This window comes from Weissella sagaensis (genome assembly GCF_010306265.1).
GTDB classification, from domain to species: domain Bacteria; phylum Bacillota; class Bacilli; order Lactobacillales; family Lactobacillaceae; genus Weissella; species Weissella sagaensis.
This window is the reverse complement of sequence record NZ_BLKA01000004.1, coordinates 1-57,671: the sequence shown is the minus strand read 5'-3', so window position 1 is coordinate 57,671 and position 57,671 is coordinate 1. Positions and strand designations below refer to the sequence as shown.

60 protein-coding genes (1 of these 60 running past the window's edge) are annotated in these 57,671 nt (G+C 36.1%); 51 read left to right on the top strand and 9 right to left on the bottom strand.

The annotated features are described in order from the left end of the window. The 19 genes from fmt to rpsP form a co-directional block, all read left to right on the top strand. On the top strand, positions 1 to 711 hold the 3' portion of the coding sequence (fmt, locus tag G7Y65_RS05745) for a methionyl-tRNA formyltransferase (protein WP_042493353.1). 240 nt of this gene lie to the left of the window's left edge; the window shows 711 of its 951 coding nt (coding positions 241–951); its start codon lies beyond the left edge, outside the window; its stop codon occupies positions 709 to 711. After that, positions 704 to 2,074 carry a 16S rRNA (cytosine(967)-C(5))-methyltransferase RsmB gene (gene rsmB / locus G7Y65_RS05740; RefSeq protein WP_042493356.1) on the top strand — a complete coding sequence of 457 codons (1,371 nt, stop codon included), beginning with the start codon at positions 704 to 706 and terminating at the stop codon, positions 2,072 to 2,074. The genes fmt and rsmB overlap by 8 nt, the downstream gene beginning before the upstream one ends. Before the next feature lie 36 nt (positions 2,075 to 2,110). After that, the gene (locus tag G7Y65_RS05735; protein WP_042493358.1) at positions 2,111 to 2,851 is read left to right on the top strand and encodes a Stp1/IreP family PP2C-type Ser/Thr phosphatase; all 741 of its coding nucleotides are present in this window, start codon (positions 2,111 to 2,113) and stop codon (positions 2,849 to 2,851) included. Beyond that, positions 2,851 to 4,812: a Stk1 family PASTA domain-containing Ser/Thr kinase gene (pknB, locus tag G7Y65_RS05730; RefSeq protein WP_042493360.1), complete on the top strand. Its 1,962-nt coding sequence runs from the start codon at positions 2,851 to 2,853 to the stop codon at positions 4,810 to 4,812. The genes G7Y65_RS05735 and pknB overlap by 1 nt, the downstream gene beginning before the upstream one ends. A 22-nt stretch (positions 4,813 to 4,834) precedes the next feature. Continuing rightward, positions 4,835 to 5,749 (top strand): ribosome small subunit-dependent GTPase A, encoded by a 915-nt coding sequence (rsgA, locus tag G7Y65_RS05725; protein WP_042493361.1) that lies wholly within the window; start codon positions 4,835 to 4,837, stop codon positions 5,747 to 5,749. A 26-nt stretch (positions 5,750 to 5,775) separates the two neighbouring features. Then, positions 5,776 to 6,435 (top strand): ribulose-phosphate 3-epimerase, encoded by a 660-nt coding sequence (gene rpe / locus G7Y65_RS05720; protein WP_042493362.1) that lies wholly within the window; start codon positions 5,776 to 5,778, stop codon positions 6,433 to 6,435. Further along, entirely contained in the window at positions 6,435 to 7,103 is a 669-nt protein-coding gene (locus G7Y65_RS05715; protein ID WP_042493366.1) for a thiamine diphosphokinase, read from the top strand. Before rpe ends, G7Y65_RS05715 begins: the two co-directional genes overlap by 1 nt. A 118-nt stretch (positions 7,104 to 7,221) precedes the next feature. Then, on the top strand, positions 7,222 to 7,422 hold the full coding sequence (rpmB, locus tag G7Y65_RS05710) for a 50S ribosomal protein L28 (protein WP_003609111.1): 201 nt from the start codon (positions 7,222 to 7,224) through the stop codon (positions 7,420 to 7,422). Positions 7,423 to 7,564: 142 nt separating this feature from the next. Next, a complete protein-coding gene (locus G7Y65_RS05705) occupies positions 7,565 to 7,927 on the top strand; it encodes an Asp23/Gls24 family envelope stress response protein (RefSeq protein WP_042493369.1) in 363 nt (120 codons plus the stop codon). Positions 7,928 to 7,951: 24 nt separating this feature from the next. Next, on the top strand, positions 7,952 to 9,640 hold the full coding sequence (locus G7Y65_RS05700) for a DAK2 domain-containing protein (RefSeq protein ID WP_042493371.1): 1,689 nt from the start codon (positions 7,952 to 7,954) through the stop codon (positions 9,638 to 9,640). Positions 9,641 to 9,766: 126 nt separating this feature from the next. After that, positions 9,767 to 11,803, top strand: coding sequence for an ATP-dependent DNA helicase RecG (recG, locus tag G7Y65_RS05695; RefSeq protein ID WP_165314727.1), 2,037 nt, complete (start codon positions 9,767 to 9,769; stop codon positions 11,801 to 11,803). Between the two features lie 98 nt (positions 11,804 to 11,901). Beyond that, positions 11,902 to 12,936, top strand: a complete 1,035-nt coding sequence (plsX, locus tag G7Y65_RS05690) for a phosphate acyltransferase PlsX (RefSeq protein ID WP_042493373.1) — start codon at positions 11,902 to 11,904, stop codon at positions 12,934 to 12,936. A gap of 58 nt (positions 12,937 to 12,994) precedes the next feature. After that, positions 12,995 to 13,237, top strand: a complete 243-nt coding sequence (acpP, locus tag G7Y65_RS05685; protein ID WP_042493376.1) for an acyl carrier protein — start codon at positions 12,995 to 12,997, stop codon at positions 13,235 to 13,237. A gap of 124 nt (positions 13,238 to 13,361) precedes the next feature. Next, positions 13,362 to 14,060 carry a ribonuclease III gene (gene rnc, locus G7Y65_RS05680; protein ID WP_042493377.1) on the top strand — a complete coding sequence of 233 codons (699 nt, stop codon included), beginning with the start codon at positions 13,362 to 13,364 and terminating at the stop codon, positions 14,058 to 14,060. Positions 14,061 to 14,069: 9 nt separating this feature from the next. After that, entirely contained in the window at positions 14,070 to 17,624 is a 3,555-nt protein-coding gene (gene smc / locus G7Y65_RS05675) for a chromosome segregation protein SMC (RefSeq protein WP_042493379.1), read from the top strand. A 12-nt stretch (positions 17,625 to 17,636) separates the two neighbouring features. After that, a complete protein-coding gene (gene ftsY / locus G7Y65_RS05670) occupies positions 17,637 to 18,842 on the top strand; it encodes a signal recognition particle-docking protein FtsY (RefSeq protein WP_165314726.1) in 1,206 nt (401 codons plus the stop codon). Positions 18,843 to 18,847: 5 nt separating this feature from the next. Further along, positions 18,848 to 19,189 (top strand): putative DNA-binding protein, encoded by a 342-nt coding sequence (locus G7Y65_RS05665; protein ID WP_042493380.1) that lies wholly within the window; start codon positions 18,848 to 18,850, stop codon positions 19,187 to 19,189. 4 nt (positions 19,190 to 19,193) lie between these two features. Then, positions 19,194 to 20,642 carry a signal recognition particle protein gene (gene ffh, locus G7Y65_RS05660; RefSeq protein WP_042493381.1) on the top strand — a complete coding sequence of 483 codons (1,449 nt, stop codon included), beginning with the start codon at positions 19,194 to 19,196 and terminating at the stop codon, positions 20,640 to 20,642. Positions 20,643 to 20,732: 90 nt separating this feature from the next. Next, a complete protein-coding gene (gene rpsP, locus G7Y65_RS05655) occupies positions 20,733 to 21,005 on the top strand; it encodes a 30S ribosomal protein S16 (protein WP_042493385.1) in 273 nt (90 codons plus the stop codon). Between the two features lie 43 nt (positions 21,006 to 21,048). Here rpsP and G7Y65_RS05650 read toward each other — a convergent pair whose 3' ends face one another. Continuing rightward, the gene (locus tag G7Y65_RS05650) at positions 21,049 to 21,711 is read right to left on the bottom strand and encodes a histidine phosphatase family protein (RefSeq protein ID WP_042493388.1); all 663 of its coding nucleotides are present in this window, start codon (positions 21,709 to 21,711) and stop codon (positions 21,049 to 21,051) included. A gap of 128 nt (positions 21,712 to 21,839) precedes the next feature. Here G7Y65_RS05650 and rimM point away from each other — a divergent pair, with 128 nt between their 5' ends. The 8 genes from rimM (at position 21,840) to G7Y65_RS05610 (ending at position 29,534) form a co-directional block, all read left to right on the top strand. Beyond that, on the top strand, positions 21,840 to 22,346 hold the full coding sequence (rimM, locus tag G7Y65_RS05645) for a ribosome maturation factor RimM (RefSeq protein WP_042493390.1): 507 nt from the start codon (positions 21,840 to 21,842) through the stop codon (positions 22,344 to 22,346). Positions 22,347 to 22,348: 2 nt separating this feature from the next. Then, complete coding sequence (trmD, locus tag G7Y65_RS05640) at positions 22,349 to 23,092, top strand: tRNA (guanosine(37)-N1)-methyltransferase TrmD (RefSeq protein ID WP_042493391.1); 744 nt, start codon at positions 22,349 to 22,351, stop codon at positions 23,090 to 23,092. A 108-nt stretch (positions 23,093 to 23,200) separates the two neighbouring features. Further along, positions 23,201 to 23,554: a 50S ribosomal protein L19 gene (gene rplS / locus G7Y65_RS05635; RefSeq protein ID WP_042493393.1), complete on the top strand. Its 354-nt coding sequence runs from the start codon at positions 23,201 to 23,203 to the stop codon at positions 23,552 to 23,554. 90 nt (positions 23,555 to 23,644) lie between these two features. Then, on the top strand, positions 23,645 to 24,931 hold the full coding sequence (locus G7Y65_RS05630) for a dicarboxylate/amino acid:cation symporter (RefSeq protein ID WP_042493395.1): 1,287 nt from the start codon (positions 23,645 to 23,647) through the stop codon (positions 24,929 to 24,931). 167 nt (positions 24,932 to 25,098) lie between these two features. Further along, the gene (locus G7Y65_RS05625) at positions 25,099 to 26,070 is read left to right on the top strand and encodes a YitT family protein (RefSeq protein ID WP_141926870.1); all 972 of its coding nucleotides are present in this window, start codon (positions 25,099 to 25,101) and stop codon (positions 26,068 to 26,070) included. Positions 26,071 to 26,080: 10 nt separating this feature from the next. Continuing rightward, the gene (gene thmT / locus G7Y65_RS05620) at positions 26,081 to 26,266 is read left to right on the top strand and encodes a 2-hydroxymuconate tautomerase (protein ID WP_042493397.1); all 186 of its coding nucleotides are present in this window, start codon (positions 26,081 to 26,083) and stop codon (positions 26,264 to 26,266) included. A 114-nt stretch (positions 26,267 to 26,380) separates the two neighbouring features. Continuing rightward, complete coding sequence (gene glpK / locus G7Y65_RS05615; RefSeq protein WP_042493399.1) at positions 26,381 to 27,892, top strand: glycerol kinase GlpK; 1,512 nt, start codon at positions 26,381 to 26,383, stop codon at positions 27,890 to 27,892. A 226-nt stretch (positions 27,893 to 28,118) separates the two neighbouring features. Further along, the gene (locus tag G7Y65_RS05610; RefSeq protein ID WP_165206777.1) at positions 28,119 to 29,534 is read left to right on the top strand and encodes a C40 family peptidase; all 1,416 of its coding nucleotides are present in this window, start codon (positions 28,119 to 28,121) and stop codon (positions 29,532 to 29,534) included. Between the two features lie 69 nt (positions 29,535 to 29,603). On the opposite strand, the gene G7Y65_RS05605 is transcribed toward G7Y65_RS05610, so the two are convergent. Then, positions 29,604 to 30,239 carry a deoxynucleoside kinase gene (locus G7Y65_RS05605; protein ID WP_042493402.1) on the bottom strand — a complete coding sequence of 212 codons (636 nt, stop codon included), beginning with the start codon at positions 30,237 to 30,239 and terminating at the stop codon, positions 29,604 to 29,606. 201 nt (positions 30,240 to 30,440) lie between these two features. Beyond that, complete coding sequence (gene mscL, locus G7Y65_RS05600; protein ID WP_042493403.1) at positions 30,441 to 30,830, bottom strand: large conductance mechanosensitive channel protein MscL; 390 nt, start codon at positions 30,828 to 30,830, stop codon at positions 30,441 to 30,443. Between the two features lie 165 nt (positions 30,831 to 30,995). Here mscL and G7Y65_RS05595 point away from each other — a divergent pair, with 165 nt between their 5' ends. The 12 genes from G7Y65_RS05595 to G7Y65_RS05540 all read left to right on the top strand — a co-directional run bounded on the left by G7Y65_RS05595 (position 30,996) and on the right by G7Y65_RS05540 (position 40,684). After that, positions 30,996 to 31,832: a Cof-type HAD-IIB family hydrolase gene (locus G7Y65_RS05595; RefSeq protein ID WP_042493405.1), complete on the top strand. Its 837-nt coding sequence runs from the start codon at positions 30,996 to 30,998 to the stop codon at positions 31,830 to 31,832. 4 nt (positions 31,833 to 31,836) lie between these two features. Then, the gene (locus G7Y65_RS05590; protein WP_042493406.1) at positions 31,837 to 32,043 is read left to right on the top strand and encodes a hypothetical protein; all 207 of its coding nucleotides are present in this window, start codon (positions 31,837 to 31,839) and stop codon (positions 32,041 to 32,043) included. Then, the gene (locus tag G7Y65_RS05585; RefSeq protein ID WP_042493407.1) at positions 32,030 to 32,758 is read left to right on the top strand and encodes a CPBP family intramembrane glutamic endopeptidase; all 729 of its coding nucleotides are present in this window, start codon (positions 32,030 to 32,032) and stop codon (positions 32,756 to 32,758) included. Before G7Y65_RS05590 ends, G7Y65_RS05585 begins: the two co-directional genes overlap by 14 nt. Before the next feature lie 64 nt (positions 32,759 to 32,822). Beyond that, the gene (locus G7Y65_RS05580; protein WP_042493408.1) at positions 32,823 to 33,329 is read left to right on the top strand and encodes an antibiotic biosynthesis monooxygenase family protein; all 507 of its coding nucleotides are present in this window, start codon (positions 32,823 to 32,825) and stop codon (positions 33,327 to 33,329) included. A 204-nt stretch (positions 33,330 to 33,533) separates the two neighbouring features. Next, positions 33,534 to 34,037: a phosphate-starvation-inducible PsiE family protein gene (locus G7Y65_RS05575; protein ID WP_042493410.1), complete on the top strand. Its 504-nt coding sequence runs from the start codon at positions 33,534 to 33,536 to the stop codon at positions 34,035 to 34,037. Positions 34,038 to 34,068: 31 nt separating this feature from the next. Continuing rightward, on the top strand, positions 34,069 to 35,076 hold the full coding sequence (locus tag G7Y65_RS05570; protein ID WP_165314725.1) for a toxic anion resistance protein: 1,008 nt from the start codon (positions 34,069 to 34,071) through the stop codon (positions 35,074 to 35,076). Positions 35,077 to 35,211: 135 nt separating this feature from the next. Further along, positions 35,212 to 35,610 (top strand): transcriptional regulator Spx, encoded by a 399-nt coding sequence (gene spx / locus G7Y65_RS05565; RefSeq protein WP_042493413.1) that lies wholly within the window; start codon positions 35,212 to 35,214, stop codon positions 35,608 to 35,610. Between the two features lie 160 nt (positions 35,611 to 35,770). Then, positions 35,771 to 36,529, top strand: coding sequence for an adaptor protein MecA (locus tag G7Y65_RS05560; RefSeq protein WP_042493415.1), 759 nt, complete (start codon positions 35,771 to 35,773; stop codon positions 36,527 to 36,529). Between the two features lie 143 nt (positions 36,530 to 36,672). Beyond that, positions 36,673 to 37,710, top strand: coding sequence for a competence protein CoiA (locus tag G7Y65_RS05555; protein WP_052348426.1), 1,038 nt, complete (start codon positions 36,673 to 36,675; stop codon positions 37,708 to 37,710). Positions 37,711 to 37,765: 55 nt separating this feature from the next. Next, on the top strand, positions 37,766 to 39,583 hold the full coding sequence (pepF, locus tag G7Y65_RS05550) for an oligoendopeptidase F (protein ID WP_165314724.1): 1,818 nt from the start codon (positions 37,766 to 37,768) through the stop codon (positions 39,581 to 39,583). A 117-nt stretch (positions 39,584 to 39,700) separates the two neighbouring features. Further along, the gene (locus G7Y65_RS05545) at positions 39,701 to 40,099 is read left to right on the top strand and encodes a DUF948 domain-containing protein (protein WP_042493417.1); all 399 of its coding nucleotides are present in this window, start codon (positions 39,701 to 39,703) and stop codon (positions 40,097 to 40,099) included. Between the two features lie 24 nt (positions 40,100 to 40,123). Continuing rightward, positions 40,124 to 40,684, top strand: coding sequence for a prolipoprotein diacylglyceryl transferase (locus G7Y65_RS05540; protein WP_042493419.1), 561 nt, complete (start codon positions 40,124 to 40,126; stop codon positions 40,682 to 40,684). A gap of 68 nt (positions 40,685 to 40,752) precedes the next feature. Here the strand turns inward: G7Y65_RS05540 and G7Y65_RS05535 are convergent, their stop codons facing one another. Next, the gene (locus G7Y65_RS05535) at positions 40,753 to 41,853 is read right to left on the bottom strand and encodes a M24 family metallopeptidase (RefSeq protein ID WP_042493420.1); all 1,101 of its coding nucleotides are present in this window, start codon (positions 41,851 to 41,853) and stop codon (positions 40,753 to 40,755) included. 259 nt (positions 41,854 to 42,112) lie between these two features. Between G7Y65_RS05535 and ccpA the strand changes: the two genes are divergently transcribed. The 3 genes from ccpA to G7Y65_RS05520 all read left to right on the top strand — a co-directional run bounded on the left by ccpA (position 42,113) and on the right by G7Y65_RS05520 (position 46,318). Further along, positions 42,113 to 43,117 (top strand): catabolite control protein A, encoded by a 1,005-nt coding sequence (gene ccpA / locus G7Y65_RS05530; RefSeq protein WP_042493422.1) that lies wholly within the window; start codon positions 42,113 to 42,115, stop codon positions 43,115 to 43,117. Positions 43,118 to 43,469: 352 nt separating this feature from the next. Then, entirely contained in the window at positions 43,470 to 44,942 is a 1,473-nt protein-coding gene (locus G7Y65_RS05525) for an APC family permease (RefSeq protein ID WP_137600643.1), read from the top strand. Between the two features lie 35 nt (positions 44,943 to 44,977). Beyond that, complete coding sequence (locus tag G7Y65_RS05520) at positions 44,978 to 46,318, top strand: aspartate aminotransferase family protein (protein WP_165206773.1); 1,341 nt, start codon at positions 44,978 to 44,980, stop codon at positions 46,316 to 46,318. An 81-nt stretch (positions 46,319 to 46,399) separates the two neighbouring features. Here the strand turns inward: G7Y65_RS05520 and G7Y65_RS05515 are convergent, their stop codons facing one another. The 3 genes from G7Y65_RS05515 to G7Y65_RS05505 all read right to left on the bottom strand — a co-directional run bounded on the left by G7Y65_RS05515 (position 46,400) and on the right by G7Y65_RS05505 (position 48,868). After that, positions 46,400 to 46,981 carry a TetR/AcrR family transcriptional regulator gene (locus G7Y65_RS05515; protein ID WP_042493426.1) on the bottom strand — a complete coding sequence of 194 codons (582 nt, stop codon included), beginning with the start codon at positions 46,979 to 46,981 and terminating at the stop codon, positions 46,400 to 46,402. Between the two features lie 15 nt (positions 46,982 to 46,996). Continuing rightward, complete coding sequence (locus G7Y65_RS05510; protein ID WP_042493428.1) at positions 46,997 to 48,316, bottom strand: ABC transporter permease; 1,320 nt, start codon at positions 48,314 to 48,316, stop codon at positions 46,997 to 46,999. A 117-nt stretch (positions 48,317 to 48,433) separates the two neighbouring features. Continuing rightward, positions 48,434 to 48,868: a MerR family transcriptional regulator gene (locus tag G7Y65_RS05505; RefSeq protein ID WP_042493430.1), complete on the bottom strand. Its 435-nt coding sequence runs from the start codon at positions 48,866 to 48,868 to the stop codon at positions 48,434 to 48,436. A 145-nt stretch (positions 48,869 to 49,013) separates the two neighbouring features. On the opposite strand from G7Y65_RS05505, the gene G7Y65_RS05500 reads away from it, so the two are divergent. From G7Y65_RS05500 to G7Y65_RS05485, 4 genes are read left to right on the top strand one after another with little or no spacing between them, the layout of a single operon-like run. Next, on the top strand, positions 49,014 to 49,331 hold the full coding sequence (locus G7Y65_RS05500) for a carboxymuconolactone decarboxylase family protein (RefSeq protein ID WP_042493432.1): 318 nt from the start codon (positions 49,014 to 49,016) through the stop codon (positions 49,329 to 49,331). Positions 49,332 to 49,363: 32 nt separating this feature from the next. After that, entirely contained in the window at positions 49,364 to 49,774 is a 411-nt protein-coding gene (locus G7Y65_RS05495) for a cupin domain-containing protein (RefSeq protein WP_042493434.1), read from the top strand. 19 nt (positions 49,775 to 49,793) lie between these two features. Beyond that, on the top strand, positions 49,794 to 50,474 hold the full coding sequence (locus G7Y65_RS05490) for a dihydrofolate reductase family protein (RefSeq protein WP_137600641.1): 681 nt from the start codon (positions 49,794 to 49,796) through the stop codon (positions 50,472 to 50,474). Between the two features lie 26 nt (positions 50,475 to 50,500). After that, complete coding sequence (locus G7Y65_RS05485) at positions 50,501 to 51,370, top strand: aldo/keto reductase (protein ID WP_042493436.1); 870 nt, start codon at positions 50,501 to 50,503, stop codon at positions 51,368 to 51,370. Positions 51,371 to 51,468: 98 nt separating this feature from the next. Here G7Y65_RS05485 and G7Y65_RS05480 read toward each other — a convergent pair whose 3' ends face one another. Next, positions 51,469 to 51,867, bottom strand: coding sequence for a MerR family transcriptional regulator (locus tag G7Y65_RS05480; protein WP_137600639.1), 399 nt, complete (start codon positions 51,865 to 51,867; stop codon positions 51,469 to 51,471). Between the two features lie 173 nt (positions 51,868 to 52,040). On the opposite strand from G7Y65_RS05480, the gene G7Y65_RS05475 reads away from it, so the two are divergent. Next, complete coding sequence (locus G7Y65_RS05475) at positions 52,041 to 53,087, top strand: zinc-binding dehydrogenase (protein ID WP_042493439.1); 1,047 nt, start codon at positions 52,041 to 52,043, stop codon at positions 53,085 to 53,087. Between the two features lie 52 nt (positions 53,088 to 53,139). On the opposite strand, the gene G7Y65_RS05470 is transcribed toward G7Y65_RS05475, so the two are convergent. Further along, positions 53,140 to 53,745 (bottom strand): NAD(P)H-binding protein, encoded by a 606-nt coding sequence (locus G7Y65_RS05470; RefSeq protein WP_165314723.1) that lies wholly within the window; start codon positions 53,743 to 53,745, stop codon positions 53,140 to 53,142. A 161-nt stretch (positions 53,746 to 53,906) separates the two neighbouring features. Here G7Y65_RS05470 and G7Y65_RS05465 point away from each other — a divergent pair, with 161 nt between their 5' ends. The 4 genes from G7Y65_RS05465 to G7Y65_RS05450 form a co-directional block, all read left to right on the top strand. Further along, the gene (locus tag G7Y65_RS05465) at positions 53,907 to 54,746 is read left to right on the top strand and encodes an SDR family oxidoreductase (protein WP_206222676.1); all 840 of its coding nucleotides are present in this window, start codon (positions 53,907 to 53,909) and stop codon (positions 54,744 to 54,746) included. 108 nt (positions 54,747 to 54,854) lie between these two features. Next, complete coding sequence (locus G7Y65_RS05460; protein WP_042493445.1) at positions 54,855 to 55,418, top strand: cadmium resistance transporter; 564 nt, start codon at positions 54,855 to 54,857, stop codon at positions 55,416 to 55,418. A 17-nt stretch (positions 55,419 to 55,435) separates the two neighbouring features. Continuing rightward, complete coding sequence (locus tag G7Y65_RS05455) at positions 55,436 to 55,744, top strand: ArsR/SmtB family transcription factor (protein ID WP_042493447.1); 309 nt, start codon at positions 55,436 to 55,438, stop codon at positions 55,742 to 55,744. Positions 55,745 to 56,469: 725 nt separating this feature from the next. Continuing rightward, the coding region (locus tag G7Y65_RS05450) for a BspA family leucine-rich repeat surface protein (protein WP_165314722.1) at positions 56,470 to 57,671 on the top strand (1,202 nt) is incomplete at its 3' end.

Below are 57,671 nucleotides of genomic sequence, written 5' to 3'. Positions count from 1 at the left end.
CCAGACTTAATTATTACAGCAGCATATGGACAATTTTTGCCAACAAAACTATTAGATGCGGCTCAGATTGCAGCAATTAACGTACATGCATCGCTGTTGCCAAAGTATCGTGGGGGTGCACCAATCCATTATGCTGTTTTAAATGGTGACGATAAAACAGGTGTCACAATTATGTATATGGTTAAAGCCATGGATGCTGGTGACATTATTGCACAAAAAGAGTTACCAATTTTATCAACTGATAATACAGGTATTTTATTTGATAAATTAAGTGATTTGGGTCGTGACTTACTATTAGAGACTTTGCCTGATTTGATTGCTGGTAGAATTAAACCAGTTGCACAAGATCCAGATGAAGTCACATTTTCACCAAATATTAAGCCGGAAGAAGAAATATTAGATTTTACAAAATCAGCCCAAATGATTCACAATCATGTTCGAGGATTAAACCCGTTCCCAATTGCACATACGACGATTAATGGCGTGCGGACAAAAATTCATCAAACACATTTGGTTGATGAAACGACAACTGCTTTACCAGGAACGGTGGTAAAAAAAGGTAAGCATGATTTATGGTTAGCTACAGGAGATGGTAAGGTAATTGCTATTGATGAGCTGCAACCAGCTGGAAAACCTAAAATGGCAATTACAGCCTATTTAAATGGTCATGCTAAATTTGCACAAGGAGATCAAGTAATTACACATGAGTAATAAAACGAATCAAAAAATTGCGAATTGGGAGCAAACTAATTCGCGTGCATTAGCTGTGCGTGTACTAGAAAAAGTTAACAATGGTGCATATTCTAATTTGCAATTAAATAGTGTTATTAAACAAGCTAATTTATCAGAAAAAAATGTTCATTTAATGACAACAATGGTTTACGGTGTGATTCAACACCGGCTAACACTCGAATATTGGTTGACACCTTTTGTTAAACGACCACAGAAGTTGAACCCATGGGTACGTGAATTATTGTTTATTTCTTTATACCAAATGCAATATTTAGATAAAATTCCAGACCATGCTATTTTTGATGAGGCTATTAACATCGCAAAGCGGCGAGGACATGATGGTATTCGTAAGTTTGTTACGGGTGTTTTACATGCTGTTCAACGGCAAGGCCTACCAGACATTAAAAGCATTGATGATCCGGTTGAACAATTATCTATACAAGCATCATTGCCATTGTGGCTGATTCAAACATTACAAGATCAATTGGGATGGGAAAAAACAGTCGCCATTGCCAGTGCAATTAACGAATCACCGGCACAATCAGTTCGGGTTAACCATGCCGTTACCACAATTTCTGAGGTTACCGATCTGTTGGAAGCAGCAGGTTTTAATGTTGAACCATCGCAGGTAACGCCTGATGCATTATTGGTTTCAGGTGGACACGTTGCAAGTTCACAATTGTTTAAAGATGGATTATTAACATTGCAAGATGAATCGGCCATGCTGATGGTGCCAAGTTTGGCAGTGACACCAACTGATTATGTATTAGATGCAGCAGCTGCACCGGGTGGTAAAACAACGCAAATAGCAACATATTTAGATGCAACCCAAGGTGGTAAGGTAACAGCTTTAGATATTCATGAGCATAAAGCTAAATTAATTAAAGAAAATGCTTTGCGACTACATGTTGCTGATCGTATTGAAACACAAGTTTTAGATGCACGAAAAGTAGATGAAAAATTTGCGGATGAAACCTTTGATCGTATTTTAGTGGACGCACCATGTTCAGGTTTTGGATTATTGAGACGCAAGCCTGAAATTCGTTACGAAAAGTCACTTGATGATAGTTATCAATTACAAAAAATTCAAAAAGCTATTTTGGATGCCGTGGCAAGTAAACTAAAAAAAGGTGGTCGACTAGTTTATGGTACATGTACCATATTAAAGCCTGAAAATGAAGATGTTATCGACGCATTTTTGGCGGATCATAATGATTTTAAGTTAGTGCCGACACAGACATCATTAGACTTAGATGTGTTAGATGAACGTGGTATGTTACACATCTATCCAGATGATTTTGGCTCTGATGGTTTTTTCGTCGCAACATTAGTTAAGCAATAAAAGGTAACTAGTGTATTTATGAAGGGATGATAAAATATGAAAATTGCCTATGCATCTGATACTGGGCGCATGCGCACCGACAACCAAGATTATGTTAGTGTTTTTATTAATCAATCGGGAATCCAACTTGCCATTGTTGCTGATGGTGTTGGTGGTCAAAACGGTGGTGATGTCGCAGCTACGATGGCAGTATCACATATTGGTAATCAGTGGGAACAGGCTCGTATTACCACAGTAGATGATGCCAAACAGTGGTTGGTTAATCATATTAATAGTGAAAATGACACAATTGTTCAAACGGCACAGCGTTATCATACTTTAAATGGGATGGCGACAACTTTGGTTGTTGCGGTCATTTTTGCTAATGAGATGGTTGTTGCCAATATTGGTGATTCCAGAGCTTATGTGATTCGTCAAAAACAAATGCGCCAATTAACAACAGATCATAATTTAGCGAACGAATTACTACAAGAGGGTGCTATCACACAAGATGAAGCAGTTACACATCCAGGACGTCATTTAATTACAAGACAGTTAGGTGTAACAGAAGATTCAAAAGCTGATTTGTTTGCAATTAGTATTCAGCCGGATGATTATATTTTAATGACTACGGATGGTATGCCCAAACATATTAGTGATGAAGAAATACTACAAATAATTTTGGCTGCACCTGAAATTTCGCAGGCAGTAACACAATTAATTACCCTAACCAATGAGACAGGTGGATCAGACAATGTTACTGTGCTGATTGGTCATCAAGAAAGTGAGGTTAACTAATGCGAAAAAATCAATTAATTGGTGAACGTTATCGCATTATCAAATCACTTGGTGAGGGTGGCATGGCCAATGTCTATCAAGCACATGATATTATTTTAGATCGGGATGTCTCGTTAAAATTAATGCGCTTTGATATGCAAGATGATGAAAAAACACGGCGTCGTTTTAGTAATGAAATTGAAGCTACGTCATCAATATTACATCCAAATATTATTGAAGTGTATGACTATGGTGAAGAGGGTGGTTCCCAATATTTGGTAACTGAGTTTGTTGCGGGGATGGATTTAAAACGTTATATTGCACAGAACTGGCCCATTCCGGTTAGTCGCATAATTGATATTATGCGTGAAATTTTAGCTGGAATAGCTGTAGCGCATCAAGCAGGTATTATCCATCGGGATTTAAAGCCCCAAAATATTTTAATTAGTAATGATGGTGAAGCAAAAATTTCTGATTTCGGCATCGCTAGAGCGCAAAGTTCATTTGGGATGACGCAGACTAATACGGCTATTGGATCCGTCCATTATATGTCTCCTGAACAAGTACGTGGAGATGTTGCATCAAATCGTAGTGACATTTATTCACTAGGCATTATGCTTTTTGAAATGATTACAGGTCATGTTCCCTTTGACGGTGAGACTGCTGTTGCCATTGCAGTGAAACATACGCAAAGTCCAATGCCATCGGTCCGTGATGTTGATCCACGTGTACCCCAAGCTTTGGAAAATGTTATTTTTAAAGCAACAGCTAAAAATCCAATGAGTCGCTATGCTTCTGCACAAGCTATGTCAGAAGATCTTGCAACAGCCTTATCAGCCAATCGCATTAACGAGCCTAGGTGGCATGATTCGGATATAACGTCAGAAGATAATACAGTGACTAAAATTATTCCACTCGCAGATATTCAATCTAAGGCTAATCAACAACCAATCCAGACAAGTACAAATGAGGTAAAAGCAACAGCTGAGCAAACACCGTTAAAATCACAAACAACGTCTGCTAAAGTAACACCTAAGCCCAAACCCAACAGGAAAAAGCGTCGCTATTTCTTAGGTGTAATCATTTTGATTGTAGCGTTATTAGTTGGCTTTTTTATCTACGGTGCCATGCAACCAGACAAGGTACATGTGTCTGATGTAAAAGGAATGACACAAGCAAATGCTATAAAGACCATTAAAGAAGATGGCTTAAAGGTTGGCGACATTACTGAAACACGTTCTGATACAATTGAGCAAGGGAAGGTTGTTAAAACCGATCCTACACGTAATAAGGCTGTGCCAGTTAATACAGTGATTAACTTAGTTGTATCAAAGGGGTCAGCAAAAGTAAGATTTGGCGATTATGTGAATGAAAAATATAGTTCCGTCCGTGAACAATTAGAAGATAAGGGGTATAAAGTATCCCAAAAGAAAATTGCAGATGATACCGTGCCTAAGGGCTATATTGTTGAACAAAATATTAATGCTGAAGATCGGGTTTTACCTAATAAAACAAAGGTGAAATTTAGTGTTTCAAAGGGGCCAAAGAAACATACGGTTCCTGACTTTACAGGTAAATCACAAAATGCAGTTTTAGTATGGGCACAAAATAATGGTGTAATGATTAATTTTGATAGTGTTAATTCTAATAGCATTACAAGAGGAAAAGTTGTGTCACAATCAATTGCGCCTGGAATTAAAGTTTCAAAGAATGAGACAATGTTAGTGACTTTGTCAAAAGGTCCAGCTGTTACGTCAAGTTCTGTTGAAGAAAGACCTTCAGAATCTAGACAGGATTCGTCAAACTCGGCATCGACTTCATCGAGTGTATCGGATGATGACGACGATGAGAAGCCAGCGCAATCCAGTGAATCTTCACAAAGCAGTGGGTCAAGTGAGACAACCAGTGCGAACGAAGAGCACAGTACATCAACACCACCAGTGTCACAATCATCAAGTTCTGTAGATTCAGATGATGATTAACCATATTTAGATAGGAGAATTGATGGCAGAATACCATGGACAAATTCAGTTGGCATTAGCTGGCTTTTATGATGTTTTAACGGCTGAAGGTACTTTGTTTCGTACACGAGCACGTGGCAATTTCCGTAAAAAAGATTTAAAACCATTAGTTGGTGATTGGGTAACGTTTAGTGCCCAGACATCTAAAGAAGGTTATATCTTAGCAATTGATCAACGTCGAAATAGTATTGTGAGACCACCGGTCGCAAATGTTGATCAAGTTATTGTTGTGACAGCGGTTAAAATGCCAGATTGGTCAAGCAATTTGTTAGATCGTCAATTAGTTGCTTTAGAAGAAAAAAATATTGAACCAGTTATTTATTTCACAAAAACAGATCTATTAACTAAAGCAGAGATGGCTTCATTTGCAGATATTGTTGCTGGTTATCGAGAAATTGGCTACCAAGTTGTTTGGCCTGATGAGGCTTTTGATCAGACAAGTTTAAAAACTGTTAAAAAACTCTTAGCAGATAAACTAACGGTTTTAATGGGACAAACTGGGGCCGGAAAAAGTACTTTGTTAAATCATCTTTCACCAGAACTTAACTTGGCAACGGGAGAAGTATCGCAAGCATTAAGTCGTGGAAAACATACGACACGTCAGGTTTCTTTAATTGAATTATATGGCGGTTTAGTTGCTGATACACCTGGCTTTTCAGCATTTGAAGTTTTCGATATGCCTGCTCGTGAATTGGGGCAATATTTCCGTGAACTAAACGATTATGCTCGTAATTGTCGGTTTAGAGGTTGTGTTCATCTAAATGAACCCAATTGTGCTGTTAAAGAAGCAGTTTCTCAGGGAAAAATTATGGCATCACGTTATGATAATTATAAATTGTTCTATGATTTGATTGCAGGTCGTCGCCCGGTTTATAATAAACATGATAAAAAACATTAAATAATACATTAAAGAGGGAAATAGTTATGACAATTAAGGTAGCACCATCAATTTTAGCTGCAGATTATTTGAACTTGGAACGTGATGTCCATACAGTTGAAGAAGCTGGGGCAGAATTGTTACACATTGATGTGATGGATGGGTTGTTTGTGCCATCAATTGCATATGGTCCTAATTGGGTAAAAGCATTGCGCCCAAAAACTAAGATGATTTTAGATGTACATTTAATGGCCGTTGATCCTGAACGTTATATTGATGAATTTGCCCAGGCAGGTGCTGATATTATTGGTGTGCATTATGAAGCTACAAATCATATCCATCGTGCTTTGCAACAAATTAAAGGGCATGGTATTAAAGCAGAAGTTGTTATTAATCCGGGTACAGCAGTCTCTTTGATTGAGCCTGTGCTACACATGGTTGATCAAGTATTAATTATGACTGTTAATCCAGGTTTTGGTGGTCAAAAGTTTTTGCCTGAAACAATTGATAAAATTGCAACATTGGCAAAAATTAAAGCAGAAAAGGGCTACGATTTTGATATTGAAATCGATGGTGGTGCTAATGATGAAACGACTAAGTTAGCATACGAAGCTGGCGCAACAGTTGCAGTAGCCGGTTCATATGTTTATGATAAAGTAGATCCAGCCGCTAAAATCGCCCGCTTGAAGGCGGTTACCACGGATTGATGGAACGCATACGTTTGTTAGTTGGTGGTCCAATTTCTGAATGGCCTGATAGCTTAAAAGCTGGCCGATTATCAGGCCCTTGGGCTGCTGCAGATCGAGGGTCGTTACGCTTGTTGGCGTTGGGACAAACACCAATTTTGACAGTTGGTGATTTTGACTCTGTTACATTAAAAGAACGGCGAGATGTTATTGAAAAATTGCCTAATATTGTTAGTGTAAAGCCTGAAAAAGATGATACAGATACTGAATTATTATTAACTTTAATTCAAGAACAATATAATCCTGATAAAATTGAAATTTATGGTGCGACAGGTGGCCGGATTGATCAATTACTATCTAATATTTGGATTTTTACACAAACTAGGTTTGAAAATATTGTTCAAAAAGTCACGATTATTGATCGGATTAATCGAATTGATTTTTATTTACCTGGAGAGCATAAAATTATGAAAGATCCAGATATGAAATATCTTGGCTTTATGCCATTAACACCTGTTACTGGTTTGACATTAGTTGATGAAAAGTACCAGCTAATAGATTGGTCAGGTAATCCATTTTCCTTCTCATCTAATGAATTTGTGGGGAATGAAAATCATTTCTCGTTCGAAAGTGGTATTGTCGCAGTGATACAAAGTCGAGACTTAATTGGTCAAACTGCGGAGCAATAAAAGTGTAAAGTAAAAATACTTTACACAAAACCCTTGCTTATTGTGCAAGGGTTTGGTATTATTATTCAAGTAAATAAAAGCACTGAATTAAAAGAGCTTAAGATTGGAGGGTAAACATATGGCAGTTGATGCAGTCAATGGAAAGCGTACTCGTTTCGGTAACCAACGTTCACACGCCCTTAACTCAAGTCGTCGTAGCTGGAAGCCAAACTTGCAAAAAGTGACGGTTAAGATTAACGGTTCAGCACCTAAGAAGGTGTACCTATCAGCTCGTACTTTGAAGGCTGGTTTGAAGAACGGTTCAATTGAGCGTGTATAAGAATTTAAAGCTACCGTTTGGTAGCTTTTTTCTTTACCTAGCATTTGTATATTAATAAACATGATTGTGATGGTTCATAGATAAATTAAATGATCAGCACATGTGGTAAAATAATATATAGCTTAATATGGAGGTCATTCTAATGGCAGTGAAGATCCAAACAGCACAAGGTGCAATTGAAATTGAAAATGATGTCATCGCAACAATTGTTGGTGGTGCTGTAACTGATAATTATGGTGTTGTTGGTATGGCAAGCCAAAATCCATTGCGTGATGGTGTAAATCAAATATTAAATGGTGATAGCTTCTCAAAGGGCGTGGTTGTTCGTCAACAAGATGGTGGCGTCACAGTAGATGTTCATATTATTGTTGGGTATGGCTTGAAGATTTCCGAAATTTCAAAAAGTGTACAAGCACGTGTGAAAAATGATTTGAATGTGATGTTAGGCATTGTTGCTAGCAGTGTTAATGTAACGGTTCAAGGTGTGCGTATACTAGGAGATTAGCCTGGTTATAAGGAGTTGAATACGGTGGAAGTTGTAACGACAATTACTAATGTTGAATTTGGTAAAATGGTTAACGCAGCAGCTGATGCGTTAAAAAATAATGCGGAAAAAATTAATAAATTAAATGTTTTCCCGGTTCCCGATGGTGATACCGGTACAAACATGACGTTGTCAATGGCAAGTGGTGCTGAATACGAGCGAAACGAAGCGAATACGCACCTTGGTCAGTTAGCTAAAGCAACTGCTAAGGGTCTATTGATGGGAGCCCGTGGCAATTCTGGGGTTATCTTGTCACAAATATTTCGTGGTTTTGCTGCTAAAATTGCAGATAAAGAAACCTTATCAGCACGTGATTTAGCAGATGCACTAATGGGTGGGGCTGAGACGGCTTATAAGGCGGTTATGAAGCCTACTGAAGGAACTATTCTAACAGTTATTCGTGAGGCAGCCGCAGCGGCAAATCGTACCGCTAAAAGCTCTGATGATGCAACCCAAGTTATGGCAGATGCTTTGGCAGCAGCTGAAAAGGCTTTGGCCTCAACGCCTGATTTATTACCAGTATTAAAAGAAGTTGGCGTTGTTGACTCAGGTGGTCAAGGGTTAGTGATTGTTTTGAGTGCATTTTATGCTGTTTTATCAGGGCAAGAAGTTAAGACTGAGCTAGATAATGCCAATTTAGATGCAATGGTTCTATCATTACATAATGCAGGTGTACAAGGTGAATTAAATCCTGATGACATTACTTATGGTTACTGTACTGAAATTATGGTAGACATTGCCAAAGGGACAACATACAATCAAAAATTTGATTATGATACTTTTTATGACCATTTAGCTAAGTTAGGTGATTCATTATTGGTTATCAATGATGATGATGTTGTTAAAGTGCATGTGCACACTGAGGATCCAGGTAATGTGATTAACTGGGGAACGCAATTTGGTTCACTTCGTAAGGCGAAAGTTGATAATATGCGTGATCAACAAGTAGAAGCAGCAACTGTTGCCGCTGAGCAAAAATCTCAAAATCATACAGCACAAACAGAAACACAGGCACCTGAAATTGCAGTGATTACAACAGCTGCTGGTGAAGGAATTAAAGAAATTTTTGCTTCGACTGGTGCTACTGTGATTATTGATAGTCAACAAGCGCCTTCAACTCAAGATTTGTTGAAAGCCATTACTGATAGTCGTGCAACCTCAGCTATTATTTTGCCAAACGATGGTAACATCGTGATGGCTGCTGAACAAGCAGTTGAGTTAGCAGATATACCAGTTAAGGTGGTTAAAACAAAGACGATACAACAAGGTCTAACAGCGCTAGTCTTGGGTTACGATCAGATGAAATCACTTGAAGAAAATGTGGTATCGATGCAGAATGCGTTGGCTGATGTAAAGTCTGGTTCTGTTACGACATCAGTTCGTAGCACAACTATTAACGGCTTGGCTATTCAAACTGGTGATGCTATTGGGTTATTAGATGGTGAGATTGTTGTTGCAGTACCAGATGCTAACATTAATCAAGCAGCTGCAGAGTTACTTGAAAAAATGACTGATGAAGAATCAGAGCTGGTGACGATTTATTATGGTCAGGATGCAACGATTGCTGACGCGCAAGCATTACAACAAGTTGGTGAATCATTGGATGACGAATTAGAATTTGAAATCCATGATGGTGGTCAACCACTATATCCAATTTTGATTTCAGTTGAATAAAGTTCTAACGTGGGTTAGCACATTGACATGAATGAGCTACAAAAGCATGTCAGAATTAAGAAAAGGTCTTTAGTGCTTAGCTACTAAGGATCTTTTATTCGTTTTAATAGATGATCGGAGAAAAGTATGCCTAGTTTACTTGATAGTATTGCAGAATTATCAGGTGTCGGTCCAAAACGAGAAAAAGCTTTAAATAAATTAGGTGTCTTTACTGTTAGTGATTTACTGACTTACTATCCACGTCGTTATAATGACTTAGCGCAAAAATTGCCATCACAAACATTAGATGGTGAGAAAGTGACATTTAAGGGCGTTGTAACATCGCCACCCGTGATTAGTCGAATGGGTTTAAAAAAAACACGCTTAAATTTTAGGATGACAATTGAACATGATACGATTCAAATTTCTTTTTTTAATCAGCCCTGGATTGGTAAAAATATTGATGTTGGTGATGAAGTTGCGATTTATGGTACATACAGTAGAACACGTCAAAGTTTAGCTGCAATTAAGATGATGCCTAAAAATAGTGAAGATGAATTAGAAGCCATTTATCCGTCATCTAAAGAAATTAAAGCAGGGACTATTAAGGATTTAATTTTACAAGCCTTAGGAAAGTATAAAGAGCAATTGTCACAAGAAATTGTGCCAGATGATTTAAGAAAACGCTATCGCTTAATGAACTACCATGATACTGTATTTGGGATGCATGTCCCAACCGATGAACAAGTCGCTGCAGCTGCTCGCAGAACAGCTTCATTTATGGAATTTTTTATTTTTCAAATGCGGTTACAAGTGATTAAACAGATGGACCGTCATAATCAAGGACGCTCAGTTAATTATGGCAATGATAAATTAAAGGCTTTTATCAAAAAATTACCGTTTGAATTGACAGCTGCACAGAAGAAAGTTGTTAATGAAATTGTTCGTGACATGCGTCGACCAGTACATATGAATAGGTTATTACAAGGTGATGTGGGGTCTGGTAAAACTGTTGTCGCAGTTTTAGCGATGTACGCAGCTATTACTGCAGGCATGCAAGCAACTTTGATGGCACCAACAGAAATATTGGCACAACAACATGCCCAAACAATTGGCAATTTTTTTGATCCAAACGAAGTGCGTGTAGAATTATTAACAGGTTCCACAAAAGCAGCAGCCCGTCGCCAAATATTAGATGATTTGGTAGCTGGTGATATTGATATTATTATTGGAACACATGCACTAATTCAACCAGATATTGCGTTTCATAATTTAGGGCTAGCAGTCATTGATGAACAGCATCGTTTTGGTGTCCAACAAAGAGCGGCATTACGGAATGTTGGAATCAATCCGGATATTTTAGCTATGACAGCAACGCCTATCCCAAGAACGTTGGCAATTACAGCGTATGGCGAGATGGATGTTTCAATCATTGATCAATTACCAGCCGGTCGTAAACAAACAAAGACTTATTGGTTACGCCATAATCAATTTGACAAAGCAATTAGTTTTATCAAAGAGCAACTTACTAGTGGTGTGCAAGCTTATGTGGTAACACCGCTAATTGAAGAATCAGAAACGTTGGATGTGCAAAATGCGCAAGCTGTTTATGAAGAGTTATCCGCATATTTTGCCCCTGATTTTAGAGTTGGTCTTTTACACGGTCGTCTTTCAAATGATGAAAAAGAAACAATTATGAGTGCATTTAAGGCCAATGAATTTCAAGTATTGGTTGCTACCACGGTGATTGAAGTTGGCGTGGATGTACCCAATGCAACGGTCATGATGATTTTAGATGCCGATCGTTTTGGATTGTCACAACTGCATCAGTTGCGTGGCCGTGTTGGCCGTGGTTCTCGCCAAGCCTATACGTTTTTAGTAAGTGATCCTAAGACGCAATATGGTATTGATCGCATGGAAGCAATGGTTGCTACCACGGATGGATTTGTGTTAGCGCAAAAAGATTTAGAATTACGCGGTGCAGGTGATGTTTTAGGAAATCGACAATCAGGTGTGCCAGAATTTAGAGTTGGCGATCCAATTGCTGATTTAACAATGATGAATATTGCACAAGAAGAAGCGATTGAAATTGTTGCTAATCCCGATTGGGATAAGTCACCGGATATGACAGCCTTAGCAGAAATGTTGTCAGAAACGATGGATCGTTATCGTAATTTTGATTAAAATAGTATTTAAGTTTTTACCAAATTACTAAAATGTGGTACATTTTATAGTATTGCAATTATAAAAAAAGTCTATGTAAATCCGTGAGGGAGTTAATTATGTATAAGATTGCTGTTGATGCAATGGGCGGTGATAATGCCCCAGAAGCGATTGTAGCAGGTATTGAACAGGCACGTGATAATATGCCGGATACTGAATTCTTGCTATTTGGTCAACTTGATAAAGTTAAGCCATTGGTGAAAGATGCAACACGCTTAACTTTAGTCCAATCAGATGAAATAATTGAAATGGGTGAAGAACCAGTCAAAGCTATTCGCCGTAAAAAGCAAAGTTCATTAGTTATGGCAGCACAAGCTGTAAAAGATGGTATTGCTGATGCGATTTTCTCCGCTGGAAATACAGGTGCGTTATTAGCAGTGGGTATTTTTACTGTAGGACGTATTCGCGGTATTGATCGTCCAGCTTTATTGACTGTCTTACCAGCTTTAGATGGTCCAAATGATGCTTTCGCCATGATGGATGTTGGTGCTAATGCTGAAAATAGACCAACTCATCTATATCAATATGGTATTTTAGGATCGTTTTATGCGCAAGAAGTCCTTGGCTTAACAAATCCACGGGTTGGTTTGTTAAATAATGGTACTGAAGAGGACAAAGGAGACGCAGTTCATAAAGAAGCGCATCAATTACTTAAGCATGGTGGTGAAAAGCAATATATTAATTTTGTTGGCAATGTAGAATCACGTGACATTTTACAAGGACCAGCAGATGTCGTTGTTGCAGATGGCTTTTCAGGTAATGCTGCATTAAAAGCTACAGAAGGAACTGCGCTATCAATGCTACGCTTGATTAAGCATGCTATTTTAGAAGGTAATGTGAAAACAAAAGTCGCCGGTTTAATGTTGAAGCCTGCAATGAAAGAAATTCAATCACAACTTGACTACTCACAACATGGTGGTGCAGTTGTGATTGGTGTTAAGGCGCCAGTTGTTAAGACACATGGTTCAGCGGGGCCTAGTGCAGTAGCTAATACAATGAAACAAATACACACGATGTTAGAAACAGATTTAGTAACGAAGACCCAAAAGTTTGTTGCTGAACATAAGGCTGATTTGTCAAAATCAACTGATTAAGAATAACTTGATTATTAAATATAAAAATATCATTTTTAGAAGAGGAAGTAATATAATAATGGAACGACAAGAAATTTTGGATAAAGTAATCACATTAGTTGCTGATCATTTTGAATTGGATCCAGCTAAAGTAACAGGTGAAACTAACTTTACAAAGGACATTGATGCTGATTCAATTGATTTTGTTGAACTAGTACTTGAAATGGAAGACGAATTTGGTGCTGAAATTTCAGATGAAGACGCTGAACAATTAATTACAGTTAATAATACTGTTGATTATATTGCTTCACATACTAAGTAAATAAAAAGAATGAGGGTTGTGGCCAAGCAACCCTCATTTTTTGTTAATTTCTACCTAAAAACCAATATAGAAATATAATGGTCTGGTATAATAGAGTAGTGTATATAAAAAAGAAGGTAGGACTATGTTTAAACAACTACAACAAGATTTAGAAGCGGATCATCATATTCATTTTAATAATATTAAACTATTAGAAGAAGCATTGACGCAAGCTAATTATATTAATGAACATCCTGATTATACGGGTAGTGACTACCAACGACTTGAATTTTTAGGAGACGCGGTCATGCAACAATCAACCGCAGTTTACTTATTCAAACGTTTTCCAAATTGGGATGAAGGTCGATTGACAGAGTTGAGAATTTCAATGGTCCAGACAAGAGCATTCGCAGCTTTGTCACGTGAGTTGCATCTAGATCGTTATGTGCAATTAGGACGTGGAGAAGAGTTATCAGGGGCACGTAATCGTGATTCTCTATTAGAAGATTTATGGGAAGCCTTTATTGGTGCTTTATTCTTAGACCAAGGACAAGAAACGGTCATGCAGTTCTTAGAAGACATTATGTTTGTAAAGATTGATGAAGGTTTCTATGATCAATTTATTGATTATAAATCAAAGTTACAAGAATATTTACAACGAGATGGTTCTGTAAAAATTACTTATACTAAGTTAGATGAACAAGCTGTTTCAAATAATGAACAAATTTTTACCGTGCAAGTGGCTGTTGATAATGAGCCATTAGCGACTGGTACTGGTAAGTCTACCAAAGATGCAGAAAAAATGGCTGCACGAAAAGCTTACCAAGCTTTAATGAACGATTAGGAAGATAAAATGAAATTAAAAACTTTGGAAATAACTGGCTTTAAGTCGTTTGCCGAACGAACCAAAATTGAATTTATGCCAGGAATTACCGGGGTTATTGGTCCCAATGGATCAGGAAAGTCAAACATTATTGAGGCGATTCGTTGGGTCATGGGAGAACAGTCTGCTAAAGGGCTACGTGGTGATAAAATGGCGGATGTCATTTTTGGTGGTACGACACAACGTGCCCCATTAAATCGGGCTGAAGTCGCAATAACATTTGATAATACTGATCATTACTTGCATTCAGAATATTCAGAAATTACAATTACGAGGCGCCTTTATCGTAATGGAGATTCAAACTATCAAATTAATGGTGTTAATGTCAGACTAAAAGATGTTCATGAATTATTTATGGACTCTGGTTTAGGACGTGAAAGTTTTTCAATTATCTCGCAAGGACGTGTAGAAAGCATTTTTAGTGAAAAGCCGATTGAACGTCGAAGTATTATCGAAGATGTTGCGGGTGTCTATAAGTATAAGCAAAATAAAGACAAAGCCAAAAAAGAGCTAGTTGATGTTCATGATAATTTAACACGTGTTGCTGATATTTTAAATGAGTTACAAGATCGTGTAGAGCCATTAGCCCAAGAATCCGCTAAAGCACAGGATTATATTGCAACAAAAGCATCTTATGATAAATTGGATCAATCACGAATTGTTTTAGAATTATTGGATTGGTATCAAGAAAAAGATCAATTAGCGACCAGTATAACGACAAATCAAGCCGCTTATGAACGACAAAAAGCGCTTGTTCAGGATAAAAAGAAAGCAATTGAAAAGCTTAGGGAACAACGCATTGCACTAAATCAAGAACAACAAGCGTATCAGGCAGACTTACTATCGCATATTCAGCAAATTGAAAAATTAACCGGTAAACAAAATCTGTTAGCTGAACAGCATAAAAATCGTGCTGAAACCACAAGAACATTACAAGAACGATTAACGTTAGCAACGGAAAGATTGGCCGTTATCGATCAATCTTACGAGCAGTGTGTACATGAATTAACTGTTCAAACGGAAAAGTATGAACATTATCAAAAGTTAATACAACAAGCGAGAACAACACATCCGCGTACAAAATTAAGTAAACTTAACCAAGATATTGAACAAGTACGACAAGCGTTAATTACAACGATGCAAGAATTAACGAGTGCTAAAAATGAACAAAATTATTTAGCACAAGAAAATGAACGTAGTGATGCAGAATCATTACGTTTAAAAAATCGTGCTGCCCAACTTAAGCAAAAACTTACAGATATGGCAACGCAGGTTGATAAGGAAAAGGTGGCAACTAAAGAAGCTGAAAAAGCTTTACAAGAGGCAAAACAAGCCTTTGAAACCGCTAAAACAGAAGGTCAACGTTTAGAGCAACAACGGCATGATGTTAGAGAAAATTGGTTTACTAAAATGGCCCAAGAACAGCGCTTGAGTACACGCTTGCAGTCATTACAACACGTTGCTGAAAATTATGATGGTTATTATCAAGGTGTTAAAAACTTAATGAAGGCACAAAGTGATTTTACTGGCATTCAAGGCGTTGTTGCTAACTTAATTACAGTGCAAGAAGAACACAAAATTGCAATTGAAACAGCTTTAGGTGCGGCACTACAGTATGTCATTGTTACAAATGAGCAGGTTGCTAAACAAGCAATTAATTATTTAGCAAAACACCGGCTAGGTAGAGTTACTTTCTTACCACAATCAACCATTAAGGGTCGGCATTTGTCCGATTATCAGTTGGCTGCTTTAAATCAGGTAGAAGGTGTAGTTGGCATCGCAGCCGACTTAGTAACAACGAAAACAGATTATCAGAATATTGTTGCCAACCTATTAGGTACAACTTTAATCGTGACTGATATGGATGCAGCCATTATTATGGCAAAAAAACTACAGCATCGTGTTCGTTTGGTAACTTTAGATGGTCAAATAATGAACGCAGGTGGTTCAATGACAGGTGGCGCGAACCGTCAACATGGTAATGGCTTACTATCGCAAAAAACGGAAATTGATCAGTTAATTAATCAAGAAAAAAAGTTGCATGCAGAAGTTCTTACGCTAGAAAAACAGGTTAAGCAAATTGATCATGATTTGGTGGTTACGACAACGACCTTTAACAATCAACAACAACGAGTGCTTACACTTAATGAACAAGTACAAATACAAAAAGCTAACTTACAATTAGCGCAATCAAATCTTGAACAGTTAAATAAAGAACAAACTGCGCTACAATATGATTATCATCTGATTGCTGGGCAACAAAGTAAACAAACAACGGTTGCTGAAAACAAACAGGTAGTTCTTGAATTGTCTAATAAACAGCAACGCCTCCAACAACAACTTGATGAAGGACTAGTAGCGCAGACACAATTGGAATCAGAAATTAATCAAGCTGATCAACAACTGAGTGATGATAAGTCAGCATTATCGAAGTCAGAGGCGCTAGTATCATCCTTACAGGTACGTCAGTCAGATTTGTTGGCGCAAAAAGAAGCTGAACAACAACAAATTACAGAAATTACGCAACAACTTGATGACTTCATGAAAGATGGAGATGATGTTAAACAACGATTAAGTACACAAATTAAATCGAGCCAGGAAAAAAAGCAAACAGTGCAACAATCTTTGGTAAATGCACAAACAGCATTACAGAATGTTGAACAAAAGTATGTTGATTTAAATGAAGATTTAAATATAATTCAAGATACTCTAAACGATGCAATGACAACTGTTTCACGACTTAATGGTCGTCTAGGTGAATTAAAGTCGTTAATAAATAATAATGAAAAATTATTAGAAACAACCTATGATACATCATTTGAATTTGCTAAATCAGAGTTACTTAATTTAGACATCACAACTATTCGTACCAAGTTAAAGTTATTGAAAAAAGGGTTAGTTGAAATTGGCCATGTTAATCTACATGCTGTTGAAGAGTATCGAGATGTTAAAGAACGGTATGACTTTTTAACACAGCAACAAGATGATTTGATTGCAGCTAAGGATAATTTGCAAGAAACAATGTCTGAGATGGATACAGAAGTTGCAACACGATTTAAGACAACTTTTGATGAGATTGCAAAACAATTTTCGAAGATATTTGTCAAGATGTTTGGTGGTGGTCAAGCATCCTTAGTATTAACAGATCCAAATAGTTTATTAACTAGTGGCATAGATATTCAAGCACAACCACCTGGCAAAAAATTTCAGCAGATGAGTTTGCTTTCAGGTGGTGAAAAAGCACTAACGGCAATTAGTCTATTATTTGCAATTTTAGCTGTTCGTCCAGTACCATTTGCAATTTTAGATGAAACTGAAGCTGCATTAGATGAAGCCAATGTCGATCGCTTTGCCAATTACTTACATGAAGTTAATCAACGGACACAATTTATTGTCATTACACATCGTAAGGGCACAATGACGCAAGCTGACGTGCTCTATGGTGTGACAATGCAAGAGCCAGGAGTTTCGACAATGGTATCAGTTAGTTTAACGAACTTGGACGAAACGCTCGTAGAAGATTAAGGGGAAATAAGTATGGGTTTATTTGATTTTTTTAAGAAAAAGCCGGTTGAAGATATTGTTGAAGTCGAAATACTGTACCCAACTAGTTGGGAAAATGGTCTGCCACCAGTTAAAGTGGTAGCTGTAGAAGTATTACAACCAACGCCAGGTAAAGCAGTTGACATTATTTTGCCAATCCGCAATACTACAGAAACAGAAACAGAAACAGAAACAGAAACAGAAACAGAAACAGAAACAGAAACAGAAACAGAAACAGAAACAGAAACAGAAACAGAAACAGAAAGTGCTAGCCAAAAATTAGATTCTGGACTAAGTAAAACCAAAAAAACATGGTCAGATCGTTGGAACGCCTTCATGGCAAATTTCCGTTCGGTTGATGAAGATTTTTTTGACGATTTAGAAGAAACTTTAATTGGTGCAGATGTTGGTGCACAAACGGCAATTCAGATAACTGAAGAACTACGTGATGAAGTTAAACTACAAAATGCTAAGAGTAAGCAAGAAGTATCAGCAGTCATTGTTGATAAGCTAGTTGCGCTATATCGTAGTCAAGGAATTGATGAAGATGCATCAATGCACTTTGCAGCACAAGGTCCTACAGTTGTTTTGCTTGTGGGTGTTAACGGTGTTGGTAAAACAACAACGATTGGTAAATTATCAGCTTATTATAAAAATGCTGGTAAAAAAGTGGTCCTAGCTGCTGCAGATACGTTTAGAGCTGGTGCGACTGAGCAATTAGTTGCTTGGGGTGAGCGTAATGATGTGCCAGTTGTAACAGGTACTGCTAAGGCAGATCCGGCCTCAGTGGTGTTTGATGGTGTTAAAACAGCAATCGATACGCAGGCGGATATTTTATTTGTTGATACTGCTGGTCGTTTACAAAATAACGTTAATTTGATGCAGGAATTAGCTAAAATGAAGCGCATCATTACGCGCGAATTACCAAATGAACCGCAAGAAGTTTTGTTAGCACTTGATGCAACTACTGGTCAAAATGCTGTTCAGCAAGCAAAATTGTTTAAAGATTCAACTGATGTAACAGGTATTATTTTGACCAAATTAGACGGTACGGCTAAAGGTGGTATTATTTTGCCAATTCGTAACGAACTTCACTTACCAGTTAAATGGGTTGGATTAGGGGAGAAGGTAACTGATATCCAACCATTTGAGGCAAATGACTTTGCTAAAAGTTTGTTTGGTAGCTTATTAACGGAGTAAATGTCATGGAATTAGCAAAAAGCATGCGCTTGAATATGTTATGTGATTTTTACGAACCACTATTAACCGCAAAACAAAATGATTATTTGCAACTGTATTATGCTGATGACTATTCTTTGGGTGAAATTGCTGAAGAATATCAAGTTTCACGTCAAGCTGTTTATGATAATATTAAAAGAAGTACCCAGTTGCTTGAAAACTATGAAGTGAAGTTACATCTGTATGATGACTATCAACATAGACAGCAAGCAGCTGAACATTTAAATACGTATATTCAAAAAAAATATCCTAATGACGAGAACTTAATTCGTTTAGCAACGCAATTAGTGACATTAGAAGAGGAGTAATGCAATGGCCTTTGAAGGTTTAACAGATCGACTACAGCAAGCTTTAAGTGGCTTACGACGTAAAGGAAAAGTTACAGATGCCGACTTACGTGAAACAATGCGTGAGATTCGTTTGGCATTGTTAGAAGCCGACGTTAATTTTAAAGTTGTAAAAGACTTTGTGCGCAATGTTCGTGAAAAAGCGACGGGCGCAAAGGTATTGGATGGTTTGAATCCAGCTCAACAAATTGTGTCAATTGTTAATGATGAATTGACAACAATGATGGGTGAGTCTGATGTGCCATTAAACAAATCACCTAAGATTCCAACGGTTATTATGATGGTTGGTCTTCAAGGTGCTGGTAAAACGACGACTGCTGGTAAATTAGCACTTAAGTTAAAGAATGAACAAAACGCCCGGCCAATGATGATTGCAGCCGACGTTTATCGTCCAGCAGCTATTGAACAATTGAAAACACTGGGTGAACAAATTGATGTTCCTGTGTTTGAAATGGGAACAGATGTTAACCCACGTGAAATTGTTAAAGCTGGAATGGCAAGAGCAGCTGAATTAAAGGCAGATTATGTATTTATTGATGCGGCTGGTCGTTTACAAATTGACGAAGAGCTGATGCAAGAATTAGCTGACGTCAAAGAAATCGCACATCCTGATGAAATTATGTTGGTTGTCGATGCTATGACCGGTCAAAATGCGGTTGAAACGGCAGAAGGATTTAATAACCGTCTTGATATTACCGGAATTGTTTTGACTAAATTAGATGGTGATACACGTGGTGGAGCAGCTTTATCAATACGTGCAGTGACTGGCAAGCCAATTAAGTTTGTTGGTCAAGGTGAAAAAATGACCGATTTGGATATTTTCTATCCAGATCGAATGGCTAGTCGTATTCTTGGTATGGGCGATTTGTTGACTTTGATTGAAAAAGCCCAAAAAGATTATGATGAAAAGCAAGCTGCGGAAACCATGGAAAAGATGAAATCAAATACGTTTGATTTCAATGATTTTATTGATCAAATGGATCAATTACAAAACATGGGACCAATGGAAGACATTATGAAGATGATTCCAGGAATGGCTAATAATCCAGCTTTGAAGAATGCTAAAATTGATCCCAAGGATATGGCACATATTAAAGCGATTGTTATGTCAATGACACCAGCTGAACGTGAAAATCCAGATATTTTGAATCCGTCTCGTAAGCGACGACTAGCAGCAGGATCTGGACGCCCAATTGTTGAAGTTAATCGGATGGTTAAGCAATTTAATCAAATGAAAAAGATGATGAGCGGTGTCATGAACGGTAACATGGCCGGAATGGAACAAATGATGAATGCCATGGGCGGTGGTAATGGTGCTGGATTCCCAGGTGGTGGCATGAAGGGAAAGATGGCAAATGTTGCGATGAAACAAATGGCCCGTAAAATGCGGAAAAATAAAAAGAAAAGACGTTAATTGTAAAGTGTAAAGGAAAAACACTTTACAGCAGTTAAACAGTCTGGTATAGTTATACATGTAGAAATCGACTGGAGGAATTATAAAAATATGGCAGTTAAAATTCGCTTGAAGCGCATGGGTTCAAAGAAGCACCCTGTATATCGTATCGTTGTTGCAGATTCACGTTCACCACGTGATGGTCGTTTTATTGAAACAGTGGGAACTTACAACCCATTAGTACAACCATCAGAAGTAAAGCTAGATGAAGAATTGGTTTTGTCATGGTTGAACAATGGTGCACAACCATCAGATACTGTTAAAAACTTATTGTCAAATGCTGGCATTATGGAAAAGTATCATACTGCGAAATATTCAAAGTAATTTGATAATAAAAAAGGAATCCAATAAATGGATTCCTTTTTTATTACCAGAAAGTTGTTAAATCATTAAACGATTTTAACGCCAATTGGTTATCGGTTAGTTCCCAAAGATTTACGGAACCATTTTTAGGCTCTGATTGGGAAGCTGTTAGTTGGGCAAAATGTTGCCCTAAAATACTAAGTAGTTGGCCATGAGCAATCAATAAAACATTGTCGCCGTCATTATTTTCTTGTGCAATAGTAGCAAAACCGTGCATTAGACGTTGCCAAAAAATGTCTGCTGATTCAGCGTCCCCAGTAGGATCAACATCATGAATGGCATCCATTAAAGCGAATGGTGACATCGTGTCGGAAATTTCGTTAAATGTCATGTCGGCTGGTAGCTGGCGATCCTTAGCGATGGCGCTAGCAGCAACACTATTTGATATACCGTCAAAGTATCCAAAGAAAAATTCACGAAAATCGGTTAGAGTCTGTAGTTGGGCAGTGCTATCATTATGAGTTAGTATGATATTAGCGGTTTCAACAGCACGTGCTAAATCGGAACTGTAGACGTTATTGAAGGTAAGATTAGCTAAGCGCTCACCAGCCTGTTCGCCATCGTTAATTCCCTTAGGCGTTAATGGTGCGTTTGTCCAGCCCTGAACACGATCATACTTATTGATGTAAGTTTGACCATGTCGCACAATGTATAAATTAATGCTCATAAAGTTTTCTCCTATATGCGAATTGTTATACGTTAAATTTTATCAGATAACAATATGAAAACCTATTTAGTTGCCTTTATTTTACTGGTATACTTACAATTAATATAATAAATGAAAAGGAAGAAAATATGTCCCTTTATAAAGTTGGTAAAATTGTGAATACTCATGGTATTCGAGGTGAAGTACGGGTTGTACCAACAACCGATTTCCCGATGGAACGTTTTAAAAAGAATAATAAACTTGTTATTGTTACTAAGCCAAATAATATTGAAGTTCAAATCGCAACGGTACGTGAACATAAGCAATTCATTTTAGTTAGTTTTGTTAATATGCAAAATATTAACGATGTTGAGCAATATAAGGGTTGTGAATTAATGGTTACTGAAGATTTACAACAAGATTTGTCTAGTGATGAATTTTATTATCATGATATTATTGGGTTAAAAATAATTGATAACGCCTCACAAGAGGTTATTGGTACAGTTAGTGAAATATTACCAATGCCAGCAAATGACGTTTGGGTTGTAACGGCTAAAGGTAGTGACGATATTTTGTTGCCGTTCATTGAAGATGTTGTCACAATGATTGACTTGGAACAAGGAATTGCTAAAGTTAATTTGTTAGAGGAAATTTAAATATGCGAATTGATGTATTGAGCCTTTTTCCTAATATGTTTGCACCAATGCGTGAATCAATTATTGGAAAAACAGTTGAACGTGGTTTAGTTGATTTTAATGTCACTGATTTTAGAGATTATACAGAAAATAAGCATCACAAAGTAGATGATGAAATATACGGTGGTGGTCAAGGGATGCTTTTGATGCCACAACCATTATTTGATGCAATGGACGCTGTAGAAAAAGCAGCAGGTAATCGGGGCCGAGTTATTTTGATGGACCCAGCTGGTAAAACTTTTAACCAGCCAATGGCCGAAGAGTTGGCCAAAGAAGAACATTTAACAATTATTGCAGGTCATTATGAAGGCTATGATGAACGAATACGTTCATTAGTGGATGATGAAATTTCACTGGGAGATTTTGTTTTAACAGGTGGTGAATTAGGGGCAATGGTTGTTGTTGACGCAACGGTGCGGCTATTGGATGAAGCATTAGGGGATGATCGATCAGCAGTTGATGAATCATTTTCAACAGGATTGTTGGAATACCCACAGTATACGCGTCCTGCTGATTTTAGAGGATTGAAAGTACCGGACGTCTTGTTGTCAGGTCATCATGCTAATATTGCTACTTGGAAACAAAAAGAGGCTTTACGCCGTACCTATCAACGGCGACCTGATTTGTTAGAAAATTATGAATTCACTGCGGATGAGCGGAAATTGTTAAAAGAAGTTGAGCAAGAAGAAAGAGAAAATAACTTGTGATACGCGTGATATTGTGTTAACATACTGTTTAGTGCCTAAGGGTACTAAATAAAATCCGATAATCCGCTGGCCGAGTGGTGAATTGATTGTCGACGAGGAGAATTAATTATGCGTCAAAACGCTTTGCTAGAAAAATTGGTTGCTGACCAATTACGTACAGATATTCCAGAATTCCGTGCCGGAGATTCAGTTCGTGTTCACGCACGTATCGTCGAAGGTTCACGCGAACGTGTCCAAATCTTCGAAGGTGTTGTCATTAAGCGCAAGGGTACTGGTATCCAAGCTACTTACACTGTTCGTAAGATGTCAAGTGGTGTTGGTGTGGAACGTACATTCCCATTGCACTCACCACGTGTTGATAAAATTGAAGTAATCCGTCATGGTCGTGTACGTCGCGCTAAGTTGTACTACTTGCGTGCATTGCACGGTAAGGCTGCTCGTATCCAAGAAGCACGCCGCTAACAAGGGTAAACTGTTAGTAAAAAGCCAACCGCTCATAGGAGCGGTTGGCTTTTTTATTGTATATAAATAATTTTAGGGGGCATTTTAAAAATGAGTTCGGTTAGTCAGACCAGTAAGCAAAAGCGTAGACTTAGTTTAGGTTGGCAAATTATTATTGGATTAATTGTGGGTATTATCCTTGGGGTTGTTTTTTATAAAAACAAAATGGCCATTACGGCAATGCAAAATATCGGAACCATGTTTATTGGTTTAATCCAAATGATTGTGTTACCAATTGTAATTTCTAGTTTGACGGTTGGTATTGCTAAGATGGGTGATATGCGTAAACTAGGTCGAGTTGGATTAAAAACACTAGTTTATTTTGAAATTTTATCAACTATTGCGATTGTTTTAGGTATGATTGCAGGTAATGTTTTTGAACCAGGAGCGCATGTTAACATTCATAATTTGCAGGCCACTAATATTAGTAGTTATCTTTCAACTGCTAAGTCTGCTGGTACAGGTAGTCTTTGGGAAACGGTTATGGACATTGTACCAACAAATGTATTTTCTTCATTGTCTGAGAATAAAATGTTGCAAGTTATTTTGTTTTCAGTGTTCTTTGGTTTAGGAACAGCTGCCATTGGACCTAAAGGACAGGTCATTATTGATTTGCTAGATGCTATTGCAGAAGTGATGTTTAAAGTAACTAATTGGGTTATGCGTCTAGCACCAATTGGTGTTGGTGCCTTAATTGGTGCCACTGTTGCTCAAATGGGATTAGGGTCATTAAAGTCATTAGGCTATTTTATTTTTGTGGCATATTTGACAATGATTATTTTTATCGTGGTTATTTTGGGCATTGTGTTAAAAATTTATCACACTAATATTTTTGATCTATTTAGAGTTTTACGTGAAGAAATTATCTTGGCGTTTACAACAGCTTCTTCTGAAGCAACGTTGCCTCGAATTGTTAGCAAAATGGAAAAATTTGGTGTAAGCCAAGGTGTTGTATCCTTTGTTGTGCCAACAGGGTATACATTTAATTTAGATGGATCGGCAATCTACCAAGCGATTGGGGCTTTATTTATGGCACAAGCTTATGGAATTCATTTGTCATTGGCACAACAATTGACCCTTTTGGTAGTACTCATGATTACTTCTAAAGGAATGGCTGGTGTGCCAGGAGCTTCATTTGTTGTCTTACTGGCAACAGTGTCAACTATTGGGGTACCGGCACAAGGATTAGCTTTCATTGCTGGTGTTGACCGTTTAGTAGATATGGGACGAACAGTTGTTAATGTTGTGGGAAATTCAACGGCAGCAATCGTCATTGCTAAATCAGAGAAGGACTTTGATGATACTAAAAATATCGCATATTTAAAAAGTATTAAATAATAATTTTAGAATATCAGTCATGTACGACAATAGTTATTGTTTGTATGTGACTTTTCTTATCTTATAAATTTAAGAATTCAATTGAAATTGTCAATTTATATAGAATAATACTGTCGTTTGTGTAATAATAGTAAAATAATTTTGGTTTAAGATTGGAGGCATAAATTGTGGGATTAGCACGAGTAAAGGAATACGGTATTAAAACAGTTGTGTTTATTATTGCAGCTGTTTTAGTAGCTATTTCAATGAATAATTTTTTTATTCCGAATAATATTTTTTCGGGTGGATTTAATGGTGTGGCCCAACTGATTAGTTTATTTTTTGATTCCGTATTTGGCTTACATGTTGAAGTTGGTGCTATTATTATGGCAACCAATATTCCGCTAGCAATTGCTGGTTGGATATATGCTGGGCGAGAGTTTACGATTTTGTCTTTTTTAAACAATTTTGCTGCTTCATTTATGCAAATCATTTTACCTAAAACAACTTTAGTAACGCATGAACCCATTTTAGCAGGATTATTCGGGGGACTGTTGCTAGGAATATCAATAGGGTTAACCTTTAAAGTTGGTTTTTCAACTGGTGGTATGGATATTGTCGCCATGATTGTTCAAAAAACCACAGGTAAATCGATTGGTTCAATTAACATGTTTATTAACGTCTTTATTGTGGTGGTCGCAGGTGCCTTTATTGGTTGGCAAAATGCAATGTACACAATCATTGGTATTTACGCAACGTCAGCTGCAGTGGATGCTATCCACACACGTCATCAAAAATTAACAGCTTTTATTGTTACAACACATCCAGATGAAGTGATTCAAGGGTTACAAGCAGCTTTAGTTCGTGGTATCACGGTGATGCCATCGCGAGGTGCTTTTACGCAAGAACCGAATACGACGTTAATGATGGTATTATCACGTTATGAATTAACTGAAATGCAAAATTTGGTTAAATCAATAGATCGTGATTCATTTATCAACATTGTTAGTACGGTTGAAGTATCTAATAACTTTTGGAATGAAGATTTACAATCTCAAATTAAACGTGAACGTGTGGCAGCAAAAGCCCAAATTACTGATGCGTTGAATATCAGTGAAGAAGCTGATAAAATTGGGGTAGATAATCAAGAAAAAAAGTGAGGAAACAGTGATGCCATTGGTTCATATTGATTTAGTAGCTGGACGTAGTGATGAGCAATTAAAGGCCATGATGACAGATGTTACAACTGCCATTGAAAAACACGTTGGGGTACCACGAGAAAACATTAAGGTTGTAGTTAATGAAATGCAACCTAATCGTTTTATGGATGGCGGAGTTTTACGTTCTGAAAAATAGTTTCGTACTATCAAGATGGAACAGATAACGTTCCATCTTTTTTTGTATCGAATCTAATTGGATACCAATTAAAAATTGGTAATTGTAAAATATAAAAGTGGGAGTTAGGGAAAAATGACTGATCAATATGTAATGGCACTTGATCAAGGAACAACAAGTACGCGTGCCATGTTGTTTGATGAACAAGGGCAAGTAGTCGCAACTGCACAAAAGGAATTACCACAGATTTTTAATCATCCTGGTTGGGTAGAGCATGATGCAATGACTATTTGGAATGATGCACGGCAACTTATTGCACAAGTTGTGCTACAGGCTAATATACCACCATATAAAGTTGCCAGTATTGGATTAACTAACCAACGTGAAACGACTATTATCTGGGATCGACAAACAGGTGAACCGATTGCACCAGCGGTTGTGTGGCAGTCTAAACAAAGTGATAAAATTGCTGAACATTTGCAAGAAAAAGGCCTAACTAGTTATATTTATGAAAGAACTGGTTTGTGGATTGATGCTTATTTTTCAGCAACTAAAATTATGTGGTTGCTAGATAATGTGCCTGGTGCTCGTGAGCGCGCAGAAAACGGTGAACTATTATTTGGTACAGTTGATACTTGGTTATTATATAAATTAACTAATGGACAAGTTCATGCAACTGATTATTCAAATGCGTCACGAACGATGTTATTTAATATTCACACAAAAGAATGGGATAAGGATTTACTAGCTGAATTCAATATTCCAGCATCTTTGTTGCCAGAAGTACGAGATTCTGCAGGTATATTTGGCTATACTGCTGAGTATGCTTTTTTTGGATTGCAAGTACCGATAGCAGGTATTGCCGGTGATCAACAAGCAGCATTAATTGGTCATCAGGCGTTTAATAAAGGTGATGTTAAAAATACGTATGGTACTGGTTCATTTATTGTGATGAATACAGGACAAGATATTGCCCGTTCAACAAATGGTCTTTTAACAACAATTGCTTATAGTATTGACGGTCAAGTGACATATGCTCTAGAAGGGTCAGTCTTTATAGCTGGTGCTGCAATTCAATGGCTTAAAGATGGTTTACAATTAATTAAAAGTGCTAAAGAAACTGCACAAATTGCGACCATTGCGCGTGAGCAACATATTGATCCAGTTTATTTGGTACCGGCATTTACTGGGTTAGGTGCACCTTATTGGGATCAAAACGCTAGAGGTGCAATGTTTGGGTTAACGCGTTCAACCACCAAAGGCGATTTGGTACGTGCTACGCTGGAATCAATTGCTTATCAAACACGTGATGTCTTAGAAGCCATGCAAGATGATACAGGCATTGAAGTCACGAATCTCGTTATTGATGGAGGTGCCGCAGCAAATAATTATATTCATCAATTTCAAGCAGATTTAATTAATCAGCCGGTAAAACGACCACAGCAATTAGAGACAACGGCATTAGGGGCTGCTTATTTGGCAGGTTTGGGTGTTGGCTTTTGGTCAGATTTGACTAAATTACCAGCATCAAATAATTTAGAAGTTAAACAGCCAATTACTGAACATCGTAACCAGGTGCAAAAAGCATATAGAGGTTGGCAGCGTGCCGTGAAAGCTACGCGCCTTTTTCCGTTAAATGAAGAGTGATAACATTATTTTTAATAAAAAATAACCTTAATGAGTTGGTGAATGAGTAAATTTTGTTAACTTACTGAGGCTTTTTTGTTTATTTAAGTAAAAAGAACATACGTTCCCCTAAAAATTTAGATAGATATAAGGTATGATATAAATGTTAAGTTCACTTTAAATATAAATTGGGGAATGTGTATTTAGGTTAACTTTTAACAAGTATAATTTGAGAGGAGTTGGACCTATGGTAAAGGCTTCAACTAAGTTGTTTTTCACTGGTATTGCTGGTGCAGCAGGAGTTGTGGCAACAACACAAATCCCTGATGTAAAAGCGGCTGTTAATACAGCAATTAATGTAACATCCAACGAAAAACAAGTTGGGAGATTTTCTAATGTCGCAACATTTATTCATGAGAAATCTAGTCAAGTAACGATGAAATCTGATGTTCTTCGTGAAAAGCACACAAAAGATGCGAAATTAGCAACGTTTAAAGATGGAACAAAGAAGGTGAAATCACCGAAAAGTAACCTTAATACAGTTGCATCTAAAGCAATGACAGATGCGATTAGCGCATCAAGTGCACAATCTGATGTTACGGCAGATTCAGCATCATATTATGATGATTCAACTACTGCAGAAACAGATACGCAACAACCAGCGACGCCTGCAGAAGATGCGGTTGTTTCAGAATCAGATGCTGCGGAATCTACTGCAATGTCATCTTACACGATTCAAGATGGTGATACATTAGCAACTGTTGCTGCCAATAATGGTGTTTCAATTGATGCTTTACAAGCTGCTAATCCGAATGCGGATACAACCATGTTAAGTATTGGACAATCACTGTCAATACCCAATGGTGGCTATGTTGATACAACAGTTGTTGAACCATCTTCTGAAGTTTCGGACCAAGGATACACGGATCAAGCTGTACAAGGGACGGATGATGCAACAGCATACTCTAGCAATAGTGTTACTGATCCATCAGTTGCAAGTGAACCTGTACAACAGGCATATCATGATACAACAGTGACGATGCAATCAGCTGCTACTGTTGATGATAATCCAGATAACAAGGTAGCTGTTCAGTCATTAGGGGTTGCTGCACCAAAACAGGCTCCTGCAGCAACAACTATGTCTAATGGGGATGTTGTGTTAAATTCATTAGATGCAACTAGCACGCAAGATAATAGTGGTGTTGCTAATCAAAGTGATAATGAGACACAAACTATCAGTCAAACTAAAACGGTTACTGCGTTGACAGCTGATCAGCGAGCAAATATTGTTACTAGTGCTAAAAATTTTGCCGAACAACAAATTCCGTATGTATGGGGTGGTAAAACCACATCTGGCTTAGATTCTTCTGGTTTAACTGCGAGAGCATATCATGAAGCAGGTGTTAATATTCCAAGATATACGGTTTCCCAAGAAGCACATGTCACAACAACCGATGTGCAATCTAGTGTCGACATTATGCAAACGGCACAACCAGGGGATCTACTCTTCTGGGGTGGTCATGGCGCATCTTGGCAAGTGGCTATTTATATTGGTGATGGTCAATATGTAATTGCTTCACAACCAGGTCAAAAGGCACAGATCGTGTCACTAGCCGACGCTGAGATTTTGCCTGACTTTGTTGGTGTATATAATTTTAAATAATTAAGTGGTATTAAAAAGGCGAGGAACAGATAAATTTGTTCCTCGCCTTTTTGTGTAATAATGCACACGTTATTCAGATAAAGCTGCTAGACGATCGTCGATTTGTTGTAATACGATTTTACGACTAGCCTCATCCTCCAAATCATATTTTTGTAGATCAATGGTCATTTTTGGTGATGCATCGTAATCTTTATACCATTTTTGATAAGCTGACCACATTTTAAAGTAATATTGACGTAGTTCATCATTATCTTCAAATTGCTCATAGTCACGACCACGTTTTTTAATACGATATAGGATTGTATCAAAGTCTGCATTAGCAAAGACCATTAAATCAGGTCGGCCTTTTTGCATTGTTTGAATTTCAGACATCATATTGTCTAACAAAGTCATGTAAACTTTTAACTCGGCATCAGAAATGTTTCCTTCACGATGATTTTCTTGTGTGAACAAAGCATCTTCATAGATTGATCGATCCAATACGTTATTGTCGTCAGATAAAGCCTTTTTTATCATGGCAAAACGCTTGTTTAAAAAGTAAATTTGTAACAGAAATCCATATTGCTTGGGATCTGCATAATAAAGGGGTAACACGGGATTTTCACCAACAGGTTCAAAAAAAGCCTGCGTGTTAAGATGTTTTGCAATCAAATCAGTTAGTGTTGTTTTTCCAACACCGATCATACCAGCTGTGATAATCACCATGGTAGTCCTTCTTCCTTCAGGATTATATTTTCTCTAAATACTCATCTAATAAAAAGTACATGAGTGAGCTTATCAGCTGTTAACTATATTAGCCAATATTAGAAATAAATTCAACGGCTTGACAAAATAAAAAGAACGTACTTATCTGCATAAATGCTGATATAAGGGCGTTCTTTTTTAATAATATAGTGAAAATAAATATTAATCTTTCTTTTCTGCTAGTGCATCGCGAATTTCTTGTAACACGACTAATTCGGTTTCAGGAACAGCTTCTTCTTCGGCATTTTTGTTTGCAATTGCTTGTGCTTTGCGAATTGCTTTTAGAATTAGGAAGACGGCAAAACTAGTCAACAAAAAGGTGATTAGTGTTCCAATGAATGAACCGACTTTAATATCAGCTGATCCGACATGCCAAACAATATTTGAAAATGAAATTGATCCTGTAATAATACCAATTAATGGCATGATTAAGTCATCAACAACGGATTTAACAACAGTTTGAAAAGCAGCTCCCATAATGAAAGCAACAGCAAGATCCATTACATTACCACGCATGATAAAGTCACGGAATTCGCTTATAAAATTACGCATAAAAGTATCTCCTTATATTAAACTTGTCTTATATATTGCCATAGCAAGCGCGCGAAGTCAAAAAAACATTAACAGATAATAAAGAATTAATCGAATATGATGATAAGTAAATCAAAATTTTCTGTTAGAATAAAGACAAGCATGCATACTTAAAGGGGAAAACCAATGACTTATAAAATGTTAGTGTCGGATTTAGATGAAACATTTCTAAATGACGATGGCACAATTCATGAAGAAAATGTACAAACAGTAAAAAAAGCAGCGGCGCAAGGCTTTAAATTCGTTCCTAATACAGGTCGCTCATTTGAATCCGTGCAAAAAATGCTCAAACAACTTGATTTATATGATCAAGTTGGTCAATTTGTCATTTCATTTAATGGTTCAGCAATTGTGGAAAATAAAGATAATCAGATTATTGCGACCCAAGATATGCCGTTGACGATGGCCAAACAAATTTTTAAAGCAGGTTTGATTAATGAAGCAGTTGATGTTCATATTTATACCATCGATAAGTTATTTATTTATAATGTAAGTGATTCAGACAGACAATATTTAGCGACACGTGGTGTGGCATATGTAGAATTAAAAACGCCCGATTTATCATTTTTAAACAGGCAACAGCCAATTATGAAAGTTATTTTTGAACATTCAGATATGCAAGTTCGTCACCAAATTTACGATGCTGTGATTGATAGTGTTGGTATTGATCAAGTTGAAGCAACATATTCTTCTGATCGTTATGTTGAATTTAATCTTAAAGGCGTGGATAAGGGTACAGCCTCATTATTATTAGGTGAAAAGCTTGGCATCAAAAGGGACGAAATCATGGCTATTGGTGACAATAATAATGATTTGAAAATGATTAAGGCTGCCGGACTTGGTATTAGCGTTGCAAATGGTATTACTGCAGTAAAAGAAATGGCTGATATTGTCACAACACGCACAAATAATGAAGGGGCGATTGCAGAAGTATTAAATCAATTTGTATTGATAGGTGAATAATAAAATGCGAGTTGTAATTCAAATTGGCGCAAGTGTCATTGTCATGGCCGTTTTTGTAGGATTTACCTGGATTGCTAATTTTTTTGATTGGCCAACATGGTTGATTTTCAGTGTGCTTTTGATATTATTTATTTTGGCAACTGGCTTGATGACACGTTTATCCTTAGCCTTACAAAAGAAAAAGCAGGAGGATAAAAATGAAAAAAATTGAAGGATTAAATACACTGATAATGGGTGTTATTTGGTTAGTTATTGGTATAATTTTAGACTTTATTATCCAAATAGGCAGTACTTATAGTAAACTAGGAGTTGTAAGTTGGTTACGTGTTGATCGCAATAATCCAATTGCAATTATCACAATGGTTGTTGTTGCAGCAATCTTAACGTTTATAACGGTGAAAATTTTGGCTTATGCTGTTAGAAAAAAAGCACCAAAAACAGGGTTACATCCATTTCGCGCTGATAAGTTAATGTGGGTGGTATATGGTTATATTATGATTTTAGGTGCAGGGATGGTTACCTTGCTCTTACAGACATTAATATCACATAAACCAATTACTGCTAGTAATCAAGCGGCGCTGGAAAGTATGGCTGGAAAAGGTGGCGCAGCATTAATTTTTGTTGTGGTATTAGCGGTATTTGTTGCACCATTAGTTGAAGAATTAATTTTTAGAGGAATTGTTCTTAATTATTTTTTTAAGTCAGGTCCTTGGTGGCTAAATGTCATTTTGTCAGGTATTTTATTTGGTTACTTTCATGTATTCCAAGATTTTCAATGGTTTGCGTTATTACAGTATTCATTGATGGGAATTGCTTTGGCAGTTGTTTATAAAAAGACTAAGCAAATTCAATATTCAATGGCTGTGCATATGTTAAATAATGGTATTGCAGCAATTAGTTTGGTTAACATTGCCTTAAACGCCTAATCAATTAACTTTTTGATGCTCATTTTATAAATGTATTATCACAAAGGATAACGGGGGATTTATTATGACTGAGTACATACATGAAACATTCGGATCACGTGCAGTGTTACAAAATATTAGGAATCAAAATTCGCAGCGAGAGCTATTGTTAATGCGTGATGATGCCGATTCGCAACGTTACGAACTTTTAGAAAAAACGGAAAACGAACAATCAAGTTTTGCAGTGCCAACGACTTATAAAGTGCTTTCAAGTCATGGTCAAACAGATGAGCTACGTGGTTGGATGAGCTTTATTTCTATTACTTTAAACGATTTGGAACGAGATAACTTCCTACGTCGTTTTAATAATGAGACTTTTGCGATTAGTACGCCAGGTTTTATTAGCTCATATGTATTACAGCGTATCGATAATAATCATGAGATTGTGATTTTATCAACATGGCAACTAAAAAAGAACTTTACTGAATGGCGTTTAACGTCGAATTTCCCACTTGATCGTTATAAACATAGTCAATATAATTTACGATCAAAGCAATTAAGTTTTGCGGCTTTCTCAAAACAAAAGATTTAATGCAATTATTCACAACTGTTTTCTGTTATAATGAAAGCAGTTAGCAGTTGATATTTGATTAATATCAGCCGAGTTTGATTGTTGTAAATAACTGCTTGATAACTCTAGTACCCTAATTAAAAGGACACTAGAGTTTTTATTTGGGCAAATTGTGATAACTTATTACACGTATTTGATAAAATAATAAATAATGGAGGCGTTAGAATGAATAATAAACATCTTGAAAAAAGCTACAATGTCGTATTAGGTATTGGTATGTTAGTACTTGGAATTATTATGTTTGGTTTCTTTTTGAAGGACGTCTGGCAATTAGCACAGCTACTTTGGCAGGTTGATCTAACGGAGAATTTTTATAATATTACACGCTTAATTTTAGAAACTTTTTTGTTCTTTGAATTTGTTGTTTTGACACAAGAATATTTTTTGAAAAATCATATTTCATTAGAAAATTTTATGTATATTGGTATTACAGCTATGTTACGTAATTTATTAGTTTATCATGATGATACACTTGGTATTCTTATTCAATCAGTTGCAATCGGTTTGATGATTATAGTCTTAATTGTTTATCGTTGGTCACGTCGTCATCTGGCTGACTTGGAACATCAAGAAGAGCGTACTGAGTTTATTTTTGCTGAAGAACATCCTAATACAGAAATGACAAAAAATAATCATTCAGTAATGGATACAGCAAAAAATAGGAAATAGTAATTAAATAAATCGGGTATGGGGGCAAAAAATGTTGGAAGAACATACCTTACCAACTAGTGATGAGGCTACTAATTATAAAAAATTAACCCCAAAGGAACGAGTTAAAGCATTACAATTAGCGCAGAGCTTAGATGCAAATAATGACAAATCAATCTTGGAATATGGGTTAGCAACCCAAAAAAATTTGTTAGAGTTCTATCAAAAAATTACGATGACTAGTCATGTAAAGGATATTCACTCTGGAATTAATGATGCGCTAAATATGCTTAAACCAGTGATAGACCAAATTGATGCCAACCAATTAATGCCAATTCAACAAGGCTTTTTGGCTCATGTTTTTAATAATATGCAAGCGACGGTAGATGCATTAATAGAGCAGTATCGACAGATAAGCGCTGATGTTGCGGAAATATCTAATCAGTTACATGTGTTTCAACAGGAAATGATTAATGAAAATGAGTGGTTAACCAGTGTATATCAAGAAAATGAATTGTATGCTAAAAAAATAAGCATCTCTCAGGCTGGTGCGGCCATGAAATTGACGGATATTGAAAAAAGGGAATTACCAAGTGCGATTAAGATAACAGAAATTACACAAATTCAACAGTTAGATCAATTTAAGAAGTTATTGCTAGCACGAATTAAAAATTTGGATTTAACTAGTCGTCTTATTGCCAACCAATCGGTTCAAATACAAGCATTAAAAGCTAATAATCAAAGCTTAATTGATGAAATTAGTATTAATTTTAATACTGTATTGGCTGCGTGGCAGAATCAATTTATTTTGACATTAACGTTATTTAGCCAAAAACAAATAGGCTATAGACATAAAAAGAATACGTCTCTGCAAGTATCTGAAAGTACAGAAAATATTCAGCAGTTACAACAAGTCCAGCAGCATTTAATTGCCATTACTACTGCCGTTAAAATTGATCAAAGAAGTAGTTATAAAAAAATAAAAGTACTTGAACAAAAGATGCAAACTTTAATTGGACGGCTAAATCAGTTGATAGATAATGCTATGAGTTATGATTAGTTTCGGCTTTTTAATGAGATTTTTTTAATTTATTACAGATATTTAACAAAAAAGGGTTACATGTTTGACACAATACCGTTATAATGGAGTCTATAAGGAATAGTCGAATCATTGTAGTGCCGAGAGGAGGCCATTATGGTAACGTTATATACATCACCTAGTTGTACCTCATGCCGAAAGGCCCGTGCCTGGCTAAAAGAAAATGGAATTTCTTATCAAGAACGAAACATCTTCAAAGAGCCATTAACACGAGATGAGATTAAAAATATTTTACGAATGACAGAAGACGGAACGGAAGAAATTATTTCAACACGCTCAAAGTTGTTTACTAAGTTAGACGTTAAATTGGATGATATGTCGCTAAGTGTGCTAATCGATCTATTACATGAAGAACCCGCATTATTAAAACGACCATTGATTATGGACGAAAAAAGAATGCAAGTTGGTTATAATGAAGACGAAATTCGCCGTTTCTTACCGCATGAAATGCGTCAAGAAGAATTGGCACGCGTTACTGCTTTAGTTGATTTGTAGGCGTAACGTTTAATAATATACAAAAATAATTTAGAAAAAAGTTGATGTCATGAAACACATCAACTTTTTTCTAATGTATGCAACTAAAAGATAGATAATTTGGTATAATGTCTTATTGAAGAGTGTTCTCATCGTAATTGAGAAGAAAGGGGTGCCCATTATGGAAATGGAACGAATAAATGATGATACAATCCGGGTCGTAGTCACAAATGATGATTTAGCCGAACGGAATATTTCAGTTATTGATTTGTTGGGCAACCAAGATAAAATTGAAGAGTTCTTTTATAGTATTTTAGAAGAAATTGATATTGAAGGTGACTTTGAAAATAATGAAGCAGTAACTTTCCAAGTTTTGCCTAATAAAAATGGATTAGAATTATTCATTTCTAAAAATATTGATGATAAGTCTGTCATGGAAGGTATGCTTAATTCAGTGCTAGGGAAACGCGATATAAGTGATGCTGAAGATGATGTCTCAGATGAGGTATTAGATGCATTGCTGGATAATGATGATTCTAAACCACGTAGTACGCAAAAACTAACAAAGGAAGAAGCACAAAAAATTAAAGCAACACAAAGACAGAATCTTGTTGATTCAGTAGGTTTTTCTGATATAGCACGAGAGCAAAATTTAGTTTTGCAATTTGATAATTTTGAGAATGTTATTCAATTTTCATTAAATATGGCAAAACAACAATTTGCATTTGGTAGTCAGTTAGTTAAGTATCAAGAAAAGTTCTTCTATGTTATCAAGATTGATCATGAATCTTTAGAATATAATTATACAATGGCAGATTTAAAGGCAATGGCTTATGAATTTGCACAAATACCTGATATTTCACCTGATGTTTTAATTGAGCACGGGCAAATAATTTTTAAAAATGATGCAATGACGAATGTTGCAACTTATTTTGGCTAGTAATATTTATGAAAAATCTCGTAACGTTGACATGATATTGACGTTGCGAGATTTTTTATCTTATCTGTATTAAATAAAATTTACAAAAGACTTTTGGACATAATACCGTCATAGATGCTCCTTATTGTTTGGAGGCATGTAAGATGTTAATTGCTAAAATAATAGAGAATGATCAGTTGATTCAAGCAACGCAAGCTAGTAATAGTGAAATATATTATTGTCCAGGTTGTAAAGCACGTGTACAGTTAAAAAAAGGCAACATTAATATACCGCATTTTGCCCATATCAATGGAAGTAATTGTGATGTTAGTGCAGAAGGAGAAACGGTTAATCATTTACAAGGTAAACTGGCATTGTTTACACTGTTAAAACAAAAATATGATGAAGTTAGATTAGAACCATGGCTTAGTCAAATTAAGCAACGCCCTGATTTAATGGTTAGAAAAGGTAAAGATTGGTTTGTTATTGAATTTCAGTGTGCAACAATTTCTCTAGAAAAGGTGCGAGCACGAACAAAAGGTTATCGTCAATTAAATTATAAAGTTATTTGGATTTTAGGTGAAAATTATCAAAATAAGCGACTACAAGCTAGAACGATTGCTAAGTTTGCTATAATCTATCAGCAACAATTACAAGTTGCTTTTTGGCAGCCAACGAAGGGAATTGTTTGGCAAGCTTGGTGGCAGATAGATGGTAAATCAAGGGTGTTAAAACGGCAAATGATGGCTAATCAACCACAGCAATTGCTGAAACTACAACAAGCAGTTATGCAATCAAAGCCTGAAATTTGGCCTATTCAAAATGAACTATATAAAATAAAACGGTTAGTGATTGGCATACCATGGGAATGTCATCCCCAATACTCACTGCCAGGTGGACTGAAAGTTGCACAGTGGCAGGTTATTATACGCGTACTACTTACTTTAGAAAAACAACCAAGAACATCGTTTCAGTTAATGAAGCTGCTGACGGAGTTTCCATGGCAACGATTTGGTTGTTTATCAGTTAAAAAAGTTCAAAAAATATGGCTTAATTATTTATTAGATGACTTGATATCAGGAGGGATAATCAAAAGGACAGGTGATAGAATTGTGTTAGTTAGAACATTAAAATGGTTTAATACGTATCAAGAAAAACTACAAGCAAAATTAAAAATAGATACGACCAATTTTCTCTCATGATATACTAGAAATATGGTAAAATGAACAATATATTAGACTGAAATGAGGGAAAATGATGGCAAAAGAATTACCTTTACGTAATGAGTTACCAGAATCAGCTACTTGGGATTTAACAAAGATTTTTGCAAGTGATACTGATTGGCAAACTGCGTACGATGAATTAAATGAACGACTAGTAAATGCTGATTTTTTTGCCCAAACGGCAATCAATTCAGGTAAAGACCTTTATAACGCATTACAATATGGCCTAGGCCTAATGCGTGATTTGGAAACGTTGTATGTCTATGCATCTATGAAATCAGATCAAGATACAGCAAATGGATTTTACCAAGGATTAATTAATAAAGCAGAGTCATTAGCAGCTAAGGTATCAGCTGCAATTTCTTTTTTTGATCCAGCTGTATTATCACTTTCAACAGATCAGTTAGCTGATTATTTTTCACAAGAACCTCGTTTGCAAGAATATACGCATTATTTTGATGATATTCTAACGCAAAAGGGTCATGTCTTATCAGAGAATCAAGAAAAACTTTTGGCAGCAGCTGGTGATATCTTTGGTGCATCTGAGCGAACGTTTGGTATGTTAGATAATGCTGATATTACTTTTGATGCTGTAGAAAATGATGAAGGTGAATTAGAAACTTTGTCAGATGGTGTATATTCACGCTTACTAGAATCTGTTAAACCTGAAGTTAGAAAAAATGCTTTCAAGACCTTTTATGCCTCATATATGGCTTTGGATAATACTTTTGCTTCTTTAATTGGGAACCATGTTAAAGGACACAATTATTTAGCAGATGTTCATAATTACGATTCAGCTAGACAAGCGGCTTTAGCAGCTAATAATGTGCCAGAAGTTGTGTATGATACACTGGTTGAAGAAGTAAATAAGGCTTTACCATTGTTGCACCGTTATATGGCTTTGCGCAAACGTTTATTAGGTCTCTCAGAACTACATTCATATGACTTATATACACCAATTCTTGGCGAACCAGATTATGATATTGATTATCCTAGTGCACAAGCAGAAGCATTAAAGGCTCTGGCTCCCTTAGGTCAAGATTACCTTGATATTGTGCAAAAAGCATTTGATAATCGCTGGATTGATGTCATTGAAAATAAAGGAAAGCGCTCTGGTGCCTATTCAGGGGGCGCTTATGATACAAACCCCTATATTTTGTTAAACTGGGTTGATAATCTTAATAACTTGAGTACATTGGTGCATGAAATGGGTCATTCCGTCCATTCATACCTAACACGAGAAAATCAACCTTATCAATATGGTGATTATCCAATTTTCCTAGCTGAAATTGCGTCAACAACCAATGAAAACTTATTAACTGATTATTTATTACGCACAGTAGAAGATAAAAAATTAAAGGCTTATATCTTAAATCAATACCTAGATGGTGTTAAAGGGACGTTGTTCCGCCAGACACAATTTGCTGAATTTGAGCAATGGATGCACGAAACTGATGCGCAAGGCACACCATTAACAGCAGACATTTTGAATGAAGCCTATGGTGAATTGAATAAGCATTATTATGGTTCAACATTAACGGTTGATGAAGAAATTGCACATGAATGGGAACGTATTCCACACTTCTATTATAATTATTATGTTTTCCAGTATAGTACAGGGTTTGCAACTGCTACTGCATTAGCAGATAAAATTTTACATGAAGGTGATCAGGCTGTTAATGACTACAAAGATTATCTAAAAACAGGGTCATCAGCTTTTCCAATTGATGTGATGAAAAAAGCAGGTGTTGATATGACGAAACCAGATTACTTGCGAGAAAATTTTGCCGTGTTTGAGGAACGCCTAAATGAATTCGAAGCACTAGTTGATGAATTATCATTAGATAAATAAATATTTTAAAGACGGTTATCTATCAATCAGCGTAACTAATTAAAATATGATAATTGCCAGTTATGATGTAACACGGTAAAATGAAAATTATATGGAGAACTAGGAGGGAATGAATACATGTCAGGTGGACAAATCGCACTAATAATTATAGCCGTTGCGGTATTATTGTTGGTTCTATTTATTGGATTGTTTTTGGTTAAATTAACACAAACTTTGGGTGTGCTAACAAAGGATGTTGATGTAATTGCTCGAGGTGCTAATGATATATTGGCAAATGTTGATACATTACTAAGCGACGTTAATGGTAAAGTTGCAACGATTGATCCAGCATTCCAAGCGATTGCTGATTTGGGTACTTCAGTATCAGATTTAAATGCAGCAACATCTAATTTAACCAGTAAGGTGAAGGGTTCAGCAAGTTCTAATACGACAAAAGTAGCGTCAGCTGTATTTGCGGCTAACACCGCACGTAAGAACCATAAGAAAAATAGAAAAGCAAATAAAACAGCAGAATAGTTGATAAATTAGGAGGATCATATTATGTCAAAAACAAAAGGATTTTTAGCAGGAACGATCTTTGGTGGTTTGGTAGCAGCAGCCGGATACGGTTATTACAAGATGTTGACAGTTGAACAACAAGCTGATTTAAAAGCAAAGTTTGATGATACTGTTGCAGACGTACGTGATAAGGTTGTTGATTATAGCTATGCAGCGACTGATGCTGTTGCTTCTGTTCGTGAGAAAGCTGATGACTTTGTATCAGATAAAAGCTATGCATTTGACACAAAGGTAGCAGATTTAAAAGCCTCGGCTGAGGATAAGTCAGCTGAATTACGTGAAAAGGCTGATGATTTAATTGCTTCAGCACAAGAAAAAGCAGCAGACTTACGGAGTCAAGCTAATGATTTAAAGAATCAAGTTAAATCAGATGAAACAGATGATTCTGAAGAGGATATTGTTTTGTCACCAACTGATGATGCGCTAGATTCAGAGACTTTTGAAGAATTGACAGAAGCATCTGCAGAACCTGAAATTTTAAACCCTAATGTTGGTTTATCACAAACAGAAGTCAAGGGATTATCTGATCTTTCCGAAAAGTAAGTCGTTTTTTACACAATTTAAAAGCGCTAGCCTCATATTGAGACTAGCGCTTTTATTATTAAATAATCTTAATCGATAATACGTAATTCTTTTGATGAGTGGGTGTATGAATCGACACCAGTTTCAGTCATAATAACAGAGTCTTCTATCCGGATTCCTAAATCACCAGGGATGTAAATACCAGGTTCAATTGAGAAAGACATACCTGGTTGCAAAATAAGATCGTTACCTTGTGCAATCTGAATTGACTCGTGAACAGATGACCCAATTCCGTGACCTAAACGATGGACAAAGTAGTCGCCATAACCAGCTTTTGTGATCACATTACGTGCAATACCATCTAATTCGCTAGCAGTCATACCAGGCTTAGCAGCATTTTGGGCAGTTAATTGGGCTTCTAAGACAACATTGTAAACATCACGTTGGTGATCAGATACTGATTGGAATGCGACTGTACGAGTGGCATCAGAAACATAACCATCGTAAATTGTTCCCAAGTCAAATAGGGCTAAATCACCAGATTTTAGTGTATTATTGCTAGTATCACCATGTGGTTCAGCAGCATGGGCACCAAATTGTACAAGTGTTTCAAAGGACATACCAACGACACCAGAAGCTTTTAAATCATATTCTAATTTTGCCATAACTTGTAGTTCAGAAACACCTGCTTTTAGCGCTGCGAAAGCAAATTCAAAAGCACGATCGGCATCAGCACCTGCTTTGTGCAACTTAACAATTTCATCAGGTGTCTTAATTAAGTGCATATCTGTCATCAATGGTGATAGGTTACCAATGAATTTAACTTCAGGTACAGCTGTTTGAATAAATGCAGCACGATTTAAGGTCAATTGGTCTTTTTCAACAGCCCATTTTTCAGTATGTTTTGTATGGTCATGAAGATGCTCACTAATTAAAGTCCAAGGATTCTCCTGGTCTTGGTAACCATATACGGGATGTTGCCAGCCAGAATTCTTGACTGCTTCGACTTCTAATGCCGGTGCAAAAATAAAAGGTTCGTCTTCTGGGAAGACAAATAATGCCAAGACACGTTCAATTGGATCGGAATTAAAACCAGTTAGGTAGTCAATTGAATGGAAATCTGAAAAGTAGGCAACATCGAGTTGTTGTTCGTTAAGCCAATTTTGAATTGACATGAGTTTATCAGTCATTAAAAAATTCTCCTTTAATAATTATATGATTAATTGTACGCTCATTTTTAAAAATTGCCTATCCATGCAGAAAAGTTATGGTACAATTAACCATTGTGTGAAATTATTATTAAATGATGAAAAAAACAGTGAAAACATGTTACAATCACTTTGAGAGCGGTTTCATAATGCACGTAAGTTCTTACTATATACTAGAGTAACTTGATTTAGTAACGAGACTTGAATACATATTTGTATTGATAAGATAAGGAGAATAGTAATGGATAAACAAACAGTTACAATTTATGATGTTGCACGTGAAGCAAGGGTATCAATGGCTACCGTTTCACGAGTAGTTAATGGTAATGCTAATGTTAAGTCAGAAACTAAAGATAAAGTTAAAGCTGTTATTGATCGGTTAGGATACCGTCCAAATGCAGTTGCTCGTGGTCTAGCATCACGTCGTACAACGACTATTGGCGTTGTTATTCCAGATGTTACAAACCATTATTTCGCTGAATTAGCCCGTGGTATTGATGATGTTGCAGCAATGTACCATTATCAAATTATTTTGGCAAATTCAGATGAATCAAATACCAAAGAAGTTCAGGTGATGGAAAATCTTTTGGGCAAGCAAGTTGATGGTATTATTTTTATGGGGAATCTTGTTAATGATGCCATTCGTGATGAATTTAAAAAGGCCGATGTGCCAGTTGTTTTGGCAGGTTTACTTGATGATCAAGACGCGCAACCATCAGTCAATATTGCTTACCGGTCAGCAATGAATGATATAACAACGCGTTTATTAAAAGCTGGTCACAAAGACATTGCATTTATCACTGGTGATTTAAATCACTATATGAATAAAGAACATCGTTTATTAGGGTATCAAGATGCGCTAGCAACGTATGATATACCATATGATGAGCAATTAGTATTTCAAGGTAACTATGACTATCAATCAGGTTATGAGTTGGCTCAGTCAGTTAAGTCATCAAAGGTAACCGCTGCAGTGGTGGCTAATGATGAAATGGCTGCTGGCTTGGTTAATGGTTTGACGGACGCTAATGTAAAAGTACCTGAAGAATTTGAAATTATTACGAGCAATGATTCAAAAGTAACAGTTATAACACGACCACAATTATCATCGGTGACACAACCGATATATGATATTGGTGCGGTTGCGATGCGTATGTTAACAAAATTAATGAACCATGAAGAACCAGCGATTAATAATATTGTTTTGCCACATGGTTATATTGCACGTGACTCAACAAAAAAGTAAGTATAAAAGAATATAAACGATAAAAAGTACATAATTTTTATGTACTTTTTTCATGTAGTTTACTTTAAACATGATACGGTAAGGCTTTTAGAAGTTAAATGATAAAAAGATTAGAAAAATGTTGACTTTTATAACCAACAGGGTATTATTGATAATAATTGGTTTTGGAGATAATTATTTGTTTTGTTATATAACTGGCTATGATAACAATTGTCATAGCTAAAATAATTACTACTGGCCGATTTTTATTTTATTTTGTTGGTATTATTGTAAATAATAATTGTCCAATTAAGGCAATTAATAAATTAGTCAATCATGATTAATACGGTCACCTTAGATAGGAGTAGAGTATATGGGGCTATTGTCAAAATTTATGGAGCGCGAGGACGCTTCTACATATATTAGTAAAGATTCAGAAATGCCACGTGTTTTGCACACTAAGGATTTCTTAGCATTAGGTGTGGGGACAATTGTTTCGACGGCTATCTTCACTTTGCCTGGGGTTGTAGCGGCAAAGTATGCCGGCCCTGGTGTGGTCTTTTCATTTTTACTGGCAGCAGTTGTGGCTGGGTTTGTGGCATTAGCATATGCTGAGATGGCTTCAACATTACCAGTTGCTGGATCAGCCTATTCATGGATTAATGTACTATTTGGTGAAGGGTTTGGTTGGATTGCTGGTTGGGCATTGTTAGCTGAGTATATTATTGCTGTTGCGTTTGTCGGATCTGGGTTATCCGCGAATTTTAGAGGGTTATTAACACAAGTTAATGTTGAATTGCCCGCTTCATTGTCAGGGGCACTAGACACACATACTTTGTTTGGTTGGTCTCAAGCAGTTAGTGGTCCTAAAGGTGGTGTCATTGATATTGTTGCCTTTATCGCCATTGGTTTGGTCGCTTTGCTACTTTCACGTGGCGTGCATGAAGCATCACGTATTGAAGTTATTTTAGTTGTTGTTAAAGTTTTTGCAATTTTACTATTTATTTTTGTTGGATTAACAGCTATTCATCCTGAAAATTATTCACCATTTGTACCAGCATATAATCCAAATGGCGCAACTATGGGAGGCTTCCAAGGAATTTGGGCAGGTGTTTCAGGTATTTTCTTAGCATATATTGGTTTTGATTCAATTGCTTCTAATTCTGCTGAAGCCGTTAACCCACAAAAGACAATGCCTCGTGGAATTTTGGGATCATTATTGATTGCAGTTACTTTATTTATTGGTGTTTCAATTGTTTTGGTTGGTATGTTTAAATATACACAATATGTTGATAACGCTGAGCCAGTTGGTTGGGCATTGCGACAATCCGGTCATCCAATTGTTGCCGCTGTTACATCAATTATTGCTGTTGTTGGAATGGTTACGGCTTTGATTGGGATGATGATGGCTGGTTCGCGTTTGCTTTACTCATTTGGGCGTGATGGTATGCTTCCTAAATGGTTGGGTAAAGTAACGTCAGACAAAGGATTACCAAATCGTGGCCTATTGGTTTTGACAATAATTGCAATTATTGTTGGTTCATTCTTCCCATTCTCATTCTTGTCAGAATTAATTTCGGCAGGAACATTGATTGCCTTTATTTTTGTGTCATTGGCAATGTATGCGTTGCATAAACGTGAAGGTAAGGATTTGCCAGAAGCTGGCTTTAAAATGCCTGGTTATCCGGTAACACCAGCTATTGGAGCACTTTTGTCTGGTTGGGTATTCTGGGGACTAAGCTCAGAAGCTAAAATTTACGCATTAGTATGGTTCATTGTTGGTATTATTGTCTACTTTGTATACGGTGCAAAGCATTCAGTATTAAGAAATAAAACAAGCGATTAATCGTTATTTTTTTGAAGGGGGAACAAAAAATAACTATGGTCAAAAATGATGAAATTTTAAATCAAGAAGAACAACATTTTGCGGGAGCAGGCCGTGTCTACTATTTTGATGTGGTCATTGATTCTGGGAAAGGTGCAATTTTAACTGATGTAGATGGTAATGAATATATTGATTTGTTAGCGAGTGCGAGTGCGACTAACACGGGACATGCTCATCCTAAAATTGTTAAGGCAATTCAAAAGCAGGCTGAAAATTTAGTTCATTACACTGCAGCTTATTTTGCTACGTCAACGGAAGCAAAACTAGCAAGTGAATTAGTTAAATTAGCACCGGGTAATCCAGATGATTGGATGGTAGTCTATGGTAATTCAGGTTCAGATGCCAATGATGCTATTATCAAGTTTGCTCGGGGTTACACAGGTCGTCCAAATGTTGTGTCTTTTGTTGGTGCCTATCATGGCTCAACATATGGATCTATTTCTGCCTCAGCAGTTAGTTTAAACATGAGTCGCAAGATTGGACCATTGTTACCAGGTTTTTATAAGGTGCCTTTTCCGTCACCAGATAAACGTTTAGTAAATGAAAGTGATGCAGATTTTGTTGAGCGAATGTTTGCAGCGTTTAAAGAACCATTCGAAAATTATTTACCAGCTGAAGAAACAGCAGTTATTATGATTGAGCCAATTCAAGGCGATGGTGGTATTATTGCACCACCGGCTGGATATTGGGACAAGGTGGCTTCTTTTGCACATGAACATGGTATTTTATTGGCTGTTGATGAGGTAAATCAAGGCTATGGCCGTACTGGAACGTTTTGGTCATTTGAGCACTTTGGCTTAAAACCAGATTTGATTGCGATGGGCAAGTCAATGGCGTCTGGAATACCATTGAGTGCTGTATTAGGACGACGTGAAATTATGCAGAGTCTGCAAGCGCCAGCTAATGTTTATACAACAGCTGGAAATGTGGTCAGTGCAGCAGCAGCTTTAGCAACATTAGATGTTATTAAGTCAGAAGATTTAGTTGCACAGTCAGCCAAACTGGGGCAAGTGGCGCAAGATTTCTTTGCTCATGAAAAGACACAGTTTAATTTTATTGGGGATGTGCGTTTATATGGTTTAAACGGTGGAATTGATATTATTAATCCCAAAACAGGTTTGGGTGATGAACAAGCAACAAATACAATCATCTATAATTTATTTAAAAATGGGGTGTTAATGATTTCGCTACGGGGTAGTACCCTACGTTTTCAGCCACCATTGGTGATTAAAGAAGCTGATTTACAACGTGCATTTACAATAATACATCAAGTATTTGAGGATTTTGTAAATGGTAAATTAAAAGAGCCAAATGGTCGTCATCATATTGGTTGGTAATGATAATAATATAAATAGCCGCTTACCGAAAGATGGTAAGCGGCTATTTTTTATTAAAGTGTTGAATGTTTATTCAATATATTATTTTAAGTGTTGAGCAAATGTACGGATATTCTTCTCTGAAAATTGTTCAGCTTTAATAAATAAAGCTGAATTGGGATAAACAAATGAAGCAACAGCATTACCGAAACATAGGGTGACGAAACTGTCTACTTCAGTAGCAATATCAGTTTGAGAATCAATTTCACCAGCTTGCACCATTTCACGAAATTTGACCATTAATAAATCATGGAAATATTGTGGTAATTGGTTAACAACTGACTCGATTTCTGGAAATTCTGTTGATTCATGCAGTGATAGTAAAAAAATTGACTGGTGTCGTTTAATAAATTGTTGATAAATATTAGCAACTTGCACTAAATCTGTTTCAATATCATTATGGAACTCAAAATCATTAGCTGCTTCTTTGACATCAATTAGATAGTTTTGAACTAGTGCTTTTAGAATACCAGCTTTATTTTTAAAATGTCTAAAAATCGTGCTTTCGTTGACATCAGCCATCGTGGCAATTTTTTTAGTCGTTGTGCCACGATATCCATACTGGCGAATTAAATCTGAAAATGCACTTAAAATTGTTTCTTGAATTTGATTATCTTTTGACACGAGTATAAACCTCCATTAACCCAATTTATCAAATCTTAACATTGTTTGTTGTTTCTTGAAAGCAACGATGATTAGGTTAATGATGATGATTCCAATTATCAAAGATATAAAGCCATACCATACTGCCGTTGGTGTGGTGCCACCGTACATGGCATTAAAATCATTCGTAATCCCATAATACATGGGTGCAAAGCTGTGAATGGCTTTAAAGAAGGTATTCATTGTTACAACGGGAATCATACCAGCACCAGCAACAACTTGTAGCATGGTTAGGAAAATATTTAGTGCAGTTCCAACTTGACCAAGTAGTAGTAGCATTATTGAATTGAAATTATAAGCAGCAAAAATAGTTAATAAATGTGATAACCAAAGTTCACCAAAGTTACCAGTGCCGACCATTGCTGAAATGGCCCATGTAACGATACCAGCAATAATAATTGCTTCAAGAGCCATCGTGATTTCAAGATTGGCAAAAGCTTTAAAGCGACCAATTTGAGGAGCAAATTTAGCATATGTGTTGTAGAGAAGTAATGCGCCTATTAGGGAACCAAGATAAATTGATAGACTAGCAAAAAATGGGGCTAGCGAGTTGTTTAGACCAGTATCAACTTTATTTTGTCGTTCAATATTAATTTTAATGTTATTGATTAGTGGTTGTGCTTGTGACTGTGCATCACTAATAATTTTATCTTTTTTCTTGGCGGCAGTTTGCTGTGCTTTAACTTGGGCTTGATTAGTTTGCTCTTCAAGTTTTTGTATTAACGCCGCTTGTTGTGTAGCTGGAGCAGTACTAATTGCTTGTTTTTGTTGACTGATTGTTTCTTTGGCCTTAACTTGCTCCTGCTGAAGTTGCTGTTGTAGGGATGCTAATTGTGGCTTAGCGATTAATAGAGTTCCTTTTTGCATACTAATTTGTTGTTGGACAGTATTACCAATAGTTGTAGCTGTTGATTTCATGGCACTGACAATTGAAGTTTGATTTGACTCATTAATGTAAAAATTCAAATTTGGTTGCTTATTTGCAGCAATATCGGTAGTAAAATTTTTCGGAATATTAATAATTAAGTAAGTATCACGATCGTCTAATTCTTTTTTGGCATTTATTAGATTGGGTGTTGATTTGACATGTTTATAAGGTAAAGCCTTTTTAATTTGTTTAGCGAGTTTGTTACTTTTTTGATCCTGATTAACCAGTGTAATTGGTAATTTATCGACATTATTAGGGACGGCACTATAGCCTGAATAATAGATGAAGAAAACAATAACCCCATAGAGTAGACCGACTAGTAGGGCTAGAATAGGTCCTTTACTTAAAATAAATTGTTTAAATTTCATTACCGAAACCTCCGTATATTTTTGATTACGCCGTTATTATACGATTGATTTTTAATGCATGCAAGTACTTGCTTTTATTGAAATGAAAATTTTATCATTATCATAAATTTTTTGTGGTTAATAATTTTCATGCCCTAAGTGTTCTAGATAAGTTTTAAATTTTTCGCTATCAGAAATAATCCCAGTAACTTTGGCTTCATACCAGTTGATTTTATCGTTTAAAATTTGTAAGTGTTGTTGGATTTCTGATAATTCTTTCAAAAAGTTATTTTTAGTTGTTTTCAGGAGTGCTAAACGTTGCGGAATCGTTTTATCACCTTGTTCGCGTAGCATAATATATTGTTTTAAGTCGGCAATGCTCATACCAGCGCCTTTTAAATGGTTTAAAAAACGTAACCAATCAAAATCATCACGAGTATAGTAGCGATGACCATTAGCTGAGCGTTGGGGTTTTATTAAATTTTCAGTTTCATAATAACGTAAAGTTGATGTTGGAATACCGGTTAATTGACTAAATTCACCAATATTATACGTGTTTTTGGTAAGTGACATGGTTAAAATCTCCTTTTAGTTAACTTTAAGTATATATTATACAACAAAACAAATTTAATAATATCTAGTAAAATATTTGACTTAAAGTGTACTTTAAGTCTTAAAATGAGTTTGTTGGATAGCTATTAATTAGGGAGGTGCCATTATGGCTAAGAAACAAACAGCAGGACAAGAACAGTTGGGTGAATTTGCACCACAGTTTGCTCATTTAAATGATGATGTTTTATTTGGTGAAGTTTGGGATAAAGAGGATGAATTAAGTGCGCATGATCGCTCATTGATAACAATTGCGGCACTAATTGCAATGGGGAATACTGAGCAATTGGCAACACACTTACAAATTGGTAAAGCTAATGGCATTACGCAAAAAGAAATTGTTGCTGAAATTACACATTTGGCATTTTATGTTGGTTGGCCAAAAGCATGGTCAGCTTTTAATCGTGCAAAAGAAATTTGGCAATAAATAACATTATTTTAATCTAAGGAGAAGTTAATATGACAAATCAAAAAGTTGAACAACCAGGCGTTTTTCCAACCGGACCAACTAATGATGCCTTTGCACAATATTTTATTGGTCAAAGTTATAACAACACATTAGTGACACCTGGTGATGATGTGAGTGTACCTGTGGGCAATGTGACTTTTGAGCCAGGTTGTCGTAATAATTGGCATATTCATCATAATGGTAGCCAGATCCTGTTAGTTACCGGTGGACAAGGCTGGTATCAAGAGGCAGGTAAGTCAGCGCAACTATTAAATCCAGGTGATGTTGTGATTGCCCATGATGGTGTTAAGCATTGGCATGGTGCAACGAAAGATAGTTGGTTTAGTCATTTAGCGATAACGACTGGTGAGTCAGAATGGTTAGAACCAGTTGAAGATGATGCCTATAATCAATTAACTTAAGTATAAAGAGGGAGTCGTTATGACGCGTAGTAAAGTCGTTATCCATATGTATGTTTCAATTGATGGTAAAATTGATGGACCACATAGTAGCAGTGCTTCAAGTGCTTATTATTCAGATGAATTATTTAAAATGAGCAATGCTGATGCCAATGGTCGTGAAACGATTCAAATGTATGCAGCACCAGCAACGCTTGATTTGAGTGATTTTGAAGATGCACAAATTCCATATGAGGATTGGTTACCAGAAATAGAATCTGATACATGGTCTGTATCGTTTGATCGTCAGGGAAAGTGTGGTTGGACGCAAAACTTTTTTGACTATAATGGTCATCAAATGCATGCTATTGAAGTTGTTACAAAACAAGCGAGTCAAGCCTATCTAGCCTTTTTACAATCAATGAATATTCCATATATTATTGGTGGTGAAACAGAGTTTGATTTTGAAACAGTGTTGGAAAAATTATATGCCCATTTCAATATTGAAACTTTGGCTGTTTGTGGTGGTGCCATGATTAATGGTGCGTTTTTGAAAGCGCATGTTGTGGATCAAATTTCATTAGTAATCGCGCCTCATGTTAATGGTGACGAAAATAAAAAAGCTAGTTTTGAAGCAGTAGGTCAATATGTTGATGATACGTTTGCTTTTGATCAAGCTAAGAAGTTGTCAGATGGCGGTGTACATTTGATTTTTAAAAAATAAAATAAAAGTTAAAAAAGGGGTATTATATGACAGTTTTAAATGAGACATTTACATTATCAAATGGTGTTAAACTTCCTAAGTTAGGCTTTGGAACGTGGTTAATTGAAAATGATAACGTCATTAATCCTGTAAAAGTGGCATTGGATGCCGGTTATCGCCATATTGATACAGCACAAGCCTATGGTAATGAAAAAGGGGTTGGACAGGCACTACGAGAATCTTCAGTATCACGCGCAGATGTCTTTGTAACAACGAAATTAGCAGCTGAAATTAAGTCATATGATGAAGCTGTTTCGGCAATTGATCAGTCATTAAAAGACATGGGATTAGATTACGTGGATATGATGATTATTCATGCACCACAACCATGGGCTGATTTTAGAAATGGTGAACATTATTTTAAGGGAAACTTAGCAGCATGGCGTGCTTTGGAAGAGGCATATGATGCTGGTAAAATTAAAGCTATTGGTGTGTCAAATTTTCAACAAATTGATTTAGACAATATTTTGCAAAATGGTCGCATTAAACCAGCTGTTAATCAGATTTTAGCGCATGTCTCAAATACACCGTTTGATTTAATCAAATATTGTCAAGATAACGACGTGTTAGTTGAAGCCTATTCACCAGTGGCTCATGGTGAAATTTTGACTAATGAATCATTGCAAAATATGGCGGATAGGTATGGTGTTAATGTTGCGCAATTGTGCTTACGATATTGTCTGCAATTGGGGATGTTACCTTTACCAAAGTCAGAAACGCCAAGTCATATTATTGGTAATACTGAATTATCATTTACGATTAGTGATGAGGATATGGTGACATTAAAGCAATTTAAACACATTGAAAATTATGGGGCATCGGATTCGTTCCCAGTTTATGAAAAAACTGATAAATAATATTGTATGATCTGTAGTGAAAGATGGTTCTAAAAACGTTTAAAGTTTTTAGAACCATCTTTTTGATTATTGTTATTTTGCGTAATAAAACTAGTAATCTATTGAAAGGTTTTATTATTAAAAGGGCGCAAATTTTTTTCTGTTTGTATCATATGAGTTTGGTAGTTATCTATTTTATAAGCCAAACGATCTGTTGCGTTAACTAATGATTTAATTTTTTCGTCTAACTGCATTTTTTGTTCATTCAATAAATGGACACGTGCATCAATTGTTTGGTCACCCATTTGAAATAATTGAATATATTCAATTAATGCTTCAATTGAGACCCCAGCAGTCCGCATTTGGCGACTGAATTGTAACCATTTTAAATCTTCGTCATCGAAGTTACGAATACCACTTGTGCTGCGCTTAATAGCTGGGATAATACCAATTCGTTCATAGTATCGAATTGTATCTGCAGAAATACCACTGATTTCACTCGCTTGTTTAATGTTCAATTTAATAGCCTCCTAGACCTGGTAACTTTTTATTTATTTTATACCTTAGAGTGTGCTCCAAGGCAAATCGCTATTGCAATTATTTTTGTTTGACTTTGAGTATACTTCAAGTTTTATACTAAAGACTGATAAAAATTAATTATTAAAAATATATTTAAGTAGAGGGGATTAAAATGAAAGCAGCATATTTTATTGCGCCAGGGAAAATAATATTAAAAGAGGTCGCTAAACCAGAAATAAAGCAAGCAACAGATGCTGTCATTAAGATTGTACGTGCTTGTGTTTGTGGTTCTGATATGTGGTGGTATCGTGGCATAAACCAGCGTGACTCAAATACGCGAGTTGGTCATGAGGCGATTGGTGTGGTTGAGACCGTTGGCTCACAAGTGACCAAGGTTAAAACTGGTGATTTTGTTGTCGTGCCATTTACGCATGGATGTGGTAAATGTGCAGCATGTTTAGCTGGATTTGATGGTAATTGTGAAAATAATCATGCTAGTGAAGATTCAGAAAATGGTTATCAAGCAGAATATTTGCGTTATAGTAATGCAAATTGGGGATTGGTAAAAATTCCCGGAAAACCACAAGATTATTCAGAATCACAGTTGAATGATTTATTAACGTTATCTGATGTGATGGCAACAGGGTATCATGCTGCATATACGGCCGAGGTTAAACCCGGGGATGCTGTTGCTATTATTGGTGATGGTGCTGTGGGATTGTGTGCAGTGATTGCCGCAAAGTTAATGGGAGCAAAGCAAATTATTATTTTAAGTCACCACCAAGAACGTGCTGAGTTGGCAGTAGCATTTGGTGCAACTGATATTGTGTCAACACGAGATAAGCAAGCTGTGTTAGATATGTTAACTATAACGAATCAGGCAGGCGTTGATGCAGTTCTTGAATGTGTTGGTAACGAGAGCTCTATACAAGAAGCTCAGCAAATTTCACGTGCTGGTGCTATTATCGGTCGTGTGGGTGTACCACAAAATGAGCCATCAGCTAATAAGCTTTTCTGGTCTAATATCGGTCTTCGTGGTGGTATTGCAGCAGTTACGACACATGATGAAAAGCATGGTTTGCTAACAGCTGTTTTAAACGGTGATATTCATCCAGGACAGGTGTTTACAGAAGCATTTCATCTTGATCAAATACAGGCAGCATACGAAGCGATGGATGAACGTCGGGCAATTAAATCGTTAATTAAAATAACAGCATAATAATAAACGGGATTTACTAAGTACCTACTTGGTAAATCCCGTTTATTATTGCTTAGAAATTAGGCCGATTAATGCCATAGTTTTGCTTGATACCAAATGCATCATGGATTATCAATTTTACGATAAAATCTGCAATACTATTAATAGCGATATCATGACCACCAAAAGCTTCACCCTTAGTTGTAATTTCATATGTTTCTGTACCTTGGTCAAACCAACCAGGCCGAATAATTGTATAGTCTAATGATGAGCTTTCAATTAAATCAGCAGCTTGACGATACTTTTTTAAATATGGATTTTGCTTAAGATTGCCACTGGCACCAATATTGTCAGGGATTTCATTATAAATTCCCATTGACGCAATGAAAATAATGCGTGAAACTTTCATTTCTTGCATAATATTTATGATATTTTGAACATATTTTGGTAAATCACCACTTAATGCAACTAAAACGATATCTTGTTTTTGCATCGCCTTCAGTAATTCTTTTTTATGATTGAGGTCACCACTAATACTAGTTTCTCTGTCATGATTAATTATTAGTTGATGTGCAGTTCTGGCAAACAAAGTGAGATGATAATTTGTTTTTGTTAACAGTAGATGACGTGTAGCCTGACCAATTGTTCCGGTAGCACCGATAATCAAAATATTTTTCATAAAATTAGCCCTTTCTTTTTAATGATGCCGTTATATAATAATGTGTTTTACTATACACCTTAGAGTAAACTTTAGTGCAAATTAATTTGACTTGAAGTTTACTTCAAGTAGCATAGTAATTTCATTACCAATGAGGTAAATAATAGTACAGCGAGGAAAAAATGATGCAGCAAAAAGATGTTATGTTGGTCGTTGGTGCTGGCCAATTATCATTAGCAATAACGCGTAGACTAGGTTATGGTCAAAAAATTATTTTAGGTGATTGTAGTACCGAAAACTTAGAATTGATTAGTGGCGTTCTTCAAGATGCTGGTTATGATGTGGCAACGTTTCAGATGGATTTATCATCTCGTCAGTCAATTAAAGCTATGATTGCATTTGCGCAAAAATTTGGGCAAATTAAAATGCTGGTTAATGGGGCAGGCGTTTCGCCGTCACAGGCATCAATTGAAAAAATTTTAGCAGTGGATTTGTATGGTACGGCCGTCTTATTAGAAGAAGTTCGTCAAGTTATTGCACCTGGTGGTGTTGGTGTTGTTATTTCAAGTCAATCTGGCTATAGGATGCCAGCATTAACGACACACCAGGACCGGCAATTAGCAATGGCGCCAACTGAGAAACTATTAGATTTAGACTTCTTGCAGGTTAATAATATTAAAGATTCGTTGCATGCTTATCAATTGGCCAAACGATGCAATGAAAAAAGAACAATGTATGAAGCTGTTAAATGGGGTGAACGTCAAGCCCGTGTAAATGCTATTGCGCCAGGTATTATTGTGACACCTTTAGCACGTGATGAATTTAATGGCAAACGAGGTGCGTTCTATAAAAATATGTTTGCGAAATCGCCAGCTGGACGTCCAGGAACCGCAGACGAGGTTGCTGACGTTGCCGAGTTGATTATGAGTCAACGAGCACACTATATTAGTGGTGCAACTTTTCTAATTGATGGTGGTGCGACAGCATCTTATTATTATGGGCCACTACAACCTAATGAGTAATAAAAAAACACCAATTTTTCATAATTGGTGTTTTTTTGTGTCATTGTTTATTACACATGTTATTATGTACATATGTAATAAACAACATGTGTTTTTTAGGAGGATGAAATGAATATAGGGATTATAGTTATGACGTTTTTAGGTATTAATATAGACTTTTTCTTCATGTTGTTATTTTTACTGAAAAAATATCATGTCTTGCAAGTTTTGCTGGGTTATCTAGCAGGTGTTATGCTGTTGTTAATTGGTAGCTATTTTATTGGTGCAACGCTAGGGCTATTTTTACCTGAATGGATTTTAGGCTTGCTTGGAATATTGCCAATTTATATGGCTTTGCATGATGATGATGGCAATGGTGCTCCTAAATGGCATAAACAACCCATTATAACAGTTTTATTGACTTATTTATCTGTGTGTTCAGGATGTGTTTTAGCGATTTTTCTGCCAATTATGATTGGTAAAAGTATCCATGATTTAGTGATAACAATCTTGATAATTGCCATTTTAGTCACTATGATTGTTTTTATAATTAAATTAGTCGTAACAACTAATTTGGTTATGAAAATAATGAACCAATATGGTGAAATCATGATGAAAATCTGTTATATCTTAATTGGTTTATATGTATTTTGGGATAGTGGCTTAATTCATCATGTTTTATCATATTTTTGAAAGGGGGACATTGTGTAATGGATGATCAACATTTGCTTGAGATGACTAGTATTATGAAATTATTAAGTAATCGTATCAGAATTGAAATGTTGTACAATTTAGAGAATAAAAGGCTAAGTGTAAAAGAATTAAGTGAGTTATTGGGCATTGAACAATCCGTTGTATCACACAATCTAGCTTTATTGCGTGATCATCAGTTAGTGACGAGTGAAAGAAATGGTAAATATAATTATTATCAGTTAAATGATCCACATATTTTAGATGTAATCAATGAAACCTTTGAACACGCAGATCATGTGTTACGCGGTAAATCTCACGGTGAGTGATGTTGAATGGCCGCTACAAAATAAAAAGGTGCTAGTATTATGTTGCTATATACATAAATAAATTTGTAACTAATATTTTTAAATTTTATTTGAATTATAAATTTCAAGAAGGAAGTATTTTAGATATGTGGCTTAATCTATCTATAATCTTTATTATTATAGTAATAGTTTTAGCATTGTTATCAATTTCATATAGGGATGGGTACCGAAGAGCTTATAGTGAATTAACTAACACAGGTATGAGTAGTAGAAAAGCTAGAATAATGTCATCAATTCTGGCCTTTTTTATATTTTTTAATGATTCAGAAATAATGTGATTTGTAGCCATTCGGGGATGAAATGTGGAAATCATGTCATGGAAGTTAATGGTTGAAACGATATTAGTATAATGCGCAGGGATTGTTAAAATAATAAAAAATCGTACTCAAATAACTTAAGTGAAATTTCACGAAAAAGTTAGGTATCTAAATAATTTTTAATTAACTAAAAACTGTTTCCGATATGTAAACGGAAACAGTTTTTTTGACGTTAAATATCGTAGTTTGCTGAGGATGTACCAATAATTTATGAAGTGAAAATGCTTTGTATTTTAGATAAAAAACGATTAAAGTATTTATTTTAATAGTTAGGATACTTTTTTGATGTAAATCGAACTATTTTATAATGTTGTGAATATTCTAAATAAGATACAATACTCTCACAATATTAGAATTGGAGTAAATATGATGAAAAAAAGTTTAGAGATAAGTTTATTGACAGCTGCGTCAATATTAATAGGATCTGGTTTGTTGGTTACTGATAATGTTTTTGCAGATGATGCGCAACTGAGTAGTAAATTAAATACTACAGCCGATAGTACGGCCATTCAAACAGGAACTTGGGGAACTTGTGATTGGAATTTTAATCCAGTAACAGGGACCATTAATCTTGAAGGTGGCACACTAAGTAATAATGACGCACCTTGGAGTCAAGATGGTATTTTAGGTGATTCTGTAAAATATATTGTTATTGATGGTAAAGTGATTTTGCCATCTGATAGCGCGAATTTATTTTCTAATCGTTCATTAATTAGTATTAAGGGTGAAAATAATTTAGATACATCTAATGTAGTAAATATGAGTAATATGTTTCTAAATGATGATAAGTTAGAAACTTTAGATTTAAGTAGATGGGATACGAGTAAAGTGACAAATATGAGCGGTATGTTTGCTTATACTCGTTCATTAGACACTGTTAAAATGGGTGGGTTTGATACTGGTAATGTGACTTCTATGCGTGACTTATTTAGTAATTCAGGTTTAAATCATATAGATTTAAGTTCATTTAACACGGGTAAAGTTTCTGATATGGGAAATATGTTTTTAGAAACATCTAATTTAACAAAACTTGATTTACAAAGTTTTAATACTGAAAATGTTATCAATTTTGGTGGCATGTTATATCACACCGGTATTGCTTACTTAAAACTAGGACCAAATACATATTTGGTAGATCCATGGCTTAAAAATCCTACCAGTGGAAAAATTAACCCATTAACTGGTACCAAGAGTAATGGAAATTGGCAAGAAGAGGAAACAAAAAACGTTTTGCTTGATTTAAAGAATCCTAAAGCAAATACAGTATATGTTTGGGGAGTTAGTAAGCCTGTAAATTCAAGTAGCAGCAGCTCAGAATCAGAAAGTACGAGTACATTAGAAAAGCCAAATGGCGGTGATGGGTCATCTAGTGAAACTAGTACGTCAGGAAATGACACGTCAACAAGTGAAGTAGAAAAACCAAATGGTGATGGGTCGTCATCCAGTGAAACCAGTACGTCGGGGAGTGATACGTCAACAAGTGGCGAAGAAAAGCCAGATGGTGATGGCTCATCCAGTGAGACCAGCACGTCAGGAAATGACACGTCAACAAGTGAAGTAGAAAAACCAAA

Bases quoted from the DNA above. Each gene is read 5' to 3' on its own strand.
- rsmB (WP_042493356.1), top strand. From the start codon at position 704: ATGAGTAATAAAACGAATCAAAAAATTGCGAATTGGGAGCAAACTAAT.
- G7Y65_RS05735 (WP_042493358.1), top strand. From the start codon at position 2,111: ATGAAAATTGCCTATGCATCTGATACTGGGCGCATGCGCACCGACAAC.
- pknB (WP_042493360.1), top strand. From the start codon at position 2,851: ATGCGAAAAAATCAATTAATTGGTGAACGTTATCGCATTATCAAATCA.
- rsgA (WP_042493361.1), top strand. From the start codon at position 4,835: ATGGCAGAATACCATGGACAAATTCAGTTGGCATTAGCTGGCTTTTAT.
- rpe (WP_042493362.1), top strand. From the start codon at position 5,776: ATGACAATTAAGGTAGCACCATCAATTTTAGCTGCAGATTATTTGAAC.
- G7Y65_RS05715 (WP_042493366.1), top strand. From the start codon at position 6,435: ATGGAACGCATACGTTTGTTAGTTGGTGGTCCAATTTCTGAATGGCCT.
- rpmB (WP_003609111.1), top strand. From the start codon at position 7,222: ATGGCAGTTGATGCAGTCAATGGAAAGCGTACTCGTTTCGGTAACCAA.
- G7Y65_RS05705 (WP_042493369.1), top strand. From the start codon at position 7,565: ATGGCAGTGAAGATCCAAACAGCACAAGGTGCAATTGAAATTGAAAAT.
- recG (WP_165314727.1), top strand. From the start codon at position 9,767: ATGCCTAGTTTACTTGATAGTATTGCAGAATTATCAGGTGTCGGTCCA.
- plsX (WP_042493373.1), top strand. From the start codon at position 11,902: ATGTATAAGATTGCTGTTGATGCAATGGGCGGTGATAATGCCCCAGAA.
- acpP (WP_042493376.1), top strand. From the start codon at position 12,995: ATGGAACGACAAGAAATTTTGGATAAAGTAATCACATTAGTTGCTGAT.
- rnc (WP_042493377.1), top strand. From the start codon at position 13,362: ATGTTTAAACAACTACAACAAGATTTAGAAGCGGATCATCATATTCAT.
- smc (WP_042493379.1), top strand. From the start codon at position 14,070: ATGAAATTAAAAACTTTGGAAATAACTGGCTTTAAGTCGTTTGCCGAA.
- ftsY (WP_165314726.1), top strand. From the start codon at position 17,637: ATGGGTTTATTTGATTTTTTTAAGAAAAAGCCGGTTGAAGATATTGTT.
- G7Y65_RS05665 (WP_042493380.1), top strand. From the start codon at position 18,848: ATGGAATTAGCAAAAAGCATGCGCTTGAATATGTTATGTGATTTTTAC.
- ffh (WP_042493381.1), top strand. From the start codon at position 19,194: ATGGCCTTTGAAGGTTTAACAGATCGACTACAGCAAGCTTTAAGTGGC.
- rpsP (WP_042493385.1), top strand. From the start codon at position 20,733: ATGGCAGTTAAAATTCGCTTGAAGCGCATGGGTTCAAAGAAGCACCCT.
- G7Y65_RS05650 (WP_042493388.1), bottom strand. From the start codon at position 21,711: ATGAGCATTAATTTATACATTGTGCGACATGGTCAAACTTACATCAAT.
- rimM (WP_042493390.1), top strand. From the start codon at position 21,840: ATGTCCCTTTATAAAGTTGGTAAAATTGTGAATACTCATGGTATTCGA.
- trmD (WP_042493391.1), top strand. From the start codon at position 22,349: ATGCGAATTGATGTATTGAGCCTTTTTCCTAATATGTTTGCACCAATG.
- rplS (WP_042493393.1), top strand. From the start codon at position 23,201: ATGCGTCAAAACGCTTTGCTAGAAAAATTGGTTGCTGACCAATTACGT.
- G7Y65_RS05630 (WP_042493395.1), top strand. From the start codon at position 23,645: ATGAGTTCGGTTAGTCAGACCAGTAAGCAAAAGCGTAGACTTAGTTTA.
- thmT (WP_042493397.1), top strand. From the start codon at position 26,081: ATGCCATTGGTTCATATTGATTTAGTAGCTGGACGTAGTGATGAGCAA.
- glpK (WP_042493399.1), top strand. From the start codon at position 26,381: ATGACTGATCAATATGTAATGGCACTTGATCAAGGAACAACAAGTACG.
- G7Y65_RS05610 (WP_165206777.1), top strand. From the start codon at position 28,119: ATGGTAAAGGCTTCAACTAAGTTGTTTTTCACTGGTATTGCTGGTGCA.
- G7Y65_RS05605 (WP_042493402.1), bottom strand. From the start codon at position 30,239: ATGGTGATTATCACAGCTGGTATGATCGGTGTTGGAAAAACAACACTA.
- mscL (WP_042493403.1), bottom strand. From the start codon at position 30,830: ATGCGTAATTTTATAAGCGAATTCCGTGACTTTATCATGCGTGGTAAT.
- G7Y65_RS05595 (WP_042493405.1), top strand. From the start codon at position 30,996: ATGACTTATAAAATGTTAGTGTCGGATTTAGATGAAACATTTCTAAAT.
- G7Y65_RS05590 (WP_042493406.1), top strand. From the start codon at position 31,837: ATGCGAGTTGTAATTCAAATTGGCGCAAGTGTCATTGTCATGGCCGTT.
- G7Y65_RS05585 (WP_042493407.1), top strand. From the start codon at position 32,030: ATGAAAAAAATTGAAGGATTAAATACACTGATAATGGGTGTTATTTGG.
- G7Y65_RS05580 (WP_042493408.1), top strand. From the start codon at position 32,823: ATGACTGAGTACATACATGAAACATTCGGATCACGTGCAGTGTTACAA.
- G7Y65_RS05575 (WP_042493410.1), top strand. From the start codon at position 33,534: ATGAATAATAAACATCTTGAAAAAAGCTACAATGTCGTATTAGGTATT.
- G7Y65_RS05570 (WP_165314725.1), top strand. From the start codon at position 34,069: ATGTTGGAAGAACATACCTTACCAACTAGTGATGAGGCTACTAATTAT.
- spx (WP_042493413.1), top strand. From the start codon at position 35,212: ATGGTAACGTTATATACATCACCTAGTTGTACCTCATGCCGAAAGGCC.
- G7Y65_RS05560 (WP_042493415.1), top strand. From the start codon at position 35,771: ATGGAAATGGAACGAATAAATGATGATACAATCCGGGTCGTAGTCACA.
- G7Y65_RS05555 (WP_052348426.1), top strand. From the start codon at position 36,673: ATGTTAATTGCTAAAATAATAGAGAATGATCAGTTGATTCAAGCAACG.
- pepF (WP_165314724.1), top strand. From the start codon at position 37,766: ATGGCAAAAGAATTACCTTTACGTAATGAGTTACCAGAATCAGCTACT.
- G7Y65_RS05545 (WP_042493417.1), top strand. From the start codon at position 39,701: ATGTCAGGTGGACAAATCGCACTAATAATTATAGCCGTTGCGGTATTA.
- G7Y65_RS05540 (WP_042493419.1), top strand. From the start codon at position 40,124: ATGTCAAAAACAAAAGGATTTTTAGCAGGAACGATCTTTGGTGGTTTG.
- G7Y65_RS05535 (WP_042493420.1), bottom strand. From the start codon at position 41,853: ATGACTGATAAACTCATGTCAATTCAAAATTGGCTTAACGAACAACAA.
- ccpA (WP_042493422.1), top strand. From the start codon at position 42,113: ATGGATAAACAAACAGTTACAATTTATGATGTTGCACGTGAAGCAAGG.
- G7Y65_RS05525 (WP_137600643.1), top strand. From the start codon at position 43,470: ATGGGGCTATTGTCAAAATTTATGGAGCGCGAGGACGCTTCTACATAT.
- G7Y65_RS05520 (WP_165206773.1), top strand. From the start codon at position 44,978: ATGGTCAAAAATGATGAAATTTTAAATCAAGAAGAACAACATTTTGCG.
- G7Y65_RS05510 (WP_042493428.1), bottom strand. From the start codon at position 48,316: ATGAAATTTAAACAATTTATTTTAAGTAAAGGACCTATTCTAGCCCTA.
- G7Y65_RS05505 (WP_042493430.1), bottom strand. From the start codon at position 48,868: ATGTCACTTACCAAAAACACGTATAATATTGGTGAATTTAGTCAATTA.
- G7Y65_RS05500 (WP_042493432.1), top strand. From the start codon at position 49,014: ATGGCTAAGAAACAAACAGCAGGACAAGAACAGTTGGGTGAATTTGCA.
- G7Y65_RS05495 (WP_042493434.1), top strand. From the start codon at position 49,364: ATGACAAATCAAAAAGTTGAACAACCAGGCGTTTTTCCAACCGGACCA.
- G7Y65_RS05490 (WP_137600641.1), top strand. From the start codon at position 49,794: ATGACGCGTAGTAAAGTCGTTATCCATATGTATGTTTCAATTGATGGT.
- G7Y65_RS05485 (WP_042493436.1), top strand. From the start codon at position 50,501: ATGACAGTTTTAAATGAGACATTTACATTATCAAATGGTGTTAAACTT.
- G7Y65_RS05475 (WP_042493439.1), top strand. From the start codon at position 52,041: ATGAAAGCAGCATATTTTATTGCGCCAGGGAAAATAATATTAAAAGAG.
- G7Y65_RS05470 (WP_165314723.1), bottom strand. From the start codon at position 53,745: ATGAAAAATATTTTGATTATCGGTGCTACCGGAACAATTGGTCAGGCT.
- G7Y65_RS05465 (WP_206222676.1), top strand. From the start codon at position 53,907: ATGATGCAGCAAAAAGATGTTATGTTGGTCGTTGGTGCTGGCCAATTA.
- G7Y65_RS05460 (WP_042493445.1), top strand. From the start codon at position 54,855: ATGAATATAGGGATTATAGTTATGACGTTTTTAGGTATTAATATAGAC.
- G7Y65_RS05455 (WP_042493447.1), top strand. From the start codon at position 55,436: ATGGATGATCAACATTTGCTTGAGATGACTAGTATTATGAAATTATTA.